Origin of the sequence: Hyunsoonleella aquatilis, from assembly GCF_014270105.1 — a bacterium.
GTDB classification, from domain to species: Bacteria; Bacteroidota; Bacteroidia; order Flavobacteriales; family Flavobacteriaceae; genus Jejuia; species Jejuia aquatilis.
In genome coordinates, this window is the sequence record NZ_JACNMF010000002.1 from 403,700 (window position 1) to 458,855 (window position 55,156).

Sequence of the window (55,156 nt, forward strand, 5' to 3'; positions counted from 1 at the left end):
AATTCGTTACGCACAAAACCAGCGTTTCTAAAAAAGGTTTTCAAACTTTCACCTTGAACATGCCTAAGCACTTCGTGGTATATCTCTTCAACCTCGTAATTTAAATGCAATAAGCTATTCAAATGTGCCATATTTTTTTCTAAATGTCTCATATTCAAAGTTTTTATAAATTAAACATATCAACAGAGATACTATTTAATATACGCCCAAAAGTGGAAAACCGTATATTTACCCTAGCGTTTTTAACATTTTTTAGCACTATTTATGACATTTTAACGAGGTAAATGTTAAAAACTACCCATTAACAGGACTTCAACTTATCAGTACTGATCCCCAAAAAAAAAAAAAGCACCCAATACATGTGTATTGAGTGCCAATAAGTATTAAAGTATTCGGCAGATTAGCCGTTTGAAGCTAAGCGTGGTTGTGCAGATGTTAAGCCGTCCTTATATCTCATAAGGCTTATGGACGAACCAATAATCTGTTTTTGTTTCTCCAGCAAATTTGCTAAACTTTCCTGAAACTCAAAACTGTTCAACACCCTATTGTATTGTGCCACGCATGCACTCTTAAGTCTGTTAATCTCATTGAACAAGGCGCGGGGGTTTTTGGAAGCAAGTACCTTCTTAAAATCAGGCCAATTGATTTTAGTTTTGGAATCTATAGTATCGGAGAAATTTGGAGCACCACCTAATAATCTAATCTCTGCTCCCAAATACCTACAAAACTCATTCCGCTCAAAGGCCCTTGCCCTGAAAAACTGTTTTAATTCTTCATTTTCAGCGGACTCCAGAGCTTCTAAATAAGCCCTTTCTGCGTTGTGGTTAATCACCAAGAGTTGATTGAGTTGCCTGATTTTTTGAGTTTGTTGCACCATAGTCTTAAGTATTTATTAGTTGTTTATAGTTTTGTTTTGTTCAATTAGTTTGAGAAAAGCCCAAACAAGTTATAAAAAAATTTCATAATAAATGCGCTTTATCGGATATTTTAGTGTTTTATAGCGATTTTTAACATTGATATACGACTAAATGTATATTAAAGTAAGAAATATATTATAAAAATAATTTCTTTTCAGTTCAAACAATTTAGGGTGGCCCAAGACCGATGTGCCATGAAAATTGGAGCCGACAGCGTATTATTGGGAGCCTGACCTCTGTTGTTGGAAATCCGTTCTCTATTTTAGGTATTGGAGCAACCGTCGGAGTTATTGCTTTAATGTTGGCCCAAAGAAGTTCTTCTCAAATTATTGATGCTATTGAAATTGATGCTGATGCTTACAAGCAATGCGTGGATAATTTTGAGCAGTCGCCATAGAGGTGCTACTTATAAAAAACGAAGAATAGCCCTTTGAAACTAATAAAATTACCCAAAAACTCAAAGGCGTTCATCATACCCAGATGACAACAAAGGCATGTCTTCAATCTGTCCAATTGATATTTCAGATTAAATCCCTAAAATCAATTTCGCAATCCAGAAATAAAGCAGAATCCCGAGGATATCATTGCTAGTAGTAATAAATGGCCCCGTGGCAATGGCAGGGTCTATCCCCCGCTTGTTCAGAAATAACGGGACAAAAGTGCCTATGATACCGGCCACGATGATAACTGCGACCAGAGAAATTGAAATGGCAAATGCGGTATTCACCTCTCCCTCAAACATCCAAACGAAAAGAAACAGGAATAGGGCCAAAATCAAACCATTAAGCGTGGCAAGAAGCATTTCTTTAATCAATCGGCTATTGATACTGCCCTTTACATCGTCATTCGCCAAACCTTGTACAATGATTGCGCTGGATTGCACGCCCACGTTTCCGGCCATAGCCGCGATTAATGGCGTAAAAAAGAAAAGTATGACAGCCTTCCCAGTAAACAAGCCTTTAAATCCTTCCATAATGATGAAAGCACCAATACCGCCAATTAAACCCAAAAACAGCCATGGCAAACGTGCACGTGTCAATTGCAGAATACTGTCATCCGAATCGACATCGCCCGTAATACCGGCTGCCATTTGATAGTCTCTTTCGGCTTCTTCTTTTAAAACATCTACAATATCATCGATAGTAATGCGGCCGAGCAAAGTTTTGTTTTCATCCACTACAGGAATGGCTTCCAAATCGTATTTGGCCATTACTTTGGCCACCTCTTCTACATCTTCGTGGTCGTAAACATAATCTACGTTTACTTTGACTAAATCCGAAATTTTTTGTTCGCTTTTTGCAACTATCAGGTCTTTAAGGGACAGTCTGCCAATCAATTTTTCCTCTTTATTTACGACGTAAATAGAGTGCACACGCGTCACTTCCTTTGCCTGCCCCCGAATACGACGCATACAGCCAGCAACCGTCCAAGTTTCATACACTTTTACCAATTCCTTCGCCATCAATCCACCGGCGGTGTCCTCCTCATAGGCCAGAAGTTCCTGGATTTCCTCTTTATGTTCCTCGTCCTCAATCCGGTCGATAACGGCTTGTTGGCGTTCTTCTGGAAGTTCTGCAATAATGTCCGCCGCATCATCGGTATCCAGTTCTTCCACCTCTTCGGCAATTTCCTTGGCCGTCAGGTTTTGGAGCACCTTTTCCCGATTATCCTCGTCCAACTCCATTAGGATGTCGGAAGTGGTTTCAGAATCCAATAATTTGATGACGTAAATTGCCTGTTCTAGATTAAGTTCATCTAGAATTTCGGCAATATCGGCGTAGTGAAACTCATTGAGCAGTTTTTGAAGTGCTTTGTCATCTTGGGATGCTACAAGACCTTCAACCTGCTCCAAAAGCTCATCCGTCAGTTCAAATTGTATGTTTTCTTTTTCTTCTTCTTCCATCAACTGGACTTTTAAAGACGCTTTTATGAAAAACAATAGATATGTCAGTTTGAGCGCAGTCGAAAACCTTATAATTCCCGAACATCAAAGCATTTCGACTGCACTCAATGTGACAAACCAGTTATTAGACATTTTGGACAACTTCAAAAAAGTGTTACTTATTTTCTGTCGTTTTCAATCATCAGCGTAAGCTCAATAAACTCCTGAACTTTCAATTGTTCCGGACGCTGGCCAAAGATAACATTTGCTTTTAAATTATCGGATAAATCCAATGTTTTTAAACTGTTGCGAAGTGTCTTTCGCCGTTGTTGGAATGCCGTTTTTACTATTTTGAAGAATAGTACCTCATCACAAGGCAGTTTGTAGTTTTCTTTTCTGGTGAGTCTTAATACCCCAGAATCTACTTTTGGAGGAGGATTGAATACCGAAGGTGGAACGGTAAAAAGGTACTCTGCATCATAAAACGCCTGGGTTAACACAGAAAGAATTCCATAGATTTTATTGCCTTCTTTGGCGCAAATCCGTTGGGCGACTTCCTTTTGAAACATCCCTGAAAACTCAGGGATTTGATTACGCATGTCCAAGGTTTTAAAAACAATTTGCGATGAAATATTATAGGGGAAATTACCAATAATAGCTAGCGGTTCTCCTTTGAAGACTTCGTTTAAATCGTACTTGAGAAAGTCTTTTTCAATGATTCTTGGGGCGAGGTTGAGATAGTTGGCTTGTAGATATTCAACGGATTCTGAATCAATTTCGATGACGTATGTTGTGATATCTTTTTGAAGCAAATATTTAGTCAGCACCCCCATCCCAGGCCCTATTTCCAGAACGTTTTGATAGCCGTTTAACGACAAGGTATCGGCTATTTTTCGGGCGATATTTTCATCCCTTAAAAAATGCTGACCTAGATGTTTTTTTGCTTTTACTGACATAAGTTTTTCTCGCAAACCTGCCTGCCGGTAGGCAGGGGCGCTAAGACACAAAGTTGATATAGACCTGACAGGTCTACTTCGGTTACTTAAAATTCACCGTATATTCATCAATAACCTGAAGCTCGGTTCTAAACGCCAACATTTTATCGGCGAATTTTTTCATACCGTCACTTCTTAACTTCTCGGCATCTTCCCGATAGTAAGCGTCCAAAGCTTCTCTGGAATAGGATTGATACTGAATCGAGTAGGTAATACCTCCCATATCTTCCTCCACCAAAACCTTAGTTAAGGTAGCTTTTTCAAATTTGCCAGTACCTAAAACTTGCGGGATATGTTCCTTAATCCATGTTAACCACTCGTCGCGTATGGACTCGTCTATATTTACTGTAACGTTATAAATGTACTTCATCTTAAGCTCAACTAATCAAATTCCCCATAAGGATCGTAGGGTATACCCGTTATCTCCAAAAGATCTATATCCCCATCTTCATCGTAGTCTACTTCAACTTCATAAGTAAATTTTTCATCATCAACATCAATTATTTTATAAATTAAAACTACTTGATCTCTCCAATATAAACTTATTTTATCTCCATTAAGAGCCCATTCCAAACCTGTTCCTCTTGAAGCACACTCAGCACAATTAGAACAATTTAGCACCACACTTTCCTCGAAGTCAAATTCTTTACCCTCTCTATTATAAAACTGAAACCGATCTTTAACACATCCTTCGGTGTGCTGATAGAGAAATAATTGCCCATCTAATTTTATTGTATCATACGCCCATGATCCGATAATCGCTTCCAAAAAATAGGCTTCTCTAGGATGTGTTTCTTCTTCAGGGCTAGAATCGTCGCCTGATGAACAGGCCATTAAACCGAATACTAAAAAACAACAAATGAACTTTTTCATTTAACCGACAATATTTACTATTTTCCCAGGCACTACAATTACTTTTTTAGGTGTTCTACCTTGCAATTGGTCTTGGGTTTTTTCGTTTTCTAGAACTGCTTTTTCAATCTCGTCTTTACTTAAATCCAAAGGCAATTCCATCGTAAAACGCATTTTTCCGTTGAATGAAATCGGGTAGTTTTTACTGCTTTCTACCAAATGACTTTCATCGAATTCTGGAAATGGCGCTGTTGAAATTGAACCGCTATTTCCTAACTGACTCCATAATTCTTCAGCAATATGCGGTGCGTAAGGTGAAATCAATACCAATAAAGGTTCTAAAATGGCTTTTGACGTACACTTTTGAGCGGTTAACTCATTGGTAGCAATCATAAAAGTTGAAACTGATGTATTGAACGAGAAGTTCTCGATATCTTCCTGAACCTTTTTAATGGTTTTATGGAGCGTTTTAAAAGCCTCCCCTTTTCCCTCCGAAGGAGGGGTGACAGTGACGTAAAAACTGCCGTTTTCTCCTTGGTGGTATAATTTCCATAGTTTTTTAAGGAAAGAATGCACACCAGTAATACCCGCTGTATTCCAAGGTTTGTATTGCTCTAAAGGCCCCAAAAACATTTCGTAAAGACGTAAACTGTCTGCGCCATAGTCTGCAACAATATCATCCGGATTAACAACGTTGTATTTGGATTTGGACATTTTTTCAACGTCTCGATGAACTTTAAAAGTCCCTCCTAAATCCTCCCCATGAGGGAGGACTTCTCCACTCTCTCCTATAAAAACGGCATCATTAAAATCTGGGCGCCAATTTTTAAAAGCTTCAATATCTAATTCATCTGAAGCATTTACAAAAGACACATCAGTATGTATCTCAAGAACTTCAATTTTATCTGGTGTCCCAAAATTAATACCTAAACTATTACTAGCTAATTTTGACTCTTCTCTTACCATTTCTATAATCTTTGAATACAATTCTTGATTTTCGATAGAAAGAGTATCATTATCTATACGTTCGGCTATACTTTTTGAAACATAGACATTTGATGTAAAAATACCTTTTGTTGTATCTTTTTCTTCTCCTTCAAAAGTCTTTTTGCCTAATAAAGGAATTGAAAACACTCTATAAACAAAAGCACTAGTCCCCAAAATCATGCCTTGGTTAATCAGCTTTTTGGCATATTCATCGTGATTGACATACCCTTTATCAAACATAAACTTTTGCCAAAAACGGGAATAGAGCAAATGCCCCGTAGCATGTTCGGAGCCTCCGATATACAAATCTACCTGTTGCCAATAATCGATAGCCTCTTTTGAAAAGATGGCCTCATCGTTATTGGGATCCATATACCGATTAAAGTACTGTGAGCTTCCCGCCCAACCGGGCATGGTATTCAGCTCTAGAGGAAATACCGTTTTATCATCAATTAAATCGTTGGACACCACTTCATTTTTTTGAGTGTCCCAAGCCCAAACTTTTGCATTTCCAAGTGGTGGTTCGCCGGTTTCTGTTGGCAGATATTTTTCAACTTCTGGCAGTTCAATAGGCAAATGTTCGGTAGCAATCATTTGTGGCAAGCCATTCACATAATACACAGGAAATGGCTCTCCCCAATACCGTTGGCGACTAAATACTGCATCGCGCAAACGGTAATTGGTTTTGCCTTCGCCTTGTCCGATTTGCTCCAATTCGTAAATCACGCGTTTGGCCGCTTTTTTGTAATTCATGCCATTGATGAAATCACTATTGGCAATGATGGTTTTTTCTTTATCCGCAAAAGCTTCCTCAGAAATATCCACCCCTTCAAAAATGTTAGGAATTGGAATATTAAAATGTTTTGCAAAATCATAATCACGCTGATCCCCACATGGCACGGACATTACTGCTCCTGTACCATAACCTGCCAACACATAATCCCCAATCCAAATTGGGATAGGTTCTTTTGTAAATGGGTGCTCTGCATAAGCTCCTGTAAACGCACCCGTGATGGTTTTCACATCCGCCATTCTATCGCGTTCGCTACGTTTTGCGGTTGCTTCTATGTAAGCCTCCACCTCAGCTTTTTGCTCTGGAGTTGTGATTTTTGGTACTAAATCATGTTCTGGTGCCAATGTCATAAAACTTACACCGAAAATGGTGTCGGGACGGGTTGTAAAAACTTCTATGGTGTGAGACCCTTCGACTGCGCTCAGGGTGACATTCGGCAATACTTGGAAAGAAACAGAAGCACCCACAGACTTTCCAATCCAATTGCGCTGACTTTCCTTTAAAGAATCCGTCCAATCAATAGTATCCAAACCTTGAAGCAAACGCTCTGCATAAGCAGAAATGCGCATACTCCATTGGGTCATTTTTTTACGGATAACTGGATGACCGCCACGTTCTGAAACACCGTTGACAATTTCATCATTGGCTAAAACCGTTCCCAAAGCGGGACACCAATTCACTTCGGTTTCGGCTAAATAGGTCAATCTGTACTGCAATAGAATTTCTTGTTGTTTTTCCAAAGAAAAACTGTTCCAATCCTCAGCAGAAAACGCTTTTACATCATCATCACAAACGGCGTTAACAGTTGTATTTCCTTCAGTTTCAAAAATTTTGATCAATTCTGAAATATCTTCAGCTTTATCACTGTCATTATTGTACCATGAATTGAACAATTGAATGAAAATCCATTGCGTCCATTTGTAATATTTTGGGTCGGACGTACGCACCTCACGCGACCAATCAAATGAAAATCCAATTTGATCCAATTGACGGCGATAGGTTTTAATATTTTCTGCAGTGGTAATAGCTGGATGTTGCCCAGTTTGGATGGCATATTGTTCCGCAGGCAGTCCAAAACTGTCATAGCCCTGAGGGTGCAACACATTAAACCCTTGGTGACGTTTGTATCGCGCATAAATATCAGACGCAATATAACCTAACGGATGCCCAACGTGTAACCCCGCACCACTTGGATAGGGGAACATATCCAACACATAAAACTTTGGTTTTTCACTATTATTTTCGGCTTTAAACGTTTGGTGTTTCGCCCAATAGTCTTGCCACTTTTTTTCAATCTCGTTGAAATTGTATTTCATAAACTCTTTTTTTCGCGCAAAGTCGCGAAGTCGCAAAGAATCAACCTTTAAAAATATAATTTCTTTGCGCCTCTGCGCCTTAGCGAGAGCATTAATCGCGCAAATTTAAACTTATTATAACAATGTTAAAAGTTTAAACGTTGTAAAGAACAGCTAATGAGAATACTTTGCTATTTTTACGCCATTAATCCAGTTCCCCTATGAGTTCATCGTTTGAAAAGCATCAAAAACGCCGATTGGTTTCTTCATATATTTCTGTGGTGGTCAGTATCGCTTTGGTGCTGTTTTTATTGGGTTTATTGGGGATGCTGGTGTTGAATGCAAAAAAGGTTTCCGACCATTTTAAGGAGCAAGTTGTTGTTACCATCTATTTAAAGGACACAGCCAAAGAAGTGGAGCGCAAGCAACTTGAAAAAAGTTTGGCCATGGCCGAATATGTGAAATCGACGGAGTACGTTTCAAAAGAGCAGGCGGCCGAATTTATGAAAACCGAAACTGGCGAGGATTTTATGGATTTTGTGGGATACAACCCATTGCAAAACTCTATCGATGTGCATTTGAAAGCAGATTTTGTCACCTCGGAACATTTGGAAAAAATTTCAGCGGAAGCCCTTAATAAGAAATTTGTCGAGGAAGTCACCTACGACAATGATTTGGTCAATTTGATGAACGACAACGTTAAAAAAATCAGTTTTTGGGTGTTGGTGATTAGTGGGCTTTTCACTTTAATTGCGGTTTTACTCATCAATAGTTCGTTGCGATTGGCGGTGTATTCCAAACGTTTCACCATCAAAACCATGCAAATGGTAGGGGCCACCAAGCGTTTTATACGTCGCCCGTTCGTTTGGAAAAGTATCCGTCTGGGCATTGTTGGTGCCATTTTGGCCATGGCGGGCATGGCAATTGTTTTATATTATTTGAATAAAACCTTCCCCGAATTGGAACTGCTATCCAATCCTGTTTTAATGGTGCTACTTTTTGTTGTCATTTTTGGATTGGGTATTGTTATTACCTGGATTAGCACTCACTTTGCCACACAGCGTTTCTTGAATTTGAAAACGGATGAGTTGTATTACTAAATAACATATTAGGAAAACCCGTCGATATTCCCGATATTTAATATAAAATTGATAAAAATGGCAACGGTTGATAACATCAGAAACAAATTGATTGACAAATTATTATCCATAAAAAACAAAGCTTTTTTGGAAGCGCTGGACCAACTGATTTCTTCTAGTGCATCGGAATCCGAAATTGTAGAACTGACACCTGAGCAAAAAGCGATGCTTGAAATGAGCGAACAGGATATCAAAAATGGAAAGCTAATTTCTCAGGATGCAATGGATAAAAGAAATCTTGAATGGCTAAACGCAATGTAATTTGGACAAGAACTGCCGATCTTCAGTTTGTTGGTATTTTAGAATATTGGGTCAAACGGAATAAATCCAATACGTATTCCAAAAAACTTGTAAAATTGGTATCCGAGAGGACCAAACAAATTGCAGAAAGACCATTAATCTACAAGCCAACTAATTTTAAAGACGTTAGGGTAGCTTCCTTGGGAAACTTCAGCATATACTATAAAACAACTGAAAAGGAAATAATCATAACTGCCTTTTGGGACAATCGCCAAGACCCTCAAAAACTTTTGGGCATTTTGAAACAAAAAAGATAACATTTCTTGAATTTGAAGACGGATGAGTTGTATTATTAAGTTTTCCTAAGCAACTTTTTTATATAAATTGCATCTATAGATTAAACTATTGCTTATGATGTCCCTAAAATTTATAACACCCCTTTTTTTGTTTATCCTTTTGTTTACCCATTGTGCTAATGATGATATGCCAGAAGAAGCGGTTGAAATTCGTCTGTCAAACGTAAGTCAGTTTGACTATAAAAACATTACTGTGAACTCTACCAACTTTGAGGATCTGGAAGCTGGCAAAACCTCCACTTACAAAACATTTGATCTTGCGTACCGATATGGCTTCGTAGAATTAGAGATTGACGGAGCTACTTATACAATTCAACCCATTGATTATGTCGGGGAAACCCCTTTAAAAAAAGGTAAATACACGTATCAAATTGATGCAAACGATTCCATGGAACAGTATGGAAAGCTAATATTAATCTTTGTGGAAGATTGAAAAACTTAAACTGATTTTAGAGTTTACAATAGTGTTAACACCTTTATTCTAAATAAATCGTTTATTTTGCGCACATTCGCACTTTATTAATTCAACATGGGAGAAAAAAAACGTAAAGAAGCCTCAAAGCCCACATTTGTTTTTGGGAAGAAAAACTATAAATGGATGTTTATCGGGCTGGGCTTTATTGCCCTTGGTTTTATCTTGATGGCCGGTGGTGGCAGTGACGACCCCAACGTTTTTAATCCTGAAATCTTTTCATGGCGACGTATCCGTTTGGCACCAACTCTTGTACTTATTGGTTTTGGTATTCAGATTTATGCGATTTTATTGAATCCGGATAAAGAATAGGTCAAATCTATCTTATAAATAAATTTCCAAAATTTTGGCGCTCTCCCCTGTTAGTTTTATCTGCTCAATACAAGCAGGAATAAGCAAGGTTTCACCTGTTTTAATTGGGTAAGTTTCATTTCCTGATTCCACAGTCAAACTCCCTTCAACACACATGTAAATCACAAAGCTATCAATTTGCGAGTAGTCTTTATTTATGTCTTTAGTAACATGAATAATGTTGGTCTTGAAATATGGCGAATGTACCAATTTGTTCGAAATGTTGGCCTCATCTAAAGAATATGCAGTACGATAATTAGGATGACTTTTAAAATCGATGGCATCTAAGGCCAGTTCAGTATGTAATTCTCTTTTTTTACCCGTCTTTTTATCCACTCTATCATAATCATAAATGCGATAGGTCACATTGGAAGTTTGTTGAATTTCTGCAAGCAAAACTCCTGCACCAATGGCATGCACCCTTCCCGTGGGGATATAAAATGTGTCACCTTGATGGACTTTTTCAACATTTAAAATATCCATCAAACTCCCATCATTAAGGTGTGATTGATAGCTTTCCTTTTCAACATTTTGATTAAAACCAACTATCAATTCCGCATCTTCCTCTGCCTGCATCACATACCACATTTCATTTTTACCAAAGGAATTATGGCGTTCTTTTGCCAGCTCATTACTGGGATGCACCTGAATGGACAACGGGGTTTTAGCATCTATAAACTTGATCAAAAGCGGGAAATTATCACCAAACGCCTGATAAACGGTATTCCCGACAAAATCACTTTTATACTGACCAATCAGGTCTTTCAGCGACTTTCCTTGCAAAATACCTTCGTTTACTAAAGTCTCATTGCCCTCAACATCCGAAATCTCCCATGACTCTCCAATACTGTCTTGAGTATAGTTTTTATTTAAAACGGTTTTCAATTTCTCACCTCCCCAAATCCGGTAACTATATTTTGGTTCAAACTTTAGCGGATAGAGTTTCATATTACAATTTTTTTCAAAATACTTACTTTAAAACTTCGTGGGCAAATTTCTTGGTAATTTCTTTGAGATATTGATGACTATTTTTCATGGCATCTTCAAGATTAGTTGTATAATTCATAACGGCATCGGCATATTGAATTCCCAATTCCTCTGGTGACTTTCCTTCAAAATCGGTGGCGCCACAAAAAGCGGCCACTTTAATCTGCATTGCCTTGGCCGATTCCAGAACACCTTTAATTGTCTTGCCAGAAAGGGTTTGAGCATCTAACTTCCCTTCACCTGTAATAATCCAATCTGCACCTTTAATTTTATAATCAAAATCAGCCAAATCCTTAATGAGATTTATGCCCTGCGCCAAATGGCCATTTAAAAACAATTTTGAACCAATGCCCATCCCCCCTGCTGCTCCGGCTCCTTTTACCGATTGCACTTTAACATTAAAAGTAGCTTCCAGCACTTTTGAAAAATCAAACAAGCCTTTGTCCAGCAATTTTATATCCTGAACCGAGGCTCCCTTTTGAGCCCCGTAACCATAAGCTGCCCCATTTTTGCCATACAAAGGATTGGTGACGTCGCAAGCTATTTGAAAATCAACTGCTTTCAGCCTCGGATGCACTTGGGACTCATCTATAGATTTAATTTGAGATAAATTGGCTCCTATAGGTTTTACTTCATCTTCATTATCATCTAAAAATCGATATCCTAAAGCAGTAGCCATACCTATACCACAATCATTGGTAGCGCTTCCACCTATACCAAGAATAATAGTTTCAGCACCTCTCTTAATGGCATCCAAAATGAGTTCTCCAGTACCTAAGGTGGTTGCGTTTTTACAATCAAATTGTTCTGGTTGCAACAACTTTACACCAGAGGCTTCCGCCATTTCGATGAATGCTTTTTTGGAACTTTCGGCATATAAATAGGACGCCTTTGCAGGTTCAAAAAAGGGATTGTTTACTGTTAATTGAATGGTTTCCCCTTTCAGGTAATAATTAACCACTTCAATAGTGCCATCACCACCATCCGCCAAGGGTAATTTCAATATTTCAATATTCGAATCAAACTGTTTGAGTGCAGTTTCAACAGCCTCGCAAAAGTCCATTCCCGTTAAGGAGTTTTTGAATTTATCCGGTGCAATCACAATTTTCATACATCTAAAATACAATTCCTTGATTTAAAGTTTATATCCTAAAAAGCCTTTTGTTCGAGTATTTTAATACTTTTGCGCCGTGGATATAATTGACGCTATTTTATTGGGCATTATTCAAGGGTTAACGGAGTTCTTACCAGTCTCTTCCAGTGGGCATTTAGAATTAGGCAAGGCTATCTTGGGAGACCATTCCGTTCCTGAAGAAAGCCTTATGTTTACCGTAGTTTTACACTTTGCTACTGCTTTGAGCACTATTGTTGTTTTCAGAAAGGATATTTGGAATATTGTCAAAGGCATCCTCAAATTTGAATGGAACGAGGACATGCAGTTTTTGGCAAAAATTGTAGTTTCCATGATACCTGCTGTTGTCGTCGGCCTATTTTTCGAAGAGCAATTGGAGGCGCTTTTTGGAGGCAATATCCTACTTGTTGGATGTATGCTGATTGTTACCGCATTGCTTTTATTTTTAGCGGATAAAGCAAAAGACACCAGCAAAAAAGTAAGTTTTAGCAATGCTTTTGTTATCGGGATTTCCCAGGCTGTGGCAATGCTTCCCGGAATTTCGCGTTCGGGAGCAACGATTTCTACATCGGTGTTATTAGGAAATGATAAAACCAAGGCCGCCCGGTTTTCATTTTTGATGGTAGTACCACTAATTTTCGGGAAAATCGCCAAAGATATCTTAAGTGGTGATATTTCAACCGAAAGTCAAAATTTTATGGCACTTTCCATTGGTTTTGTTGCGGCGTTTGTTGCAGGATTGTTTGCCTGTACTTGGATGATTGCCTTAGTCAAAAAAAGTAAACTATCCTATTTTGCGATTTACTGTGTTATTGTTGGGATTATTGCAATTGTGGTAGCTTTAACAAACAACTAATGACTGCCGAAGATTTTCTTTCTGGACAAGTCCTTTTAATTGATAAGCCTTTGCATTGGACTTCCTTTCAAGTGGTAAACAAACTGCGCTGGGAAATCCGGCAAGCTTTCAATATCAAAAAAATAAAAGTGGGTCATGCCGGGACTTTAGACCCTCTAGCCACTGGATTACTAGTGGTTTGCGCAGGAAAAAAAACCAAAGAAATCAATATCTATCAGGGACAAATTAAGGAGTACACAGGCACAATTATTCTGGGAAGCACTACACCGTCTTTTGATTTGGAAACTGAAATTAATAACACTTTTCCAATTGACCATATTTCCGAAGAACTTATTTATAAAACCACCCAGCAGTTTATTGGTGAAATTCAACAGTTTCCTCCCGTATTTTCAGCAATAAAAAAGGATGGCAAGCGGTTATACGAATTCGCAAGGGCAGGGGAAGATGTGGAAATTAAGCCAAGAACGGTGTCTATTTCAGAATTTGAAATCACAAATATAATGGGACAAAATGTAGATTTTAGGGTGGTCTGTTCCAAAGGCACCTACATCCGTTCTTTGGCCAATGATTTTGGTAAAGCATTAAATTCGGGCTCCCATCTTTCCGCATTACGACGTACAAAAATTGGCGACTTCTCTGTTGAAAATGCCATTTCTATTGATGGCTTCATTGATAGTCTAAAAGGCTAAAATCTAATTTTTTACGTATATTTCAATATAAATTAGTTTAAAAACGCCTCAGTTTGAACTTATCGAATCAACATAAAGCCTTGTTGTTGACCTTGCTCATTATGGGTACGGTGGTTCTTTCTGTATTCAATTTTAGCCTCATCAAACAAAAGGAAAGAATCGCGGAAAGTTATTACGAAATTGAGCCCGAGCCCGAACTTACAGAAGAGGAAATTAAGGTTTTGGAGGCACTAGGAAATCAAAATAACGCCAAAGCCGAAACCAATCAAGCCTATAACGAAACCCAACAAAATAAGCACTTTGCACAGGCATTTAAGCCTATTGCCCCACCTGAGGATTATGAACCCCAGGTAAACCATTCAGACCACAAGGGTTTTATCGACAGCTATAAATCAAAGCACAAAAGCACCAACCCTGCAAAACTGAAAAATGAAGATATCAATTCGTTTAGTAAAGTGAATGACCTCCTGAAAAAACAGCAAAACGATGGTGCAAATACCCGAAGTACGATGTCTTATTCTTTAGTAAATCGTAAGCATTATTACCTACCCACACCAGTCTATCTTTGTGAAAATGGCGGTAAAATCGTCGTAAACATTACGGTGAATTCAAACGGGGATGTTATCGATGCTTATGTCAATACGTCTTCCACATCGTCAAACGAATGCCTAGTAGAGCATGCTCTCCAATATGCTGAAAACGCCAAATTCAGCAAGGATGCTTCAAAAGACGAGCAAATAGGTTCGATTACCTTTAATTTTATTGGCAAACACTAGGTTGCAACCTGCATAAGATTTCGGTCACATCCTCAATGACGTTTTTGCCTTTGTTAGAGTTGTACCAATGTTGCAAATCTTCTTTAAATTCGGGCGTCAACTGGCCATTCATAGCTTTAAACCGTTTAACGTAACTGGCGGCCTCACTAGGTCTCGGCCCGTAAGTAGCAATTACTTCGCCTGTGGTATCATCAATTATTATCACTTTGGGAATAGCCCTGTTGCCGTTGGTTAAATAGGCATCCATTAACTTGGGATTATCGTCCCTAAGCACGACACGATAGTTGATATTCGGGGTTATTTCGGCTATTTTATTCAAAGCGGGCAGTACGTGGGCGGCATCGCCACACCAACTTTCGGTAATGACCAACCAAGTGATTTTACCGTCAAATTCTTCCAATCGTTTTTTTGCAGATTCCGAAACTTTTAGGGTTTTATCCCAGCGTTTCATGCGCCTTTCATTAAGCTTAGTAAAATTCACATGAGCTTGCGTCTGTTCATTTCCGGTAGTGGCCTGTTCCAAAGCAAACTGCTTCACTAGCTCCCGATAGGCGGGATAGGAAATACTTTTATTTATGGCAGATTTAATAATGGCATCCATAACGAATTCTTTTACATGAAGTTACAAATTTAGTATCTTGCACATCCTTTTAAGATGACTTTTGTCATACTTCAACATAAAAACTTACAAATTCTATGAATTCCAAGCACAGATGCGGTTGGTGCGAAGGCGACACGCTTTACGAGGCCTATCATGACGAGGAATGGGGCGTGCCTGTTTATGATGATGAAACCCTGTTTGAGTTTTTAATTTTGGAAACCTTTCAAGCGGGTTTAAGCTGGATTACCGTGTTGCGCAAACGCGAAAATTTCCGCAAGGCTTTTGATAATTTCGATTATAAAAAAATTGCCAATTATGGACAGGATAAAATCGACGCATTGCTTGAGGATGCCGGTATCATCCGCAATAAATTAAAGGTGAACGCTACTGTTACCAATGCACACGCGTTTATAAAAGTGCAAGAAGAATTTGGAAGTTTCAGCAAATATATCTGGGGGTTTATAGATGGAAAACCGATTAAAAACACCCTTAGTGATTGGCGAAATGCCCCGGCCAACACACCTTTAAGCGACACAATAAGCAAAGATTTAAAAAAGCGGGGGTTTAAATTTGTGGGCACTACAGTGGTGTATGCCCATATGCAGGCTACAGGCATGGTCAATGATCATGAAGTGAATTGTTTTCGATATGAAGAAGTTTAGTGTCTTAGTGCTCTTTATGAGCTTTTGCGTTTCATTTTCGCAATCCAAAAATGAAAAGGAGGAGCGTATTCCTGCCTCTGAATTCCCCGAAATTGCGCAAGGCTATTTTAATATTATTTCGCATGAAGTGAAATACTTAAAGTACTACAAAGAAACCGATGGTGATAAAAAGAGCTTTGAGGTAAAGTTTAAGTATAAAAAGGAGCATTATAGTGCTGAATTTGATACCCTAGGAAAGCTGGAAGATATTGAAATTGTCATTAAAAAAAGGCATATTCCTAAAAAAATATTTAACACAATATCCGACTATTTCAATGCCAATTACAAACGGTTTACTATTGTTAAAGTTCAAAAACAATACGTAAATACAACTAATAAAACCGACAGGCAATTTATCCGTCACGTTTTGGAAAACCCCTTTAATAAACACACGCATTTTGAAATTATTGCAGAAGTAAAAACACCAAAAAAGCATGAGTTGCGCGAACTTACCTTTGACAGATACGGGGTTTTTGAAAAATCCAGAAAAGTAACCTCATCTTCATACGAGCATGCACTATATTAAAAGCCTATATGTTTTTGGGTTGTGTTTTTTGTGCTTTTATACGGAAGCGCAGAGCAACTTTTCTTCTTTAGGTGAATCTGCTATTTCGCTTAATCATAGCGTATCTAAAATTTATAGTGTGAATTTTGCTTTTAGAAGTCGTTATGTGCTATATAATGACGATGGTTTTCAATATCTACAACAGCAGGTAGATGCGTATCACTTTTCAACTTTCAAATTGGATTATTATCATAAATTGAGTTTCGGTATTTATTACCGAAACCGGGATTGGTTTGATACAGGCAGCGACGAGACACGCCTTACACAACAATACAACTACACCAAACAAACCTTGGGCGTGCGTTACGGGCACCGGATAAGGGCGGAACAACGTATTTTGGATACCAAAACTATCTTTAGACAACGCTATCGCTTTGCGGTTGATTTTCCTTTGAATGGTGAAAAATTGGATATTGGCGAAACCTATTTGGTTAGCGCAATAGAAGGGCTGTTAAGTTTAAGTAAACCCGATAATCCAGAAACCGATATTAGGGTTTCAAGTCAGATCGGTTGGCAAATGAACGAAGCCTTAAAATTACAGTTGGGGTTGGAGCATCGGTGGGAAGCACTTAATCTCGTAGCGAAACATAATTTGTTTGTATTGACAGGGGCGGTCTTGAAGATTTAAAATTCTTGTCTTCAGTTAAATCATCATCCCTTTATATATTTTAAAAACTCATCTCTTGACATTTCCTCAGCACCTAAACTAGCTAGGTGATTAGTAAATACCTGACAATCCACAAGTTTGTATTCTGAGTTTTGTATAAAGGAAATGAAACCCACCTTACTGGCATTGCTTTCTTTGGCAAACATACTTTCGCCCGTAAAAATACCGTTACCCAAATCGATACCGTACAGGCCTCCAATAAGTTGGTCATTATTCCAAACCTCAACGGATTTTGCGTAGCCCAAATGGTGCAACTCCGTGTAGGCTTTTATCATGTTTCGAGTAATCCATGTACCGGTTTGTCCGCTTCTTTTCGCAATGGCGCATTCCGTAATCACTTCATTAAATGCAGTATTGACCGTAACTTCAAAATCTTTATTACGAAGCACCTGTCTCATGCTTTTTGAAACTTTGAGCTTTTCGGGAAATAACACGAAACGAGGATCGGGACTCCACCATAAAATAGGCTCATCGGTTTCAAACCATGGAAAAATTCCGGAACGGTATGCCAACAAAAGCCGTGCTACCGATAAGTCGCCACCGATGGCCAAAATACCATCTTCGGTAGCCTCGGTCACCTCAGGGAACCAAAGTTTTTCAGACAGAAACTTCATTTTACTATTACTTTTTCCTTCTCAGATTGAAGATAAACGCAATTTTTCTATAAAAATAAGAAACCTCAATGTGTTTTGAAACATTGAGGTTTGAATTCTCTAACCCTTCCGGCTTTTGATTTTAAAAAAATCAAAAGCCACCTTCCCTTCAAAAGGGGAGGAGTCAGCATAATTTAAAGCCTAAAACGGCAAATCGTCGTGATCGTCTTCGCTAAGATCGCCAGCGGGTTCAAATGCATCGGCCGGTGGTACTGGAGGCATGTTCTCTCCTGAAGCAACCGGCTGTAACGCTTCAATTCTCCAACCTTGCACGGAGTTGAAATATTTAGTTTCGCCTTGCGGATTTACCCACTCCCTTCCACGTAAATTGATATTAATTTTTACTTGTTGTCCAACTTGATAGTTGTTCAATAAATCGGTTTTATCTTGCACAAACTCCACCAAAATATGCTGTGGATATTGCTCTTCGGTAGTCACGACCACCTCTCTTTTTCTAAATCCGTTACTCCCAAAAGTTTGAGTGTCTCCAATCATTTTAATTCTTCCTTGAACTTCCATTTAATCTATAATTTATTATCTGTTTTTATTGTTTATCATTCAATTTTACGGCTTAGGACAAAAGGATTTTCCATGCACTCTGTACGTCCCCAAAGCTCAAATAATTTCTCGCCAATTTATGCTTCTCGCGATGGGTTTTATCCTTAATACCTGGGTAGCGTTCGCTTAAATCATTAATAAAGGCATCCACTTCAGCCTGAGTGGGCAAAGCCTCCACATTGGCCAACATACCCAAATTATTTCCTGTTAAAATCATACTGTCCTTCACATGTGTCGGGAAACTGTCTACCCCAATCCCTAAAGAGGACAAAGGCTTTGGTATTTCAAAAAATCCTTTATTGGCTCTGCTATAAAAACTACCTCCTGCCCTTGCCACCAAATCCAGTTTTTGCTGGTCCACAGCTCCGTTTTCATCTAAAATTTCATCATCAATATGAAACTTCACCACCTCACAAATCACTAGATTTCCGGCACCTCCCTCATTTCCCAATTTCACAATCTCGTTCACCTTACATTCAAATTGCACAGGTGATTCTGCCACTCGAAATGGTTTCACCTCATCCGAAGGCAACATATGCAAACCGGCCTTTTCAAACTCATTAACCCCCTCAGGATACTCCGCGCTAGCCAAAGACGCCTGATGCACCAAATCAAAATTCACCACGTTAATGACCACTTCCTTAGTGGTTTCAATATTGTGCAACGTGTGCTTTGTGCTGTTGTCCCGAACCCTTCGCGCCGGCGAAAAAATCATAATCGGCGGATTGGCACTAAACACATTAAAAAAGCTAAAAGGCGATAAATTCGGGTTGCCGTCAGCATCCAAAGTACTGGCAAAGGCAATAGGCCGAGGCGCTACCGTACTCAACAAATATCCGTGTAATTTACTGACTGATAGTACTTTCGGACTGAATGACGCCATTTATTTTTTTGATTTGAACAAATGTAACTATTCTGCCACTCAACTAAAAACCGATTTACTAACAAGTTGGGCAATAATATTAACAGATTTGCATTATATAGCTAAATTGATATAAAATAACATGAATCTTTTGATTAAAAATCCAAATTTCTTCGTTAAAAATTATTGCCGTAGCTAGAGCTATGCCTCAAATTTTTGCCTAAAACTTTGATTTTTTATTTTGAAATCTTCTATGCCATTTTATATCATTTTAGCTATATTACCCGTATAATTAACCATTGCATGATTTTCACGACCCATAAAAACACTATCAGGTGGATAATGATTGTGGTTTCCTTTATTATTGTTTCTCTCATTTTGTGGAACACCTATGTGTTTTTTCAAAATTTTAAGGAAGAAGAACGGGTAAAGATGGAAAATTGGTCGTTCGCTCAGACCGAGTTTGTCAATTCTGATGTAAATACGAATACCAATTTAAACCTCACTTTAAAAGTATTGGGTAGCAACACCACCACTCCAATGCTCGTTGTCAACAAGGATGGTTCTTTAAGCAGCTTCAACAATATTGACGAGAAAAAAATAAAGGATTCGCTTTATGTTCAAAAACTAATCGAGCAGTTTGAATCGGAAAATAAACCTATCGAAATCAAGTACCAAAACAAACATTGGTCTACCATTTATTACGGAAATTCACCGCTTTTGAATAAATTAAAATACTATCCGCTGGCACTTTTGCTTATTATTTTTCTTTTTGCCAGTGTGGTATTCTTCTTTTACAAAAGCAATAAAGTGGCCACTCAAAACAAGTTGTGGTCGGGCATGGCAAAGGAAACCGCCCATCAGATTGGAACACCCCTTTCGTCTTTAATTGGATGGACGGAACTCCTAAAAACTGAAAATGTCAACCCAGATTATATTTCTGAAATTGAAAAGGACATTGACAGGCTTCAAATTATTACCGAGCGATTCAGTAAAATAGGCTCATTGCCCAAACTTGAAAAAGCAGATATTGTTAAAGAAACGGTTGCTTCTTATGATTATTTAAAACGAAGAGCATCGAATTTGGTGGATTTTGAAATCATTGCTCCCATGGAGGAAATCTTCGTAAAAGTGAACAAACAACTTTATAGCTGGGCGATAGAAAACCTTGTTAAAAATGGTATTGACGCCATGAAAGGCAAGGGCAAATTGACTATTGAAATCCTTAACCAGGAAAATATCGTATCTATAAATGTGTCCGATACCGGAAAAGGGATTCCGAAGAAAAACTTCGATAAAATATTTGAACCCGGCTTTACCACCAGAAAACGTGGTTGGGGTTTGGGACTGTCCTTAACGAGACGCATTATCGAAGATTTTCATAATGGTAAGATAAAAGTATTGCAATCCAACGTAGGTAAAGGTGCCACGATACAAATCAGACTAAAGCGTGCCGTATAATGAAGACCGAAAAATGGATACCCATAAAAAAGGTAGTTTTAAAAAACAATTGCCCGGAATGTTTTAGCAAGGACGGGTTGCACTTGACGTTTAAACAGAAATTTGTTGAGAGTTCATTCTACAAATCCGTAACCAAAGACATCAATACAGAAATCCATTGTGATAGATGCGAAAGCCAGATTTACCCTGAACGATGGACGGCAGACATCGAGCGCGTTTTTGACTACCAACAAAAGGCCTTTACGCCAAGGCCGGGTTCAAAATATTACAAAAAATTGTTTTGGATTATAGCGATTACTGCAATTGTAATGCTTTTTGCGGTAACCGTTTTGCTAAGCCTACAAATGGACTAAAGCTGAATATGTGCACTAATGGCTTTGGCTGTTTCCTGAAAATCCTCGGTTTCCATTTTTACCTTTTTGATAAAGCGCGCATCGTCCATGGACTGCAATGGGATTAAATGCACATGGGCATGGGGCACTTCCAACCCAATAACACTGACTCCAACGCGTTCGCAAGGAATGGCTTTTTCAATGGCCATGGCTACTTTTCTGGAAAATGCCATTAAGCCACTATAAGTAGCTTCATCCAAATCAAATAGCTTATCTACCTCTTTTTTAGGGATGCAAAGTGTATGCCCCACCTGATTGGGATTCACATCTAAAAAGGCCAAAAATCCATCGGTTTCCGCTATTCGATAACAGGGAATTTCACCGTTGACTATTTTAGTAAAAATTGAAGCCATTTTTAAAATTTATCTTGAAATCTCGATAATATCAAATTTCATTACTCCGTTTGGCACTTGTATTTCAGCTACTTCACCAACGGATTTGCCTAACAACCCTTTTCCGATTGGAGAGTTTACGGAAATTTTTCCTGAAGCCAAATCTGCCTCACTTTCGGCTACCAGTGTATAGGTCATTTCCATACCGTTGGTTTGGTTCTTTATCTTCACTTTTGAAAGTACTAGCACCTTTGAAGTATCCAATTGCGACTCATCAATTAAGCGGGCGTTAGCCAAAGTTTCCTCAAGCTTAGAAATTTTCATTTCCAATAAACCTTGGGCTTCTTTAGCCGCATCATATTCGGCATTTTCACTTAAATCTCCTTTATCGCGAGCTTCCGCTATTGCTTGAGACGCCTTTGGGCGCTCAATATCCTTTAATTGATTTAATTCGTCTCTTAATTTTTTTAATCCTTCGGCAGTGTAATAAGATACTTTACTCATAACTTCATCGTTTACATAATAAAAAGATGCTGAAACAAGTTCAGCATATAAAAAAATCCCGCTTTCACGAGATTGTATAGCAAATATACAAAATATTTAAGTCGATTTGCTTTTTATTGTAAATTGCGCTCTAATTTTCAAGAATTTATGAGAATCTCTTTTGCCCTTGTTTGTTTCCTGTTTATAACCAATTGTAGTAGAAATTCTGTGGAAAACGAAAACTGTCAGTTTTTGCTAAACATCGGTGTGAACGAATCCGTTAATCTTAGTTTTTATCCCCAACTTCAGTTTGTTAGTGAAACGGCATATATCCCCAATATTGGAAACGGTGGCGTTGTCCTAATCAATACAACTAGTGGATTGGCGGCTTTTGATGCGGCCGACCCCAATCACCCTTTTGACACATGTTCAGTACTAACCATTGAGGGCGTCATTGGAAAATGTAATTGCGAGGACAAAAATGAATTCAGCCTTTTAACAGGTTTGCCTATTGAAAATGCTAATTCTAGTGAAACTGCTCCCCGTTGTGCACTAAGGCGTTATCGTGTTGAGCAAAACGGCAACACATTACTAATTTTCAATTAATAAAGCGCAGCCAGAGTATTACTAGCTACGCTTTACAATCCCTAATGTAAACCTTTAAAATTTTAAGGTAGCCCCAACCAAAAAGTTTGTAGTGGCCTGAGGATAATAGCCTGCAAAATAGCCCGTAGTTGTCCCCGTTGGGCTTGTATTATCTTCAAAATCAAACGAACCAAAATAGCCATTGGACACATATTTCTTGTTGAAGATATTGTTTACCAATCCTGAAAAGACAATGGACTTAAGCAACTTTTTAGGTTTAATTTCATAATTAATATTGAAATCGTTGACGAAATAGCTTTCCAAAATAGATTCAGGATTATCCGTATTTCCCATAAATTGTTCACCAACATATTTGCTCAACAGAGACAATTGAAGTCCCTTGGCAGGGAAGAAATTAATTGCATTGCCGATGACTACTTCAGGTGAAAATGAAATGTTGGTATCTCCAAGGTTTACCAATTCACCATTAACAGAAGTGGTAAAATCCCTGTTTTTGTTGCGACTAAGGGCTACGTTGGTTGACGTACTAAGGAAACTGGCAATCTGAATATTTGCATCTACTTCCAGACCCAATCTATAACTTTTTCCACTGGTAGCTCTTAGTGGGCTTCCCACATCATCCAATTCACCGGTCAACACCAATTGATTTTCATAAAACATATAATACAAATTGGTATTAACAGCTACTTTAGGACTTGCAAAACGCCATCCTAATTCTATATCGTTCAATGTTTCATTCTCTGTGACCCCGGATTCAAAGTCGTCCCTATTTGGTTCCCTATTCGCTCTTGCATAAGAGGCGTAAAAGCTGTTTCTGTCACTACTTTTATAGGTCAATCCTACTTTTGGGTTAAAGAAGTTAAATGTAGCATCTGTTATAAATGAAGCCCTGTCAGAATTTAAGCCGTTGGTTTTATATCTTACAAAACGCCCCTGTAAATCAATATAACCCGTAAGTCTTTCTCCGAGATTAAATGTTGCCTTTGAAAAAACACTAAAGTCATTTTTGGTGGCATCCCCTTGATAATATCTATCTCTAATATTGGTACCGGCAGTTAAGGCACTTCCCCAAATCACTTCACCATAGTGGTCGCCAGTATAACTACTAACGGAAAGCCCAGAAACAACCTCGATTCCAGAATTCTGATAAGTTACGTTGGCATTTAAAACATGAAAATCGTTGTCCAACCATCGTCTTACTATAACATCGGAGCCCTCTTCGATTAAATTTGCAAAATCCGATGCGGATTCACCTGGTTTATACTGTTCAAAATAACCCTTACCTTTTGTATAGTTTAGACCTAGGTTAGTTGACCAATGATTATTAAAACGTTGGTTCCAATGGAACTGATAGTGGTCCTGCCAATAGTTGTCCGTTTCGTTTTCATAAGTATATGGGTTTTGCCGACGATTTTCCCTCAATTGGTCCGCCGTTAAACCAAACCAGGATTGATACGTCTGCTCGGCATTTCCGAAAGTCAAGACCTTAATCAAGGTATTGTCGTCTTTATAAATCCCTTGAAGAAAATAGGATTTTAAGTCTGTAAATGCCCTATCGACATAACCGTCGGAGTCAATTTTTGAAAATCGGCCCGATATTTCAAAGTGATCCTTGATTAATCCCGTGCCCAGTTTTACTGTATGCTTTCTTGTATTGAAGCTCCCGAAACTATTTGAAATTTCGGCGTTGGCCTCTTCTGAAAATGCATCCGTCAATAAGTTTAAACTCGCTCCGAATGCCCCAGAACCGTTGGTTGATGTCCCCACACCTCGTTGCAACTGTAAACTCTCAGTCGACGAAGCAAAGTCTCCCAGGTTGACCCAAAACGTACCTTGACTTTCTGGATCGTTATAAGGAATTCCATTGATAGTTACGTTTACACGAGTGGCGTCTGTACCCCGAACCCTAATACCTGTGTATCCAATACCCGCACCAGCATCACTGGTAGTCACTACTGATGGCAAAAAGTTTAACAAAATGGGAATGTCCTGCCCTAAGTTTCGTTTTGCCAACTCTTCCTTGGAAACGTTGGAATGGGTGATTGGTGAGTCTGCATCAACGCGGACTGCATTTACCAAAACTTCGTCCAAAGTTTCTGTTTTTCTAATCAAGTAAAAATTGATTACGGTATCTCTTTGGACTTCAACAACTTTCATTTGTTGCTCAAAACCAATATAAGATGCAACAACCTCCCGAGTACCATCACTTTCCTTTAAATTATACTTCCCATAAAAATCTGTGACTGCATTATTATCTCCTTTGATTCCAACCGTTGCACCTCCTAAAGGACTCCCCTTTTCGTCAAAGACAGTTCCTGAAATCGTAAATTGTTGTGAATAAATGTTGACTGATAGCACAAAAAGCGCTAAAAAAAGAAATAAATTTTTCATGTCGATTATAAGTTATAATCGAATAAAAAGAGGTAATTATTCTTTGTTGTTAATAAATGATTTTTTGAACGTTATATTGGCATTGAAAAATGCTAAAGCATTTTTTTGCACAAACTAAAAATGTCCACCGGACATTTTCTTAACATTCGCTTCCTAAACAGCATTACCTGTTCTAGGTTCAATGGGTATGATCTCAGCCGTTCAGATTTTAGATTTACGAATTACGATTTCAGATTTAAATCATCAATCGAATATTGCCAATCGACAATCCTTCAGCACCCCTTTTTGAGAACGCTGCAAAGATAAATCCTATTTTTGAATTTAAAGTGAAGAATTATGATTTTTTATAGATACCAGAAAAACCGCAATTGGATAATTACCATGAAAGCCTAATGAATTGTAGCAGAATCAATCCAAATCAGGCCTTTTGCGGTTTGCCTTCTTTTCGGACTGCTTTTGTTTATTCTTGAGACGCTTTCTAACGACAGATTTAGGAATTTTCGTTGGGACTCGCTCTTTTTCTTTCTCTAAATTGATCCGAATTAATTCCAGAAATCGGTGTATAACAATTTCTTTATTTCTATGTTGGCTTCTCGATTCGCCACATTGCAAAATTAGCACACCGTCTTTGGTTAGTTTAGATTGAAGCCTTTCTTGCAGTAATTCCTTTTCCTCGGTGTTGAGTACTAATGATTCTAACAAATTAAATGTCAGCTCTACTTTTGAAGCTGTTTTATTGATATGCTGGCCTCCGCTCCCAGAACTTTTGATGCCCTTAAAGCTCAATTCCTTTATCAAATCCTCATCATCAAACATCAGGATACTTGGTGGACGGGTTTCAATAGATCGTTCACAGTTTTTACTGGATTAAACGTTTCAACAGGCACTTCCACAAAAATTGAATTCCAGTAGGCCATACTACCGTTCCAAAGCCCGGGCAGTTCCAAAGCTTGAATATCCACCCCATTTTGGGTTTTTGTTGTGATAAACGCCGCTTCTGGATCTACGTATTTGGATAAATCGTACTTATTGCCCTTATAATCCCTTACACCACAAACCAAATCTGTTGGGTTGAAGTGAGTGGCTTTGTACACTATTTCTTGTTGGTTCTGTTTGCCAAAATTAATCTGTGCAAATTCTACAATCTGCAATGATATTTTCCCATGTTTGTCCTTTACCCAAAAGGGACCTCCTCCTGGTTCTCCTTGATTTTTTACCATACCACATACGCGCATTGGTCGATTAAATCGCTCCCTTAAATATGCCATTTTCTTCTCTGGGTCATAAACATCAAAATCTACTGGAATGATCGTATTCAATCGGTACCTTAGGAATACGGCCATTAATTTATAATCCGCTTCCGTTAAACCGCCTTCATCCAATTGCCTTAAGAATGAAAACACTTTCCGCTGGGCTTCCAGCAATACACCTGCTAATAATTTTTTATAGTTGGACACCTCTATATTTTTGTCGGCTACAACAATGTTGTCAATATTCTTAATAAAAATCAAATCGTAGTCCAACACATTTAAGTTTTCCAAAAGCGCACCGTGCCCAGCTGGTCTGAACAAAATAGACCCATCTTCATTTCTAAAAACTAGATCTTTCAATGTCAAAGCTACTGTTTCCGTAGCTTCATTTTGATAAGAATAGGATACATTAAATTTTGCGCTCGTTTTGCTTTCTAAGGATGGCTTTATCTCATCGAGTTCCTTAGCAAAAAAAGGATGATGTTTTTCCGAAACAGTAAAATGTAAATTGGCCTTTCCTTTTGAAGAAGCGTAAAGTGTAGATTCAAAAAGGTGTTCTTGAAATGCAGTGACTGTTTTATCGCTATATCTATGAAAGGGCAACAATCCTTTGGGCAGAAAACTGTAGTTCAATCCATTTTCGTCCAACATTGTCCTTACAAACAGAACAAGTTGTTCGCCTTTTGAAAACTCATCAAATTTGGGATAGGTGTTTTTAATCTGGCCTACAACCTCTTTGTAAAAAGGAAAATTTTCCAAATTCTTTGAAAACGTGGCTATCAATCCATCGTTGCTAGATTCGATATAATTTTTTAGCGTAGTTTTGGTCGGATCAAAAGTATTCAAAAACTGAAACAGAAACTTAAACATCCGAGTAGCAGCACCTGAAGCCGGAACGAATTTAACAATGGAAAGTTCCTGTTGCATTGCTTCATAAAGAGCTATCATTTCCTCAGTTCCATCCGCATCATAGCGTTCAATACCTTTATCAATTCTGGCGGCCGAAACCAAATCGGAAAAAGACATCCCGTCCTTTAATCTTGATATTTGGGCATTAACTTGGTCAATCGTTATTCCTTTATTCTGAATCTGTTGAATGTCTTTATCCGAGAACATCTTGTTTTGATTTTAAGAGTTTGTCAATATGGCTAATAGCTGTTTTTAACCTTTCTTTTTTATCACCTTTTAGCAACACAAAAGGTCTTTTTTGCTTAAGCAATTCAGCTTTGAAAGCTTCGAACATTTCAGCTCTATGGTTAGGTTTGTCTCGCAAATCATCAGCTTCCCATGGGGTATCAATATAGGTTAAAAAATACAAATCGTATGTGTTTTCAATGGCGTATTTTTCAAGAAAGGGATCGCAACTACCAAGGTAATAAGCCTCTGAATACACTTTAGTTTCCAGCAAATCTGTATCGCAAATTAAAACCGTGTCCGTCTTCTGGGAAAGCTCGTTTTCCAATTTTATTTGACCTATGGCGATGGGCAACAAATCCTTGGGCTCGCAGGTTTTTCGTTCATTATTCCATTTGTTTTGAAGATATTCCCGGGCATACTCGGGCACCCAAACTGTATTATAATGTCTGGCCAATTGACGTGACAATGTTGTTTTTCCTGTGGATTCAGGACCGAACAAAACTACTTTTATGCAGTCTGAAGATTGTTGCTTAAGATTTTTTTCCATGCCAGATAGCCAAATATAGCTATAAATGTGAACCCTAGATATTGAAAGCTTGTAAACGTAAATCCTTTATAAAAATATAAAGGGACAGATATTAAATCTCCAACAATCCAAAATATCCAATTTTCTATTTTTCGTCTTGCCATTAACCACATCCCTACGAAAAAAATAGCGGTGGTAAGAGTATCAACATACGCTACCCAACTCGTCCATTTATCAAATGCCCTGTAAACTATAAAAACAAACATCAGTGTGGCAAAAAAAATAAAAACACTTGCCAGTTTTTCTTTTGAAGTCGTTATGGTAATGGGAGTTACGTGAGTGTCATCGACTTTTCTAGTCCAAACGTACCAGCCGTAAACGCTCATTATAAAATAGTATCCGTTAATCATCATGTCGCCAAGGAATTCCCATTGAAAAAGCAGGTAAACAAAAATGACGGTACTAATGATGCCCGTTGGAAACACTAATACTTTGTTCTGTTTGGAATACCAAACGGATAAAAATCCAAAAAACACAGCTACTATTTCTAGAACAATATGAGCCGTTGAATATCCCGAATATTGACCGAAGAAAAACTCAAAAATGGGGCTCATAATCGTACCTATCGGATTTTACGATTTTCATGTATAACAAGCCTTTATCAATCAACTCAAAAGCTTCCTTTATTTCTGAAGTTAATGTTTGCATCACCTCGTCATAATCGCCATAAACTTGAGTGCTCAAAGGGTTTTCTAAAACTTTTAAGTTTGATGCTCTTAGCTTTTTGATGAAATGAATAATTGCAGGTTCAAAATCATCCTGCAAAGGTGTTAAGGTCAATTCTACTGATATTTTCATAGGCCTCTCTTCATCTCTCCTAAGGAGAGAAACTGTTATACTTTACTATTTTAATTCATCAAAAAAAGAATCATTCTCCTCAAAAGCCGTTCCAATTACAACCATATCCGCCCCGGCCTTAAATGCTTGGCGTAACCGAAATTTGCTTTTAATACCACCGCCAACAATCAAAGGTATTTTTAAATCACTTTTTACCATTCTAATAATGTCTTCTGAAACTGGATATTTTGCGCCACTTCCCGCCTCTAAATATATCAATTTCATACCCAAAAGTTCTCCTGCTTTGGCAGTATCAACTATATTTTGAATATGCTTTCTTGGTATGGGGCCAGTTGATGTTACAGTTTCAACAGCCGTTTGCTTTCCGCCATCAATCAAAATATATCCTGTTGGAATCACTTCTAATTTGGAGTTTCTTAGTTTTGAAACAGACTGCACATGCTTGCCAATCAAATACTCGGGATTCCGACCTGAAATTAAGGACAAAAACAAAATGGCTTGAGCGCTATCCGTTATTTGACTGACATCACCAGGAAAAAGTACTACCGGCAAATCAGTCTCATTCCTAATCTTATCGACTAAAATATGAGTAGCATTTCCATCTCCGGTACTACCTCCAACAAAAACATGAGTGGCTATGGAACGATTCACCTTCTCCATAAAATGACCAGTGTTTGACAGAGAAAACTTGTCCGGGTCAATCAACACAGCCAACAACCTTTCGCCATCAGCAATAGCATCCAATATGTTTTGATAAATCTGCATTAGGCAATGGCATAGGCGCAAGTAAAACCTTCAAACTCCAAAAACTCAACATTGTAGCGGTTTTTTTTCTCTTGATAGTCAATCCAAGCTATAGTTTCGGTATCGTTAATATTAAAAGGAATCACCAAACAATGGTCTTTAAAACTCAATCCGGGAGTGCAATATAACTTGTATAACGACTCCTTTACACACCAAATCAATGTGAGTTTTTTAACGTAGTCGTCAGCTTCACTGGCCAAATAATCCTGTTCATAATCAATAAATTTATGGGCAATCCGCTTTATTTTTTCGCGTTGCTTTTCGATATCAATACCCACAATCAAATCGCTAATGATTACTGCCGAAAATTGAAACGAATGCGTTATCGAAATCTGCTTGCCGTCCTTTAAATGCGGTTTCCCACAATCGTCATAAAATAAATCTTTATCGGTATAGCCTAACTCCCTCAAGAGGCACCTCACACTTAAAAAACCCCGTTGGTGCAATTCACTTTTCATGCCCATTACGCGTTCCAATGCAATGGGTTTTAAATCCACTCGCGACATCAGATCCTCAAAAGATTCGCTAATCTTCCAGATTTTAACAGTAGTTTGTGAATTTGGCGTAATGGTTTTATATAAAGGCATTTAATTTTCCGAAAGTTATTGGTTATCTTTGCACCGCCTGAAATGGGTTGTTCATTTGGTAAGCGAAATTAACCAAATTAACCACGAATCCCAATCAACTTTAGGTTTTTAAATTTAAGAAAAAGTTACTATGAGTACGAAAACAATTCCATACGTTGCCCACAAAGTAAAGGATATCACTTTAGCCGATTGGGGAAGAAAAGAAATAGAGTTGGCCGAAGCCGAAATGCCAGGCTTAATGAGTTTGCGCGAAGAGTACAAAAACTCCCAGCCATTAAAAGGTGCAAGAATTGCAGGCTGTTTACACATGACTATTCAAACGGCCGTTTTGATTGAAACTTTACAAGCTTTGGGCGCAGAAGTGACCTGGAGCTCCTGCAACATCTTTTCAACTCAAGATCAGGCCGCAGCAGCTATTGCCGCCGCCGGAACGGCAGTTTACGCTTGGAAAGACATGACAGAAGAAGAATTTGACTGGTGTATCGAGCAAACGCTTTTCTTTGGAGAAGACAGACAACCACTCAACATGATTTTGGATGACGGTGGCGATTTAACCAATATGGTATTGGACAAATACCCTGAATTGGCTGCAGGAATTAATGGTTTATCAGAAGAAACGACCACAGGTGTTCACAGGCTGTACGAACGTGTAAAAAACGGAACCCTACCAATGCCTGCAATTAACGTAAACGATTCTGTTACAAAATCAAAGTTCGATAATAAATACGGATGTAAAGAAAGTGCCGTGGATGCCATTCGTCGGGCTACGGATGTAATGTTGGCTGGAAAACGCGTTACAGTTTGCGGTTATGGCGATGTTGGCAAAGGTACTGCCGCATCTTTTAAAGGTGCCGGAAGTATTGTAACCGTTACCGAAATTGATCCAATCTGTGCCTTACAGGCCGCCATGGACGGTTTTGAAGTAAAAAAATTGGAAACCGTAGTTGCTAATTCTGATATCGTTATCACCACTACCGGAAACAAGGATATTGTGCGTGCCGAGCATTTTAAGGCGATGAAGGACAAAACCATCGTTTGTAATATTGGGCACTTTGACAATGAAATTCAAATGGCTTGGCTAAACGACAACTACGGCCATACCAAAAACACCATCAAACCTCAAGTTGATAAATATACCGTTGACGGTAAAGATATTATCATACTTGCCGAAGGGCGTTTGGTAAACTTAGGTTGCGCCACCGGCCACCCAAGTTTTGTGATGAGTAACTCGTTTACCAACCAAACCTTGGCGCAAATTGAGCTTTGGAACAATGCAGATGCCTATAACAACGAAGTTTATATGCTTCCAAAGCATTTGGATGAAAAAGTAGCAAAACTGCATTTAGAAAAAATTGGAGTGGAGCTTACAGAACTTAAAGAAGACCAGGCAGCGTACATTGGTGTATCGGTCCAGGGGCCTTATAAGCCTGAGCACTATAGGTATTAAGAATTCCTTTGACCCCGATAGCTATCGGGAGGAATCTCAAATTCCAAATAATAACAATCAAATCCCAAGCAACACTGTTTGGGATTTTTTTTATTTGGGCGTTCCCCACAAGGGGTCGGGCTTTCACTACTCAATCCCTCCTGCGTCGGGGATTTCAAACAGGCCGTTCAATCCCTAACGCGGAAAAACGCAAAAGACAACATTTTCACGTTGTTAAAAACCAGTTTAATAATTAGTCAAATTCTTCTTTTCTAATTAAAAATAACCTCATATATTTATAACCATATATAAGGTTGTATAATATGGTTATAAAAAATTACTATTCTGTTTCCGAGGCCGCAGAAATACTGGGTAAAAACCCTGAAACTTTAAGACGATGGGACAACGAAGATAAGCTAAAAGCTGTTCGTGAGCCCATGAGCAACTACCGGGTTTATAAAAAAGAACAGTTAGAAATATTTCCAGAATTCAAATCTTATTTCAATACCATTGATGTTGGAAATTTTGTAAATCCCCAAAAAGATTATAACGTACTGGAGCTTTTTGCAGGCGCAGGAGGCTTAGCCATTGGCTTGGAACAAGCAGGCATTAAATGCAAGGCATTAAACGAAAATGATAAATGGGCCTGTAAAACATTAAGAAAAAATCGTCCGGAGTGGGATGTGATAGAGGACGATGTTAGAAATATAGACTTCACGGATTTTAATGGTCAAGTCGATATTGTTACTGGTGGCTTCCCATGCCAAGCTTTTAGTTATGCCGGAAAAAAACTAGGGCTTGAAGACGCTCGTGGCACGTTGTTCTATGAATTTGCAAGAGCTGTCCAGGAAACCCAACCAAAAATTTGTGTTGGAGAAAATGTCCGAGGTTTATTGAGCCATGACGGTGGAAAAACTTTAGATGGCATGATTTCAATTTTAGATGAAATAGGATATAATGTGGTAACGCCCGTCAAAGTTTTAAAAGCCATCCATTACAATGTGCCTCAAAAAAGAGAGCGCCTCATTTTAGTAGCCATTAGAAAAGATATTGATATTACATATAACTACCCTAAACCCTTTTCCGAAATATACACTTTAAAAGATGCCCTGAAAAAAGGTAAATTGTTTGAGAAGAATGTTCCAAAATCTGAAGGATCCAAATATCCAGAACATAAAAAAAGAGTTTTAGATTTAGTACCTCCGAAAGGTTATTGGCGGGATTTGCCACTCGATATTCAGAAGGAATATATGCAAAAGAGTTTTTATTTAGGCGGAGGAAAAACAGGAATGGCCAGGCGCATTGGCTGGGACGAACCATGCTTAACCCTTACTTGCAGCCCAGCCCAAAAACAAACCGAGCGATGCCACCCAGACGAAACTAGGCCTTTTACGGTAAGAGAATATGCAAGGATACAAACCTTCCCCGACGAATGGGTTTTCGAAGGTTCGGTATCTCAACAGTACAAACAGATTGGGAACGCAGTACCAGTAAATTTGGCTAAGGAAATTGGATATTCAATTATATCTTTTTTGAACAAAGTAGAGTTAAATCAACTCAAAATAAATGGTGAAAAATTAGTAGCAATTTAGACGCATATTATTTATTGAAAGTACTCGATGGATATACTTCTTCAATTTCTTTTGCCAACTTAGAAATTGCCTGCTCAAGAATTTTGGATCCATCAATTTCAAGGGCAACCTCTCCAACCGCATTGGACAATTTGAAATAAAAGTCCTCTTCTCCAGTAAGATGGAACCAAAACTCTTTTCCAACCATGACTGGAAATTCTTTATGGATGTTCTTGTAATGAGTACTTAATTCATTTTCATTTCCGTATAAAACACCTACCACCATATCACCCAATCTAACATCCAAATTATTTGTTCTAGCCAAATTTTTAACAGCCTGAAAATGGTCTGTCACAGTTTTCACGTCGTCCTTATTTATTGTATTTGGGCCAGATTTAATTTGACAATACTTTTTTCTACCGTCAAGTGCATCAATAAATTCGATATCAATACCCTGAACCACACTACCCATCATTCCATCAAACAATTCTGAAATCATTTTCTGAACTTTACTACCAAAAGTCGTGGTAATCGAAGTGCTTAAAAGCCTTGGGTACAAAAGGGCCTTAGCAAAACTACGTGGAGTGGAATTTCCTTCCAAAAAATTAGCTAAATAGGCCAACAAGAATGGATTTATCTTATATGATTTCAAAGAACTTGCTCTATTAACCGCACCATCAAGGTGAGCATGAACTATTTCATTTCTAAAAAACTCTTTAGCATTATGCAATATTCTTTCTCTTTGAATATCATTCATAATTAATTAATTTTAATTGATGTCAAGTAATTACGAAGATAGCAAAATAAAAGTCCCAAGGTTCAACGAGGAATCCGGTTTTTATACCACTAAAAAACGCTCAAAAATGATGAGCAAAATTAGGGGTAAAAACACAAAACCGGAACTGCTTTTCCGAAAGGCACTTTGGAAAAAAGGGGTGCGCTATCGGGTGGACAGCAAAACCCTTCCAGGGAAACCCGATGTGTCCATCAAAAAATACAGATTGGCCATTTTTATTGATGGGGAATATTGGCACGGCTACAATTGGAACGAACGCAAACCTAAGCTAAAAACCAATCGCGGATTTTGGATCCCGAAAATTGAGCGCAATATGCAACGGGATAAAGAGGTGAATCGGCAGTTGGAAGACCTGGGTTTTACGGTATTCCGTTTTTGGTCAAAAGAAGTAACAAACGATTTAGAAAGGTGTATCAACGATGTGCTAAAATATTTGGATATTGGCGATATTACCATCCAGTAACCAATAATCGTCTTGCACCATTGATACCGCATTTTTGGTAATTATGATAAGCTTTAGCAGCCCGTTCCCGAATTTCCGAGTCAGTTTCACTCAAAACCCAACCATCCAAGGCCCACTTTAAAGTATAGGCTTCGGGAGACATCAATCCAGTGCTCCACAATAAGGGGTTTGCTTTTGTTTCTTCCAAATAGGGTTTGAAATAATCTTTACTAACACAGGCCAGGATGATGGCGTCCCTTTGTTTATTATTTATCGGTTCAAATTCACCTTTAACATCAAATTCCATTAAGCCGTCATGCCCAATGTAAGCCAATAAATTTGAGGCTCCACCAAATTTTAGCCGTTTCGTTCCATGTTCAATGGACACCGTGTTTCTCCCAGCTGTGGCTTCCAAGAAATCTTTAATCGCATTTTTTATATACTGGCCATCATAGGCGTCCGCCAATAAACACGTATTTGCGGTTGAATGTTTAAACAGTACACGTTCTAAAATATGGGGTTGGGGATTTTTTACAGAAGATATAAATACCCAATCTTTGCTACGCTTAAAATAGCTTTTCAAACCAAACATGGCACCCCAATACAAATTATTTTTGGGATCCTGCCCGTTACCCAATTTAGCAGGAACTGGCACAATACCTTGATTGGCGTTATCGCATAAAGCTACGAATACATGCACGGTATTGGTTATTGGTTTTGATTGACAATAAACTGTGCAAAACGTCATCAAGATTGCAGTAAATAGTACTCGCTTCATCAGGAACTTGGGATTATTAATCTTTCATTCAATATCCATTTTCGCATTAAATCTTTATTGGTTGTAATTTCAGCAAAAACGTAATATTTTGAGATAAAACAGGGGGAAGTTTCAGCAAGCTCAATTATCACTTTGTCATCATAATAACTTGAATGCAAAAAGTAAAGCTCATGATCCTTTATCAAAATATAACCTACATGGTTATCCAACCCTACAAAGTAAATTCCATCATCATAAATCATATTCAATTTGCGCTTTAAATCATTAAAAGTCACATTTGAAAATTGTTTTAATTCATTTTTTGCTTGCAAAACCAGTGCTTCTATTAAACCAGCTTGTTGTGCCATCTTATAGCGGTTCAAGTTAAACCCCAAATGTTTCAAAGTTGTAGACACGAAATAACCGCAGGCAATGTGCCCCTCATTGGGTGTATTGGTATGCCCGTTAAAATCCCAGCCAGTACCGTACCAATGTGGGACTAAATTATTTAGTAATTCATTGTAAAGAAAATTGGAAGCGCTGTCTATTGCCTTATCAGGCGCTTCAATATACAATTCTCTGAAGCCAGCTCTTTTGGAAAGAATATTAGTTTTCAAAACGGCGTAGTCCCCTGTTTTGTTAAAATTAATGCCTAATTTTAAACTATCTAAAATCGGGAAATCGACAAATTTTTTCTTTACAGTAGCCAATTGAGGTATGTTTTCAATAGCTTCGGTTTTTTTAGTTTCATGGCAACCAAAAAACATAATTAAAATCGATATGAGCACTACTGACCTAATAAAAATGGGGTTGAATTATTATCATAACTCAAACCCATCAAACAATATTGTTTAGCGAAAGTGTTTGCAGGTATGTTTAACCTAATCGCTTTTTGGATGTACCAAGTGCATTTCATCAACAAGATGCTTGGCTCCAGCAAATTTATCAATGACGAAAAGAACATACCTTAAGTCTACCATGATATTTCTACATATCTCAGGATCATAGTAAATATCGCTCATTGTACCTTCCCAAACGCGATCAAAGTTTAAACCCACCAGATTTCCTTCAGCATCAATAGCTGGGCTTCCGGAATTACCTCCAGTGGTGTGGTTTGTACCAAGGAAACATACTGGCAATTTGCCATCTTTATCGGCGTATTGGCCATAATCATTTGTGCTGTATAACGCTCTTAACTTTTCTGGCACATCAAATTCGTAATCGCCAGGAATATATTTTTCTATCACACCGTCCAAAAAAGTCGTAGGATGATAGTACACAGCATCTCTAGGCGAATATCCTTTTACTTTCCCATAAGTAACCCGCAAGGTACCATTAGCATCAGGGAAATAAGGTTCCTCAGGCATAACATCCATGAGTGCAGCCATGTATTGTTTTTGAATTTCATTTATTTGAGTATTAATTTCCTGAAATTTAGGCTCAATGTTCATAAAAAATTCCAAAACCATTGGTTTGGCATATTTGTAGGCCGGATCGGCATTTAATTTCTTTAAAACGGTTTTAGAATTGCCTTCCAATAATTCCAGTGCCTTATCCAAATCTGTAAACGCTGTTTGGTCATAAATTGAAACATCAACATCTGTTGTATACAATGGCATCACAGCTTCAAACACACCCCTATCCAAATCTACATTATAATTTTTATGAATCCCTTTTAATCTATTGATCATTGCCGTTCTGGCCTTTTCAAAAGCTTCTTTCCCATTGCCAGTTGCATTCTCCATTTGCGCCATACGGAACATCATTTGCATGAGCTCATTGGTTCTTAAAAACACCTCAATGAAACTATTCCTTTTGACATTTACAGCCTCAAATTGCCCATAAAGCTGTTCAAATTCCGATAGGATTTCACCATATTCGGCGGTCTTCCCTTGGGCTTTCAATGCCTTTGTAAACTCATCCTGAAATTCATTCTTAATTTGAATTGCCCCACTGCGCCGGATACCTTGATTTTCACCAATCCATTTTTTCCAGGAATTGGCCATTCGGGCCTGCTTAGAGGCATATTGAATTCGTATTTCATCATTTTGTTTCATGTACCCATCAATTACTTTCAAAGCTGCCTCCCGAATGGCTATTCTCGCAGGGTTCAATTTTTGGGTAATCTGCTCAATGGCTACTGCTGGCAAATATTCATTGGTACGGCCCGGGAAACCAAAAACCATTGTAAAATCATTTTCTTCAACACCATCTAATGAAATTGGAAAGAAATGCTTGGGCGTGTAAGGCACGTTTTTTTCACTGTAAGTCGCCGGCCTATTATTTTCATCCGCATAAATCCTAAAAAGAGAAAAGTCTCCTGTGTGTCTTGGCCAAACCCAATTATCGGTATCGCTACCAAACTTACCGATACTGGACGGCGGGGCACCAACCAGGCGAATATCATCAAACCGCTCCGTAACAAACAGAAAATATTGATTTCCTTTGAAAAAGGGTTTAATCTTTATTCCCTGCCATGCTTCTTTCTCTACCCGTTTTTCAACCTTGTTTCGGTTAATGTCAATTTTTGATTGTCGTTCTTTTGAATTCAAGTCGTCCGTTACGCCTTCAAGTACCGCTTCGGTTACGTCCTCTATCCTCACAATAAACTCTACAAACAGGCCTTTATTTGGGATTTCGTCCTTTAAAGACATGGCCCAAAAACCGTTTTTTGTATAATCATTTTCTAATGAAGAGTGGGATTGAATTTGGCTATAACCACAATGATGATTTGTAAGGAGCAATCCTTTGGGAGAAATAACCTCACTCGTGCATCCCCCGTTAAAGTGTCCTGTAGCATCCTTAAGGCTTGAGTTGTTAATATCATAAATATCCTTTGCGGATAATTTACTGCCCAAATTTTGCATTTCAGTTTCATTCATCCCCTCTAACAAAGAAGGAATCCACATCCCGCCTTGTTGGGCAGACACCTGAAAAACAATAAAAAACAAAAGAAGTTTAAGAAATCGCATAGTTTCTTTTTTATCAAGGTAAAGATAAAAAAGATACTATAGGAATTATTGCTTAAGGCGTGTTAAAAAAAGAAAGTATTTAGGGCTATAAAAAAGAAGTATTTACTCGTCCACCAAATCTTCTTCAAAATACCACCAAAGGCTGGAATCAATGGATTGTTTCATTTTATTAATATCCACGTCCTCCTTTAAGAACACGGTAATATTTTCATTGCTTCTGTTCTGTCCGATACTTTCCCGAATTTCAATCTCTTCAATTTCCTTGAAATGCTCCAAATGCTTTTTCACACGTGCGTCCAAAGATTCGTCGCTCAAGAAAATCTTGATGGTAGGTTGCGTCGGGGAATTCCTTATTTCTGATCTAAATGGTAGCATAAGCACAAATTTTAAAGTCAAACATGGTCATAAATTGCAAATGCAATACCCTAAAGTTAATAATTTATTTTCATTTTATATCACTAAATTAGAGCATGGAATGTAAAAAAACGGAGCGGGTGCACCAACTCTTACAAGAAATTGAGGCGCATATTCCTTTTAAGGACAAAAAGAATACGGCGGTATCCCAGGTTACGGTGGGCTGGCAATTGGATCATGCGCTAAAAGTAGTCAATGGTATTACGGGTGTTTTAGCCAGAACCAACAAAAAACCTTTTAAAAAGGATTTTAATCTTACGAGGTTAGTTTTGTTTGGATTAAACTTCATCCCAAGGGGAAGAGCTAAAGCCCCTAAAATTGTTCTACCCCCAGAGAGCATATCCGAAACAGAGCTCCTCGCTCAAGTTGAAAAAGCAAAAACTCAGCTAGAAAACACCAAAGCATTAAAAGAAACGGCTCACTTTAAACACCATATTTTCGGTATGCTTTCTAAAAAACAAGCGATGCGATTTTTGGAATTGCACACCAACCATCACCTGAAAATTGTTCGTGAGATTTTGAAAAAACAAGAAACTGTTTAAATTCGATCTTCTTTTCGGTACACAAATTTCAGTCCACTCCAATCTTTATCAATTGCGGCTACTTTTACATCTACCAACTTTATTTCATTCAGCATATAGGTTCGGATAATATCCCTGTTCAAATCTGTTGGGATATTTGATTTCCCTTTGGGCCAACTCACCCAAATCAACCCATTCTTTTTAAGTAGAAGTTTCAATTTTGGAAGTTCAGATTTCAGGTCATCCATTGTTTTGAAAAAGGCGTGGATAAAATCTACTTTCTCCTTTTTGGGGTTCTGGGCTTCAATTATGTTTTCCGGTAAGTCATGAAATAACATATAGTAGTTTTTGGGTGGATGTACCACATAAATTTGGAATCCATTTTTAATGCCCAACTTTTTTGCCAATGGCGTTCCAGAATAGCCTTCCATATATTTTACAATTAAACTGCCTTAAATATAGTAAACCCCAAATAAAAAACCCTCTCTGGAAACAGAGAGGGTTTTAACTTTTTAAAGAAAAGTTTCTTACGCCTCAAAAGGCTCAATAGAAACATAAGATTTGTTATCTTTTTTCTTTGTGAATTTTACGATACCATCAACTTTGGCATGTAATGTATGATCTTTAGAAGAATATACATTTTCACCTGGGTGGTGCGTATTTCCTCTTTGTCTTACGATAATGTTTCCAGCAATTGCTGCTTGTCCACCAAAAATCTTAACCCCAAGGCGTTTCGATTCTGATTCTCTACCGTTTTTCGAACTTCCGACTCCCTTTTTATGTGCCATTTTATTTCGATTTTATATTGTTAAACTAGCTTAAAGCTGCAATTAAATCTGCTTTTTTCATTGAAGAAATCCCTTCAATACCTTTAGCTTTAGCCATCTCCTTCAATTGAGCAACGGTTAATTTGCTTAAATCTTGAGTTTCCTCAGCTTTTGGGGCAGCAGTTTCAGCCTTAGCTTTCGGTGCTTCTTTTTTCGCTTCTTTCTTTGCCTCAGCCTTCTTAGCTGGCTTAGCTCCAGAAGCTACAATGTTTTCAATTACGATTTCAGATAAATACTGACGGTGTCCGTTCTTTACGCGGTAACCTTTACGTCTTTTCTTCTTGAAAACTATCACCTTGTCTCCTTTAAGGTGTTTTAAGACTTTTGCACTTACCTGTGCTCCGTCTATAGCCGGGGCGCCAACAGTTACTTTGTCACCATCTCCAATTAAAAGAACGTTATCGAAACTTACTTTCTTACCTTCTTCTGTCTGTAAACGATTAACAAAAACTTTTTGGTCTTTCTCAACTTTGAATTGATGCCCTGCTATCTCTACAACTGCGTACATAGCGTAACGTTTTTATTAATTAATTTTATTAAAAAACCGCCCTAATTCGTTTAAGGCGGGTGCAAATATACTTCTAATTAATTAATCTACAAACGTTTTGTCCGTTTTAGGCTAAATTATTACTCCTCTTAAATAATTGCATTACAGTGAGCGATGCCACTACAGACGTGGACAGCCCCATAATCGCCACTACGAATACGATCATGCCTATGTTGGATTTAAAACCCCAATGAATATTGTCTAAAAGTGCAGGTAAAAAGCTTGGGCTTATTTCGGTTGCATAAAACAGAAAGAAAAAGGTAAATACCAATGTAGCGATAGACCCCGTAACCACCCCTATTTTGAATCCTTCACCATAAGAAAAAGCCCCAGGATTTTCCAGTTTGCTCAATCTAATGGCCTCATAAATACCGAATAACGTAATAGCGGCATTTACCAAACTAAAAGCTGGATTAATGTGCTTATTAAAAAGCGCCAAAACTAAAAAATAGGCAATTAAAACTGCGCTGGTAACTAAACCGAACCGAATGGGAAGTATTAAATTTTTCATCTGTTTGAATTTTTTTTGGTTGTGATTTCAGATGTGATTTTTGGTTTGAAACATGTTGAAATTAAATGAAGAAATAGGGCTACTGTTTCAAAAAATTGAATCAAACACTTCTTAAATTTCGGGAAAAAAAATGACTTTTAATAATTTATTGCCCCAATAATTACTTTAGGACTACTTTCTTTTATTGGCAAGATACACCCCCAATAAGATAATTATGGTTGCTAAAGCTTGGAGTGATCCAAATTTTTCGCCATCCAAAATCCCCCAAAAAACGGCCACAATGGTCATTAAATAGGTAACAGATGAAGCAAACACCGGCGTGGCAATATGCACCAATTTGTTGAACAACACCTTTGCTATGGCCGTACCAAATAAGGATAAAATCAACATATAAAATAATGCCGGTTTCAGATTTGGGGAGGTCAGCACCGCTTCCTCAAAAAAACCGGAGGCTACCAAAATTACAAGTGAAGGAATGATAATGGCCGCAAAATTCCCCACGGCTATGGTCAAAGCATTCATGTTTTGCAAATATCGTTTCAGGATGTTAACACTCGCCGCATACATAAAAGTGGCGATAACGACGAAAATGGCATACAAATAATTTTGACTGGGATTGATGGACGCCCCGTTAAAAATCAACATCAACGTACCCAATAGCCCGATAAACACACCCATTACCTGCCGTTTGGTAGATTTTATTCTAAACACGAATACACCTAAAATTATCGTATTTAATGGTACTAATGAATTTAATATTGAGGCGACTGCACTATCGATTTCTGTTTCCGCGAAAGCGAAGAGAAAAGCAGGAAAAAAAGTCCCCAAAAGCCCAGTAAGAATCACCCATTTCCAATCTTTTAAGGCAATAGACCTTATTCTTTTGAATGCAACAATAAACAGAAAAAAAGCAGTAAAAATGATTCGGATAGCACCCAACTGTACAGGGGTTAACCCAACCAATCCCTTCTTTATCAAGATGAACGAACTGCCCCAAATTATGGAAAGAATGATTAGATATAACCATTTTAAATGAGCTGAAGGCATAAACGATCACTGTTATATTTATCACAAAAGTGTAATTTTTTAAAACAATAACTACCATTATTTAGTAGTTTTGTATCCATAAGTTTTAAACAAAACAAATATGAAAACCATAACATATCTTTTAGGAATTTGCTTGATGGCATTTGTTATTGTTAATTGCAAAAACAGCACAAATCCCGAAGTAAAAACTATAGAGGTTGAAACTGCTTCTACTAAAGAAAAAGACCCAAACGCTACTTACGCGAAGGCCGAATTTACTGTTGACGGCATGACCTGCGCCATTGGATGTGCGGCTACCATCGAAAAGAAAATTGCCAAAATGGAAGGTGTAACCTATGCCAAAGTAGACTTTGACAAACGATTAGCCATGGTGGAATATGACGAAGCCAAAGTAAACCCTACATCATTGGAAAACACCGTAACCAGCGTGGCCGATATTTATAAGGTAAGCGACATGAAAACGGTTGATGATTTTTCTGGTCAAAAAAGCGAGGCAAAAAAGACGGCATGCAAAGCAGACTGCAAAAAAGACTGTTGCAAGGCAGAAAAAAAAATGGCTTGCGCTGCCGATTGCAAAAAGGAATGTTGTGCTAAAAAAGCTTAAGTCCCCGAACTTTGTTTCCCGTCCCGTCCCGATAGCTATCGGGAGCTATCGGAATCACGGGAATGACAGTTTAAAAGGAATCAACGCAAAAGCGTTAAGTGTTTTTTAAATTAAGTATTGAAATTATAAAGCTCTCCTGAAACGGGGAGCTTTTTTATTGCCAGCTTGGATAACCTATGAATGTCACACTGAGCGCAGTCGAAGTGCTTTTTCAACATCTTCCATGGCAATAAATCCAAAACACAGACCAATCATTCCCACTCCACCGTCTCCATAATCCGCTTGATATCTTTAATCAGATGGTTGGCAGCAGGCAAAATAGAATCGTAATTGGGCTTCGCTTTGAAATAAAGGGAGCCAGTTAAAAAATGATTCACACTATCAGTTACATAAAACTGCGCAGGCGACGCAGCATTGCCTTTTACTTCCGACAGCATACCGTAAACCTTCCGTTGTGCATTTTCATAAGGATAGGCAGGGATTTCATCAGCTTTTTTGGTATGCTCTAAAGTTAGTTTTTGGGCATCGCGCAGAAAATCATTTAAGTTTTTATCATCGCCTTCAATAGCTTTATACGTCAAGAAAAGGGTGGCCTTCAACGGTTTGTAATCCAAATTGGCACCATAACTCTCGGTGGTGCTCGGAAGAGGTTTTACTAAGACACCATCAACCAAACTGCTCATTTCAAAAGCAACAGGCATTTTTGAAAATTTATGTGTTTTATAAGTAACCTCAGGATAATCCAACCTTAAATACGCTTTTGGTTTTGGCACATAATCCTCATTACAGGAAACCAACATCAACATAATCACCAATATAAAGGAAAACTGTATCTTCATAATTAAACTATTGTCACTTTTACGCGCTTGATGCGCTTTTTGTCCATCGCTTCAATAGTAAAAACGTAATCTTTGAAAAATATTTTGGATTGCAGTTTTGGGAAACTACCCGAAATTTCCAAAACAAAGCCAGCAATGGTTTCGGCCTCCCCTTTCTCCTCTTCAAAAACAGAATCGTCTTCCAACTTGATGACTTTATAAAAATCCTTTAGTGCAGTTTTGCCCTCAAACACGTAGTTGTTGTCATCAAGCTTGGAGTAATTCAAATCCTCATCATCAAATTCATCACTGATATCACCAACTATTTCTTCAATAATATCCTCCAAGGAAATCAGCCCTGAGGTGCCACCGTACTCATCTACAACAACGGCCAAGTGCACCTTCTTCTCTTGAAATTCGGCCATCAAATCATCCAGTTTTTTATTCTCCGGGACGAAGAAGGGTTCACGTAATAACTTTACCCAATTAAATTGTTTTCGATCTAAATAGGGCAATAAATCCTTCACATAAAGAATGCCTTTTATTTGATCTATATTGTCTTCGTAAACCGGAATTCTCGAATATCCATTTTCAGCAATTTCAGGTAGGATTTCGATGTATTTCTGTTCGGTGTTTAAAGCGAAAATATCAATCCGTGGGCGCATCACTTGTTTGGTATCTGTATTACCGAACGACACGATACCTTGTAGAATTTTCTTCTCTTCTTTTGAAGTGTCACCATGGTCGGTAAGTTCCAAGGCATGGGACAATTGATCCACGCTTAAATTAGACTTTTGTCGTCCCAACTTACTATGAATGGCCAATGTTACGCTTCTCATCGGCAAACTTATTGGCGATAATAGCACATCCAATACTTTTAGGGGATAGGCCATAACACTTGCAAATTTCATGTTGTTTCTACTAGCATAAATCTTCGGTAAAATTTCCCCGAACAATAAAATTAGAAACGTCACGACGATGACTTCCAAAATAAACTTTACTGTCGGGTTCGTCACATTCCCAAACAGGGTATCCCCCAAATAGGCAAACAAAATCACCACAGCAATATTTATAAAATTGTTCGCTACTAAAATGGTGGCCAACAGTTTTTTGGGGCGTTCCAATAATTGTAATATTATTTTGATATGCTTGGCCTCGGTTTCAGCGGTGTTATCTATGTCCGTTCTTGACAATGAAAAAAGCGCCACCTCAGCGCCAGAAATCAGTGCGGAACAGCACAAGAGCAAAAACAGCAATACAAATCCAAAAACAATTGAAACATCAATTGCTAAAATGAAAGTGAATAAACTCGGGGGTTCAGGGTCCAAATACTTTGGTTTTAGTTAAACTTTTGATGCGGTTTCCATTAGAAGGGAAGATCATCATTATCATCAGCAATCGGAGGATTGGCATTTGGTTCGCTAACAGCAGAATTGGATTGCGCGGACGTATTTGAGGCATTGCTTCCACTTTCGCCTTTAGGCGTTAAAAAGGTAAAATCCGTACACTGTATTTCGGTAGAGTATCTATCGTTACCTTGCTCGTCCGTCCATTTTCGGGTTTTTATACGCCCCTCCACATATATTTTATCGCCTTTGCTTAAATATTTTTCGCAAATCTCAGCACCTTTATTGCGCACCACAATGTTATGCCATTCGGTATTGGTAATACGCTCGTTGGTTTGCTTACTCATATAGGTTTCACTAGTGGCCAAAGGAAACCGCCCAATACAGCCACCACCTTCAAAATAATGCATTTTTACGGCATCGCCTAAATTCCCAATGAGCATCACTTTATTTAAACTTCCTGACATGATTCTTTGATTTAAGAGCGCAAAAATACGCATTCGTAATTCATAGTTCTAAAATTAGTAAAAAAATAAGAATAATTTAAGGCAAGTTCATTTTTTGGGCGTTACCCCGACGCTTACGGTTGGGGTCGGGCCTGCCTGCCGGCAGGCAGGCTTTCACTACTCGCTCCCTCCTCCGTCGGGGAGCTCAAACAGGCCGTTCAATCCCTAACGCGGACCTATCCGCCAGCTTTTGGCTAACCCAAACATCCCTACAATTCTAGAAATACTTAAAAGCAATGCATATTAAAAAAGCCTTTCGCTCAATGAAAAGCATAATTCACTCAATTGAACTTTAACTAGTTGAAAAACAAAATTATATTTGAAGAACTAAACATTAACTAGTGGATTTCAAAATAGTGCTTTATTCTTTCAGATAGCAGTCTATTTTTGCTAGATTTACTTTTTGGAGCACAGACACTCGCTTAACATTTCGCAATGAAAACATAACCGATATTTTTATAAACCCATTTGAAGAAATTACATTACATATTAATAATTATTTCCTTTGGTTGTACAAATACTACATTCAGTCAAGTCAGTGGGAAAATATTGATGGATTCAATGGCATTACCCGGAGTTACTATTAAATTCAAACAATCAAATGAAGGTGTTCGGTCAGATTTTGACGGAAATTTTTCCTTACCTTTTGAATCCAGAGCTAAAAATGATGTTTTAGTTATTTCATACATCGATTTGTCATTAGAAATCAGAAATATTGATTTCAATAAAGGGAGTATAAATATTGGAAGTTTTGAGATGCCATCCTTCAAATATATTTCGACAGAGAACTATGAGAAACTCTCTGATGTAGAAAAAGAAAATTGCCATCCAACTTATTGTTGGGGGCAATTATTGGGATACTATTACACTAATAAACTTGAAAAGGAATATTTAAAATTGAATTGCAAAGAAAAAATTACGGAATTTGAATTTAATCCGAATACAAAAACCATATTGGTCGATTGGGATTTAATAAAAGCCTGTAAATGATAACTAATGACAGAACTCAAGAAATAATTAATCGTTTCGAAAATTCTTGGGATGAAACTATTGCGAGATATGAAATGCTCATTAATAATGGAGGTTTTGACAAGTGGATTCCCATACTTGATTTGATAGTTGAAATGAAAAAAAGTAATCAATGGCAATATTTCAGAATCGGGACATCAATGCTCACTTTAATCTTTTCTCGTTCCGTGAATTTTGGGTTACGGATGGACCAAAAGCACGTAAAAATAGAAACCTTGAATTTTAATGATTATGAAGTCTCGTTTCGTGATGGATATAAACTATATCGTGAATATAGAATATCCAATTTAAAAGACGTTCGTCTAACTAAATTATTGAGAACGTTGAAAGACACATTAATTGACTAAAACTCAAACCCCTCAATAAACTTCCCGATCAAAATAGGCACCGGATAACTCTGAATATCATCAATAGAAATCCCATTGGAAACATTGTCCGTTTTTACAATCCAAAACAAAGTATTCAAATGCTGATGGGATAATTTATGGATTTTTGGGGTATCATTATATTGATACAAGTCAAACCTTTTATTTTTCAAAAGATGATGGGTTTTGGCTTTTTCAAAAAACGCATCATAATCCAAAATCTTATCGGTTTCAATCAAAGGAAATTGATATAGATTTTGCCAAATGCCCTTGCCTTTACGTTGTTCCAAAACCGTCTGTTTGTCTTCTGATAGAAACACCAAAAAATTAAAACAACGCTGTTTTACTTTAAGCTTTTTCAACTTTACGGGTAGTTGGTCAATGGTACCTTTGGTAAATGCCGCACAGGTTTCCTGAAACGGACAAAACATACAATCGGGATTTTTCGGCCGGCACTGTTTTGCGCCAAATTCCATAATCGCCTGATTAAAGGTTGCCGGGTTCTGAGGATCGATAAGTTCCTGGGCCAAGGCCTTAAATTCTTTAGTACCTTCGGTCGAATTTATGGCCGTTTCAATCCCAAAATATCTGGACAGGAACCGATACACATTGCCGTCCACCACGGCAGTAGGTTCGTTAAAACAAATGGATGCAATGGCACTGGCTGTATAATCGCCCACGCCTTTCAATTTCAAAAGTCCTTTATAGGTATTGGGAAAGACTCCATTCAGTTCGTTAGCGATATATTTTGCTGTAAAATATAGGTTGCGTGCCCGGGAATAATACCCCAAACCTTGCCATAGTTTTAGCACCTCGTTTTCATCGGCATTTGCAAGCTCAAAAACCGTTGGAAATTCGTCAACAAAAGCTTCATAATATGGTAGCCCCTGTTTGACCTGTGTTTGCTGCAAAATAATTTCAGAAAGCCAGATTCGGTAAGGTTCTTGTGTTTTCCTCCACGGGAGATTTCTCTTATTACCTGAATACCAGCGTATTAAAATTTCAGAAAAAGACATGCATTAGCGTTCTACGAAGTGCTAAAATAAACGTTTATTATCTTAAATTTTAATGATTTAGGTTTGATTTATTGAAATTTAAATGCATATATTTGCATCCCTTTCAAAAGTATTAGTAGTAACAAATATTAAAATTTTAAAACATGACGAAGGCTGATTTAGTAGCAAAAATTTCAGAGAAACTGGGAATTGAAAAAGGAGATGTTCAAGCAACTGTTGAAACATTTATGGAAGAAGTAAAAACTTCATTGGAAAGTGGAGACAACGTGTACTTGAGAGGTTTTGGAAGCTTCATCATCAAAACGAGAGCTGAAAAAACGGGTAGAAACATCTCAAAAAACACTACTATTAAGATTCCAGCTCACAACATTCCTGCATTTAAACCTGCAAAAGTTTTTGTTGAGGGCGTTAAAACTAACGTGGAAGTAAAATAAAACAACAATAATTTTAAAAGACACTATTTATGCCAAGTGGTAAAAAACGCAAGAGACATAAGGTAGCGACGCACAAAAGAAAAAAACGTAGGCGCGCTAACCGTCACAAAAAGAAAAAATAGATAGAAAAAGTAGTTAGAGAAGCTACTTTTTTTATTTGAAAATCCCCCAAAAAGGATTTCTAAAAAAATTACAAGTTCTTTGAAATGAGTTCTAAAAAAAGGACTCCACGGCAATCCCGATAATTATCGGGACCTGTGTAAAAATTAAGTTTAATCCTCCCGATATTTATCGGGAAAAAATTAACACAATGGATAAAGAATTGATTATTCGATCTAATTCAGAAGCTGTTGATTTTGCCTTATTAAAAGATGGAAAACTTATTGAATTGCAAAAGGACGAGGACGATAACAATTTTTCGGTTGGCGACGTGTTTATCGCCAAAATACGAAAAACGGTTCCGGGACTAAATGCCGCATTTGTTAATGTGGGTTATGATAAAGATGCATTTTTGCACTACCATGATTTAGGGCCCAAATTGCCTTCCCTTTTAAAATTCACAAAACGTGTAAGCACAGGTAAACTAAAAGATTTTTCTTTAAAAAACTTCCCATTTGAAAAGGATATTGACAAAAACGGCAAAATTGCCGATGCACTCAAATCCAATCAATCGCTATTAGTACAGATAGTAAAGGAACCTATATCCACCAAAGGTCCTCGGATTACTTCAGAGTTGTCCGTAGCCGGTAGATATATTGTTTTAATGCCTTTTTCCAACCGGATTTCTATCTCTCAAAAGATAGAATCGCGCGAAGAGAAAGACCGCTTAAAACGACTGGTAAAAAGTATCACGCCCCAAGGGTTTGGTATCATAGTCCGTACTGTAGCACAAGGCAAAAAAGTAGCCGAATTAGATAAAGATTTACAGAATTTGCTCCATCGATGGAATGCAATGTGTAAAAAACTGTACAGAGCACATCACCCCAGTAAGGTATTGGGAGAAATGAATAAGGCCTCCTCAATTTTGAGGGACATATTCAATGACACCTTTACTGGTATCACGGTTGATGACGAAACACTGTACTACCAAATTAAAGATTACTTGCAAGAGATTGCACCAAAGAAAGAATCAATAGTTAAATTGTATCAATCCAAGGTTCCGATTTTTGAAAAATTCGGGATTGAAAGACAGATCAAAACTTCTTTTGGAAAAACCGTTTCCATGACAAAAGGTGCCTATTTGGTAATTGAACACACTGAAGCCCTCCATGTTATTGACGTAAACAGCGGTAACAGATCTAACAAATCAAACAACCAAGAGGAAACAGCTTTAGAAGTCAATATGATATCAGCTACGGAAATTGCCCGCCAACTGCGGTTGCGCGATATGGGCGGCATTATCGTAATTGATTTTATTGACATGACAAGGTCTGAAAACAGGCAGAAGCTGTTCAATCACCTTCGTGATGAAATGAAGGACGATAGGGCAAAACACAAAATACTGCCCCCAAGTAAATTTGGACTGATACAGATTACAAGACAACGGACACGCCCAGAAATGAATATAAAAACCCGAGAGGAAAATCCCGACGGTTTAAACGGTTCTGAAGTAGAAGCACCAATAGGAATAGTGCAGAAAATCAACCAAGATCTTGAAAGACTATTTAAAAAAGACTATAAAAAGGTGACCTTAAACACACATCCTTTTATAGCGGCCTTTTTGACTAAAGGCTTTCCATCTGTTCGTTCTAAATGGTTTTTAGAACACAAAAAATGGGTTAAAGTTTTACCCCGAGATGCTTACACATATTTAGAGTACCACTTTTTTGATAAAGATGGTAACCTGATTAAATAATTGAAAAAGCCCCTAGATTTTAAAATCTAGGGGCTTTTGTTTTTTTAGTACTTGAAAAACTTATGGACAGACTTGGTTTTCGCCCGCACTGTCCCAGCATCGCCAATCGGTATCGCCAAAATAATATTCGGCCATAACCCTACCAAGGTGGTTTGCCCTACTCCATTCAATATCCGCATTCACAAATTGCCCAGAATTGGTATCGTAAGCATAGACATCGTAAAACGCATCATAAGTACCCAACTGAAGTCCATAGTTGATATAGCTGTTTTTGAACTTATCCACTTGGCGCTCATTGTTCAGTTCTCTAACGTAGGTATACTTGATATCACCTATTTCTTCATTTTGAACCTCCCAATCAATCCGTAACAGATCTTCTGGGAAATCTGAACTATGGTTTAGCAACCAATAGCCACTTTTTCCATCAGTTTTTGATACTCCAGAGAACCAGACGAATTCTTCAAAAGCATTAATACCTGTTCGCGTAACATACATGGTCCAGAGCACTTCATTTCCGACCAGTTGTCCAGTAAGTCGCGCCGAATACTGTCCCGTAAATCCATCAACGGTATAAGCCCATTCCCAAGTTGCATCACCTTTATATTCGGCCTGATGCCTAAGGGCCGTTCTAAACGAAGCTACTGGCACTGCTAAGGTAGTTACCAAACTTGTATGCCAAACGCCCACAACCACAGCGGCGTATGCCCAGTTACTTTTATCTACGCTCTCGGATAGCTTATTACCCGCAGGTTTTGTGGTATTTTCAAAACCACTGAAATCCATCACCATCGAGGCTTCGGGGGGCAAGGTTGGTGCGATTAAACTCTCTTCTCCATCTTCATTGTTCGTAGTACATGAGGCCAAAACAAACAAAGTAATACACAGAAACGATTTTAATAAGAAGGTTTGTGTTTTCATTGTATTTAATTTAGTTAAACTTGTTGTAGGGATAACGCACAAATGATACCGTTATTGGAATAATTGTTGGAAAAAGTCCTAAAACGACACATTTCTTTGAAAAAAAGCCAGAAGTATTCGATGAAATGCAATATTACCCTTGAGCTAGGAATCGTTGCTCCGAAGCAACAACCACATATACAAACATCCGAGAAATGCGATAAGCATTTCTACAAGTTCGGAAAGCCTTTGAACACCAGTACTTAACTGTTGAGAAATTGGATAAAAGTCATCATAGACATCAAAAACTGAAATTACTATAATAACTATTACGAAGGAAATTAGCACATAAGGTACTGCAACACGTTGAAAGAATTTATTCCGGTTAAGCCCAATGCCAACGAGCCCGGCCAAACCAAAAAGAAGCCTTAAAATTTCCGACTTTCCCTGGAAAGTTGAAATATTGTGAACGGTAAGCTCATTTTGTGCATTCATACCTCCCATCCACTCGGGCGTTTCAAATTTTAAAAACTGCTGTCCCCAAGAAATCTCTTCCATGGCAATGATGAAAAAGGCAATGGAAATAAGGACGATAAGCCATTTCAAGACCTTATTTTGAGCTCTTTGGTGAAATTTTAAGCTCAGTTTAAGACCTAAAATGCACCCAACCATAAAGGCCAAAAATGTCAAGTTTTCAACTAACGAATTCTCCTTGAGCAAAAACAAGGCTAAGCGTCTGGTTGGATTCAATCCCAAGAATAGAGCAAAAATTGCCGTAATGCCATAAGGAAACCAATAGAGGAGGCGGACAGTGGTCTGAGCCAATTTAAATTTTGAAGAAATATCCGTTACGTTCAATATCATTTACCTTTAACCTTTAACTTTAGTGGTTTTAAATTGGTTAGGCCCATAAAATCCAATAGTCCATAAATAAACAGAATTAGACCAAGCATTTCTAAGCTTTCTTCTATGGTAAAAAAGACCATGTAAGTTCCAATATATTGATAATCACCAAATTCATTAACATAATTTGCCGCAATCATTTCCATACCAATAGCACCAGAAACAAATAGAATACCAGCTAAAATCATAATAAGTGTGGTTCTTTTTGGCAAGGCTAACAAAAACTTAGTGAATGCTATTAATACTAATATAGACACTACCGCATAGGGAATAACCCATGCAAAATGGAAATAACCCGTTGCTCCAAAAATATTTCTCATGGAATAATTGAACAATTCATGTATGGATATGGCTTCGTCCAAAGCCAAAAAAAAGAAAATAATGGATAGTGCTAACCAATGCAACTTGTATTTAGATTTTTTATTTCTACCTATAAGAAATAACAATGTTGCTGAAAGCAAGAAAAGACCTGTGGAGAAGAATGCAGGTAAGTTTTGCTCCAAATCAAAACTGAATATTCTAACAATACTCTTTTCGTACACATACCCTTTCTCAAGAATAAGGTATATGCCCAACAAATTCCCGATTAATAGCAAAATAAAGGCAAAAAGCAAGAATTTGAAGACTTGGTTGGGTTTTAGGGTCAGCTTCATTTAGGACTAAAGTAACAAAAAAAGGTAATAATCCTACAACAAAAACCAATAAGTCTAAACTCTTTGGCAATTATTCCTTTTTGAAACCTGAATTAATTTCAAGCAAACAGCACCAAATTCCCTTAAGGTGCAGGATTAGGAATAGCATTATGCACAGCATTAATAGCATCCAACACCTCATCACTTAAATCGACCTCTATACTATCAATATTCTCTTTAAGTTGCTCTAAAGTGGTGGCTCCAATGATATTACCGGTCAAAAAGGGTTGTTGATTGATGAAAGCCAATGACATTTGGGTTAAGGTCAAACCATGCTTCTTGGCTATTTCGAAATACCTCTCCGTAGCTTCCAAGGCCTGCGGACTGTTGTAGCGTCCAGCAAATCGCGGGAACAAATCAAATCTTGAACTTTTTGGTAGTTTCCCACCAATGTACTTTCCAGAAAGTGATCCAGAAGCTAATGGCGAATATGCCAAAAGCCCTATGTTTTCGCGTATAGATAATTCCGCTAAATCGCCTTCAAAGGTTCGGTTCAATAAGGAATATGCATTCTGAATAGTTCTTACCCTTGGCAAAATATTAGTCTTTGACTCTTCTAAATACCGCATCGTACCCCATGCTCTTTCGTTAGAAATTCCTATTTCCCTAATTTTACCTGCTTTTACAAATCCATCCAAGGTTTGCAGGATTTCATTAAAGTTATCCTCCCATGGGTCATTTGGGTTATGTGTATAATCGCGTGGCCCAAAAAAATTGGTTTGTCTTTCTGGCCAATGCAATTGATATAAATCAATGTAATCGGTTTTTAGGCGTTTTAAACTATTATTTAATGCCTGATTGAGTGCATCTGCACTAAATCCATTCGATCGCACATGGGCTGTATATGAACCGGGGCCACAAATTTTGGTGGCCAATATTATCTTATCCCGATTCCCGGTTGATTTAAACCAATTGCCAATAATTCTTTCAGTTTCGGCATAAGTTTCAGCATTGGCAGGTACTGGATATAATTCCGCAGTATCAAAGAAGTTTACACCTTGGCCCAATGCATAATCCATCTGTTTAAAACCTTCGTCTTGGGTGTTTTGGTTGCCCCAAGTCATGGTACCAAGGCATATTTTACTGACTTTGATATCGGTTCCGGGTATTTTTGAGTATTTCATTTTAGATGATTAGAAATATTAGAACTCTTAGATTTCTTGGCGAAGTGTAAAGATAAAAAACCGTTAAAAGCTTCTTTGGTCATCAACGGTTTTTTTGTGAAATATTTTCATTAGAGAAATTACTGCATTACGCTTGAGGTTAATTCGCAGTAACTGACTCTTTTATTGCTCATTCAACAATCGCGTCAGCTCATCCAACTTAGGTGTTAAAATCACTTCAATACGTCTGTTTTTGGCCCGGCCAACTTCAGTATCGTTTGTGGCAATAGGAGCGTACTCACCGCGTCCGGCAGCAGTTAAATTTTCAGGATTGATGGCTGTATTTTCCCTGAGAATATTGACTATTGCCGTTGCCCGTTTTGTGGACAAATCCCAGTTACCAGTTAACTGTCCAGAACCTTGATATGGCACGTTATCGGTGTGGCCTTCAATCAATACGGCAATATCCGGGTTTTCAGCCAAAACGCTTCCAAGACTTTGTACCGCAGTTTTTCCACTGGAATTTACGGCCCAACTTCCCGATTCAAAGAGGAGCTTATTTTCCATGGATACATAAACTTTGCCTCCCCGCTGTTCCACGGTAAGGCCTTTGCCTTCAAAATCCGTCAATGCCCTAGAAATTGCATTTTTCAACTGGGTCATCGCCGCATCTTTTGAAGCAATTACATTTTCCAATTCAGCAATGCGATTAGAGCGTTCCTCTAAAGCTTTCTTTAGTTTTTCCAATCGCTCATTCTCAGCCGCTAAAGCTTGCTCCTTGGCTTCAAGCTGAGCCAAAAGCTCTCGGTTCTTCTTTGAATTTTTGGTAATGGCGTCGGAACTGTTCTTTTCCAGTGCAGCGTATGACGCTTTTAGGTTATCCAAGTTCGTTTTTGCGGCGTTATATTCACTTTGCAAGCGGTCGCGCTCCGCAACGGCCTCGTTGTAGGCGTCCTGTAATTGTTTAAGTTCATTTTCAGCGGCATTTTTACCCGCTAAAAGCGATTCGTTTTCTTTGGACAGCTTTCTGTTTTCCTGTTTCAAAGTAGCGTATTTGCTCTCTAAATCCTTGTACACTTTTGGCGATACACAAGAGGTAACGAACGCCAACGTCATGATAACTAATAGACTATTTTTAATGTTCATTTGGGTTGTTTTTAATTGACTTTATTCTTTAATTTTCTATTTCTAATAAAATGGGGCAATGGTCGCTATGCACTGCTTCGGTAAGTATAACGGCTCTTTTGATATTTTCTTGTAACGGCTCGGAAACCATGGCATAATCCAAACGCCAACCTTTATTGTTGGCGCGTGCGTTGGCACGATAACTCCACCAGCTGTATTCTTGCCGTTCTGGATTTATGTATCGAAACGAGTCAATAAAACCACTATCTATAAAACTACCAATCCACTCCCGTTCCACCGGTAAAAACCCGGATACGCCTTTCATTTTTGGGTTATGGATATCTATTTCTTCGTGACAGATATTGTAATCACCGCAAATCACCAAGTTTGGGATTTCGATTCTCAAATCGTTCACGTAATCTTGAAACATATCCATATAATCCAACTTGTGCTGCAATCTGGCATCATTCGTCCCCGAG

Annotated in this window: 66 protein-coding genes and 1 pseudogene (2 of these 67 cut by a window edge); 24 read left to right on the forward strand and 43 right to left on the reverse strand. The window is 38.0% G+C overall.

From position 1 onward, the window contains the following. Positions 1-152, reverse strand: the 5' end (the start) of a protein-coding gene (locus H7U19_RS07210) for a PA2169 family four-helix-bundle protein (protein ID WP_186560707.1). The gene continues 298 nt to the left of window position 1, outside the view; the window shows 152 of its 450 coding nt (coding positions 1-152); the start codon lies at positions 150-152; its stop codon lies off the left edge, out of view. Positions 153-400: 248 nt separating this feature from the next. After that, positions 401-877: a DUF2383 domain-containing protein gene (locus H7U19_RS07215; protein WP_186560709.1), complete on the reverse strand. Its 477-nt coding sequence runs from the start codon at positions 875-877 to the stop codon at positions 401-403. Between the two features lie 234 nt (positions 878-1,111). On the opposite strand from H7U19_RS07215, the pseudogene H7U19_RS07220 reads away from it, so the two are divergent. Continuing rightward, a pseudogene (locus tag H7U19_RS07220) lies at positions 1,112-1,311 on the forward strand (tRNA (adenine-N(6)-)-methyltransferase); the annotation flags it as partial. Between the two features lie 132 nt (positions 1,312-1,443). Here the strand turns inward: H7U19_RS07220 and mgtE are convergent. The 5 genes from mgtE to H7U19_RS07245 all read right to left on the reverse strand — a co-directional run bounded on the left by mgtE (position 1,444) and on the right by H7U19_RS07245 (position 7,742). Continuing rightward, entirely contained in the window at positions 1,444-2,820 is a 1,377-nt protein-coding gene (mgtE, locus tag H7U19_RS07225; protein WP_186560713.1) for a magnesium transporter, read from the reverse strand. Between the two features lie 158 nt (positions 2,821-2,978). Further along, the gene (rsmA, locus tag H7U19_RS07230; RefSeq protein ID WP_186560715.1) at positions 2,979-3,755 is read right to left on the reverse strand and encodes a 16S rRNA (adenine(1518)-N(6)/adenine(1519)-N(6))-dimethyltransferase RsmA; all 777 of its coding nucleotides are present in this window, start codon (positions 3,753-3,755) and stop codon (positions 2,979-2,981) included. 82 nt (positions 3,756-3,837) lie between these two features. Further along, the gene (locus H7U19_RS07235; protein ID WP_186560717.1) at positions 3,838-4,164 is read right to left on the reverse strand and encodes a DUF4286 family protein; all 327 of its coding nucleotides are present in this window, start codon (positions 4,162-4,164) and stop codon (positions 3,838-3,840) included. Between the two features lie 11 nt (positions 4,165-4,175). Further along, on the reverse strand, positions 4,176-4,628 hold the full coding sequence (locus H7U19_RS07240; RefSeq protein ID WP_186560719.1) for a hypothetical protein: 453 nt from the start codon (positions 4,626-4,628) through the stop codon (positions 4,176-4,178). 39 nt (positions 4,629-4,667) lie between these two features. After that, positions 4,668-7,742 carry a leucine--tRNA ligase gene (locus H7U19_RS07245; protein WP_186560727.1) on the reverse strand — a complete coding sequence of 1,025 codons (3,075 nt, stop codon included), beginning with the start codon at positions 7,740-7,742 and terminating at the stop codon, positions 4,668-4,670. Between the two features lie 200 nt (positions 7,743-7,942). On the opposite strand from H7U19_RS07245, the gene H7U19_RS07250 reads away from it, so the two are divergent. The 5 genes from H7U19_RS07250 (at position 7,943) to H7U19_RS07270 (ending at position 10,240) form a co-directional block, all read left to right on the forward strand. Continuing rightward, on the forward strand, positions 7,943-8,821 hold the full coding sequence (locus H7U19_RS07250) for a cell division protein FtsX (protein ID WP_186560729.1): 879 nt from the start codon (positions 7,943-7,945) through the stop codon (positions 8,819-8,821). A gap of 57 nt (positions 8,822-8,878) precedes the next feature. Further along, positions 8,879-9,121 (forward strand): hypothetical protein, encoded by a 243-nt coding sequence (locus H7U19_RS07255; protein ID WP_186560731.1) that lies wholly within the window; start codon positions 8,879-8,881, stop codon positions 9,119-9,121. Continuing rightward, on the forward strand, positions 9,103-9,417 hold the full coding sequence (locus H7U19_RS07260; RefSeq protein ID WP_186560733.1) for a type II toxin-antitoxin system RelE/ParE family toxin: 315 nt from the start codon (positions 9,103-9,105) through the stop codon (positions 9,415-9,417). Before H7U19_RS07255 ends, H7U19_RS07260 begins: the two co-directional genes overlap by 19 nt. A gap of 94 nt (positions 9,418-9,511) precedes the next feature. After that, positions 9,512-9,889 carry a hypothetical protein gene (locus tag H7U19_RS07265; RefSeq protein ID WP_186560734.1) on the forward strand — a complete coding sequence of 126 codons (378 nt, stop codon included), beginning with the start codon at positions 9,512-9,514 and terminating at the stop codon, positions 9,887-9,889. A gap of 96 nt (positions 9,890-9,985) precedes the next feature. Then, the gene (locus tag H7U19_RS07270; protein WP_186560736.1) at positions 9,986-10,240 is read left to right on the forward strand and encodes a DUF3098 domain-containing protein; all 255 of its coding nucleotides are present in this window, start codon (positions 9,986-9,988) and stop codon (positions 10,238-10,240) included. Positions 10,241-10,252: 12 nt separating this feature from the next. Here the strand turns inward: H7U19_RS07270 and H7U19_RS07275 are convergent, their stop codons facing one another. Continuing rightward, a complete protein-coding gene (locus tag H7U19_RS07275; protein ID WP_186560738.1) occupies positions 10,253-11,227 on the reverse strand; it encodes a type I phosphomannose isomerase catalytic subunit in 975 nt (324 codons plus the stop codon). A 22-nt stretch (positions 11,228-11,249) separates the two neighbouring features. Beyond that, on the reverse strand, positions 11,250-12,377 hold the full coding sequence (locus tag H7U19_RS07280; RefSeq protein ID WP_186560740.1) for a glycerate kinase: 1,128 nt from the start codon (positions 12,375-12,377) through the stop codon (positions 11,250-11,252). Positions 12,378-12,456: 79 nt separating this feature from the next. On the opposite strand from H7U19_RS07280, the gene H7U19_RS07285 reads away from it, so the two are divergent. The 3 genes from H7U19_RS07285 to H7U19_RS07295 are packed head-to-tail and all read left to right on the forward strand — an operon-like array spanning position 12,457 to position 14,719. Further along, positions 12,457-13,254, forward strand: coding sequence for an undecaprenyl-diphosphate phosphatase (locus H7U19_RS07285; RefSeq protein WP_186560742.1), 798 nt, complete (start codon positions 12,457-12,459; stop codon positions 13,252-13,254). Continuing rightward, the gene (gene truB, locus H7U19_RS07290) at positions 13,254-13,943 is read left to right on the forward strand and encodes a tRNA pseudouridine(55) synthase TruB (protein ID WP_186560744.1); all 690 of its coding nucleotides are present in this window, start codon (positions 13,254-13,256) and stop codon (positions 13,941-13,943) included. Before H7U19_RS07285 ends, truB begins: the two co-directional genes overlap by 1 nt. Positions 13,944-13,996: 53 nt before the next feature. After that, positions 13,997-14,719: an energy transducer TonB gene (locus H7U19_RS07295; RefSeq protein ID WP_246454683.1), complete on the forward strand. Its 723-nt coding sequence runs from the start codon at positions 13,997-13,999 to the stop codon at positions 14,717-14,719. Here H7U19_RS07295 and H7U19_RS07300 read toward each other — a convergent pair. Continuing rightward, complete coding sequence (locus tag H7U19_RS07300; RefSeq protein WP_186560746.1) at positions 14,703-15,320, reverse strand: thioredoxin family protein; 618 nt, start codon at positions 15,318-15,320, stop codon at positions 14,703-14,705. The two genes, H7U19_RS07295 and H7U19_RS07300, sit on opposite strands and share 17 nt — an antisense overlap. Positions 15,321-15,415: 95 nt before the next feature. On the opposite strand from H7U19_RS07300, the gene H7U19_RS07305 reads away from it, so the two are divergent. From H7U19_RS07305 to H7U19_RS07315, 3 genes are read left to right on the forward strand one after another with little or no spacing between them, the layout of a single operon-like run. Continuing rightward, the gene (locus tag H7U19_RS07305) at positions 15,416-15,982 is read left to right on the forward strand and encodes a DNA-3-methyladenine glycosylase I (RefSeq protein WP_186560748.1); all 567 of its coding nucleotides are present in this window, start codon (positions 15,416-15,418) and stop codon (positions 15,980-15,982) included. After that, positions 15,969-16,547, forward strand: coding sequence for a hypothetical protein (locus H7U19_RS07310; protein ID WP_186560750.1), 579 nt, complete (start codon positions 15,969-15,971; stop codon positions 16,545-16,547). The genes H7U19_RS07305 and H7U19_RS07310 overlap by 14 nt, the downstream gene beginning before the upstream one ends. Continuing rightward, positions 16,534-17,214: a DUF2490 domain-containing protein gene (locus tag H7U19_RS07315; RefSeq protein ID WP_246454685.1), complete on the forward strand. Its 681-nt coding sequence runs from the start codon at positions 16,534-16,536 to the stop codon at positions 17,212-17,214. The genes H7U19_RS07310 and H7U19_RS07315 overlap by 14 nt, the downstream gene beginning before the upstream one ends. A gap of 23 nt (positions 17,215-17,237) precedes the next feature. On the opposite strand, the gene aat is transcribed toward H7U19_RS07315, so the two are convergent. From aat to H7U19_RS07330, 3 genes are all read right to left on the reverse strand, one after another. Then, the gene (gene aat / locus H7U19_RS07320) at positions 17,238-17,867 is read right to left on the reverse strand and encodes a leucyl/phenylalanyl-tRNA--protein transferase (RefSeq protein ID WP_186560753.1); all 630 of its coding nucleotides are present in this window, start codon (positions 17,865-17,867) and stop codon (positions 17,238-17,240) included. Between the two features lie 180 nt (positions 17,868-18,047). Next, positions 18,048-18,425, reverse strand: a complete 378-nt coding sequence (locus H7U19_RS07325; RefSeq protein WP_186560755.1) for a DUF3127 domain-containing protein — start codon at positions 18,423-18,425, stop codon at positions 18,048-18,050. 52 nt (positions 18,426-18,477) lie between these two features. Beyond that, positions 18,478-19,347 (reverse strand): flavin reductase family protein, encoded by an 870-nt coding sequence (locus H7U19_RS07330; RefSeq protein ID WP_186560757.1) that lies wholly within the window; start codon positions 19,345-19,347, stop codon positions 18,478-18,480. A gap of 282 nt (positions 19,348-19,629) precedes the next feature. Here H7U19_RS07330 and H7U19_RS07335 point away from each other — a divergent pair, with 282 nt between their 5' ends. Then, the gene (locus tag H7U19_RS07335) at positions 19,630-20,787 is read left to right on the forward strand and encodes a sensor histidine kinase (protein ID WP_186560759.1); all 1,158 of its coding nucleotides are present in this window, start codon (positions 19,630-19,632) and stop codon (positions 20,785-20,787) included. Next, positions 20,787-21,140: a hypothetical protein gene (locus H7U19_RS07340; RefSeq protein WP_186560761.1), complete on the forward strand. Its 354-nt coding sequence runs from the start codon at positions 20,787-20,789 to the stop codon at positions 21,138-21,140. The genes H7U19_RS07335 and H7U19_RS07340 overlap by 1 nt, the downstream gene beginning before the upstream one ends. Here H7U19_RS07340 and H7U19_RS07345 read toward each other — a convergent pair. Then, positions 21,137-21,532, reverse strand: a complete 396-nt coding sequence (locus H7U19_RS07345) for an HIT family protein (RefSeq protein WP_186560763.1) — start codon at positions 21,530-21,532, stop codon at positions 21,137-21,139. The two genes, H7U19_RS07340 and H7U19_RS07345, sit on opposite strands and share 4 nt — an antisense overlap. Before the next feature lie 9 nt (positions 21,533-21,541). After that, a complete protein-coding gene (gene greA, locus H7U19_RS07350) occupies positions 21,542-22,015 on the reverse strand; it encodes a transcription elongation factor GreA (protein WP_186560765.1) in 474 nt (157 codons plus the stop codon). 147 nt (positions 22,016-22,162) lie between these two features. Between greA and H7U19_RS07355 the strand changes: the two genes are divergently transcribed. Next, a complete protein-coding gene (locus H7U19_RS07355; protein WP_186560767.1) occupies positions 22,163-22,600 on the forward strand; it encodes a hypothetical protein in 438 nt (145 codons plus the stop codon). A 54-nt stretch (positions 22,601-22,654) separates the two neighbouring features. Here the strand turns inward: H7U19_RS07355 and H7U19_RS07360 are convergent, their stop codons facing one another. From H7U19_RS07360 to H7U19_RS07395, 8 genes are all read right to left on the reverse strand, one after another. Further along, entirely contained in the window at positions 22,655-24,991 is a 2,337-nt protein-coding gene (locus H7U19_RS07360) for a TonB-dependent receptor (RefSeq protein WP_186560769.1), read from the reverse strand. A gap of 408 nt (positions 24,992-25,399) precedes the next feature. Continuing rightward, complete coding sequence (arfB, locus tag H7U19_RS07365) at positions 25,400-25,807, reverse strand: alternative ribosome rescue aminoacyl-tRNA hydrolase ArfB (RefSeq protein ID WP_186560771.1); 408 nt, start codon at positions 25,805-25,807, stop codon at positions 25,400-25,402. Beyond that, the gene (locus tag H7U19_RS07370; RefSeq protein WP_186560773.1) at positions 25,807-27,357 is read right to left on the reverse strand and encodes a DUF4301 family protein; all 1,551 of its coding nucleotides are present in this window, start codon (positions 27,355-27,357) and stop codon (positions 25,807-25,809) included. Before H7U19_RS07370 ends, arfB begins: the two co-directional genes overlap by 1 nt. Then, the gene (locus H7U19_RS07375) at positions 27,344-27,925 is read right to left on the reverse strand and encodes an AAA family ATPase (RefSeq protein ID WP_186560775.1); all 582 of its coding nucleotides are present in this window, start codon (positions 27,923-27,925) and stop codon (positions 27,344-27,346) included. Before H7U19_RS07375 ends, H7U19_RS07370 begins: the two co-directional genes overlap by 14 nt. After that, positions 27,886-28,518: a nicotinamide riboside transporter PnuC gene (gene pnuC / locus H7U19_RS07380; protein WP_186560777.1), complete on the reverse strand. Its 633-nt coding sequence runs from the start codon at positions 28,516-28,518 to the stop codon at positions 27,886-27,888. The genes H7U19_RS07375 and pnuC overlap by 40 nt, the downstream gene beginning before the upstream one ends. Next, positions 28,502-28,762 (reverse strand): thiamine-binding protein, encoded by a 261-nt coding sequence (locus H7U19_RS07385; protein ID WP_186560786.1) that lies wholly within the window; start codon positions 28,760-28,762, stop codon positions 28,502-28,504. Before H7U19_RS07385 ends, pnuC begins: the two co-directional genes overlap by 17 nt. Positions 28,763-28,807: 45 nt before the next feature. Then, positions 28,808-29,527, reverse strand: a complete 720-nt coding sequence (locus tag H7U19_RS07390) for a phosphoglycerol geranylgeranyltransferase (RefSeq protein ID WP_186560788.1) — start codon at positions 29,525-29,527, stop codon at positions 28,808-28,810. Next, entirely contained in the window at positions 29,527-30,153 is a 627-nt protein-coding gene (locus H7U19_RS07395; RefSeq protein ID WP_186560796.1) for a 4'-phosphopantetheinyl transferase family protein, read from the reverse strand. Before H7U19_RS07395 ends, H7U19_RS07390 begins: the two co-directional genes overlap by 1 nt. A gap of 130 nt (positions 30,154-30,283) precedes the next feature. Between H7U19_RS07395 and ahcY the strand changes: the two genes are divergently transcribed. Further along, a complete protein-coding gene (gene ahcY / locus H7U19_RS07400) occupies positions 30,284-31,600 on the forward strand; it encodes an adenosylhomocysteinase (RefSeq protein ID WP_186560798.1) in 1,317 nt (438 codons plus the stop codon). A 302-nt stretch (positions 31,601-31,902) separates the two neighbouring features. Then, the gene (gene dcm, locus H7U19_RS07405) at positions 31,903-33,171 is read left to right on the forward strand and encodes a DNA (cytosine-5-)-methyltransferase (RefSeq protein WP_186560800.1); all 1,269 of its coding nucleotides are present in this window, start codon (positions 31,903-31,905) and stop codon (positions 33,169-33,171) included. Between the two features lie 7 nt (positions 33,172-33,178). On the opposite strand, the gene H7U19_RS07410 is transcribed toward dcm, so the two are convergent. After that, the gene (locus H7U19_RS07410; RefSeq protein WP_186560801.1) at positions 33,179-33,907 is read right to left on the reverse strand and encodes a PmeII family type II restriction endonuclease; all 729 of its coding nucleotides are present in this window, start codon (positions 33,905-33,907) and stop codon (positions 33,179-33,181) included. 19 nt (positions 33,908-33,926) lie between these two features. Here H7U19_RS07410 and H7U19_RS07415 point away from each other — a divergent pair, with 19 nt between their 5' ends. After that, positions 33,927-34,409 carry a very short patch repair endonuclease gene (locus H7U19_RS07415; RefSeq protein ID WP_186560803.1) on the forward strand — a complete coding sequence of 161 codons (483 nt, stop codon included), beginning with the start codon at positions 33,927-33,929 and terminating at the stop codon, positions 34,407-34,409. On the opposite strand, the gene H7U19_RS07420 is transcribed toward H7U19_RS07415, so the two are convergent. From H7U19_RS07420 to H7U19_RS07435, 4 genes are all read right to left on the reverse strand, one after another. Then, positions 34,396-35,166 carry a hypothetical protein gene (locus H7U19_RS07420; RefSeq protein ID WP_186560805.1) on the reverse strand — a complete coding sequence of 257 codons (771 nt, stop codon included), beginning with the start codon at positions 35,164-35,166 and terminating at the stop codon, positions 34,396-34,398. The genes H7U19_RS07415 and H7U19_RS07420 overlap by 14 nt on opposite strands. Beyond that, positions 35,166-35,912 (reverse strand): hypothetical protein, encoded by a 747-nt coding sequence (locus H7U19_RS07425; RefSeq protein WP_186560807.1) that lies wholly within the window; start codon positions 35,910-35,912, stop codon positions 35,166-35,168. The genes H7U19_RS07420 and H7U19_RS07425 overlap by 1 nt, the downstream gene beginning before the upstream one ends. Positions 35,913-36,026: 114 nt before the next feature. Continuing rightward, the gene (locus H7U19_RS07430; protein ID WP_186560809.1) at positions 36,027-38,117 is read right to left on the reverse strand and encodes a S46 family peptidase; all 2,091 of its coding nucleotides are present in this window, start codon (positions 38,115-38,117) and stop codon (positions 36,027-36,029) included. 102 nt (positions 38,118-38,219) lie between these two features. Then, positions 38,220-38,492 (reverse strand): hypothetical protein, encoded by a 273-nt coding sequence (locus H7U19_RS07435; protein WP_186560811.1) that lies wholly within the window; start codon positions 38,490-38,492, stop codon positions 38,220-38,222. Between the two features lie 95 nt (positions 38,493-38,587). On the opposite strand from H7U19_RS07435, the gene H7U19_RS07440 reads away from it, so the two are divergent. Further along, a complete protein-coding gene (locus tag H7U19_RS07440) occupies positions 38,588-39,073 on the forward strand; it encodes a DUF1569 domain-containing protein (protein WP_186560813.1) in 486 nt (161 codons plus the stop codon). Here H7U19_RS07440 and H7U19_RS07445 read toward each other — a convergent pair. The 5 genes from H7U19_RS07445 to H7U19_RS07465 all read right to left on the reverse strand — a co-directional run bounded on the left by H7U19_RS07445 (position 39,070) and on the right by H7U19_RS07465 (position 41,984). Beyond that, the gene (locus H7U19_RS07445) at positions 39,070-39,483 is read right to left on the reverse strand and encodes a DUF3052 domain-containing protein (RefSeq protein ID WP_186560815.1); all 414 of its coding nucleotides are present in this window, start codon (positions 39,481-39,483) and stop codon (positions 39,070-39,072) included. The genes H7U19_RS07440 and H7U19_RS07445 overlap by 4 nt on opposite strands. Before the next feature lie 96 nt (positions 39,484-39,579). Continuing rightward, complete coding sequence (rpmA, locus tag H7U19_RS07450) at positions 39,580-39,840, reverse strand: 50S ribosomal protein L27 (RefSeq protein WP_076698461.1); 261 nt, start codon at positions 39,838-39,840, stop codon at positions 39,580-39,582. A gap of 25 nt (positions 39,841-39,865) precedes the next feature. Then, entirely contained in the window at positions 39,866-40,387 is a 522-nt protein-coding gene (rplU, locus tag H7U19_RS07455; protein ID WP_186560817.1) for a 50S ribosomal protein L21, read from the reverse strand. A gap of 106 nt (positions 40,388-40,493) precedes the next feature. After that, positions 40,494-40,937, reverse strand: a complete 444-nt coding sequence (locus tag H7U19_RS07460; protein ID WP_186560819.1) for a DUF4199 domain-containing protein — start codon at positions 40,935-40,937, stop codon at positions 40,494-40,496. Between the two features lie 171 nt (positions 40,938-41,108). After that, entirely contained in the window at positions 41,109-41,984 is an 876-nt protein-coding gene (locus tag H7U19_RS07465) for a DMT family transporter (RefSeq protein WP_186560821.1), read from the reverse strand. A gap of 100 nt (positions 41,985-42,084) precedes the next feature. Between H7U19_RS07465 and H7U19_RS07470 the strand changes: the two genes are divergently transcribed. Then, on the forward strand, positions 42,085-42,588 hold the full coding sequence (locus H7U19_RS07470) for a heavy-metal-associated domain-containing protein (RefSeq protein WP_186560823.1): 504 nt from the start codon (positions 42,085-42,087) through the stop codon (positions 42,586-42,588). 251 nt (positions 42,589-42,839) lie between these two features. Here H7U19_RS07470 and gldD read toward each other — a convergent pair whose 3' ends face one another. From gldD to H7U19_RS07485, 3 genes are read right to left on the reverse strand one after another with little or no spacing between them, the layout of a single operon-like run. Continuing rightward, positions 42,840-43,427 (reverse strand): gliding motility lipoprotein GldD, encoded by a 588-nt coding sequence (gldD, locus tag H7U19_RS07475; protein ID WP_186560825.1) that lies wholly within the window; start codon positions 43,425-43,427, stop codon positions 42,840-42,842. Between the two features lie 2 nt (positions 43,428-43,429). Continuing rightward, complete coding sequence (locus tag H7U19_RS07480) at positions 43,430-44,734, reverse strand: gliding motility-associated protein GldE (RefSeq protein ID WP_186560827.1); 1,305 nt, start codon at positions 44,732-44,734, stop codon at positions 43,430-43,432. A 38-nt stretch (positions 44,735-44,772) separates the two neighbouring features. Continuing rightward, complete coding sequence (locus tag H7U19_RS07485; protein WP_186560829.1) at positions 44,773-45,219, reverse strand: single-stranded DNA-binding protein; 447 nt, start codon at positions 45,217-45,219, stop codon at positions 44,773-44,775. A 507-nt stretch (positions 45,220-45,726) separates the two neighbouring features. Between H7U19_RS07485 and H7U19_RS07490 the strand changes: the two genes are divergently transcribed. Together H7U19_RS07490 and H7U19_RS07495 are read left to right on the forward strand one after the other, a co-directional pair. Next, on the forward strand, positions 45,727-46,248 hold the full coding sequence (locus tag H7U19_RS07490; protein ID WP_186560830.1) for a carboxypeptidase-like regulatory domain-containing protein: 522 nt from the start codon (positions 45,727-45,729) through the stop codon (positions 46,246-46,248). Further along, complete coding sequence (locus H7U19_RS07495) at positions 46,245-46,634, forward strand: hypothetical protein (protein ID WP_186560832.1); 390 nt, start codon at positions 46,245-46,247, stop codon at positions 46,632-46,634. Before H7U19_RS07490 ends, H7U19_RS07495 begins: the two co-directional genes overlap by 4 nt. On the opposite strand, the gene mutY is transcribed toward H7U19_RS07495, so the two are convergent. Next, positions 46,631-47,668: an A/G-specific adenine glycosylase gene (gene mutY, locus H7U19_RS07500; RefSeq protein ID WP_186560834.1), complete on the reverse strand. Its 1,038-nt coding sequence runs from the start codon at positions 47,666-47,668 to the stop codon at positions 46,631-46,633. The genes H7U19_RS07495 and mutY overlap by 4 nt on opposite strands. A 143-nt stretch (positions 47,669-47,811) precedes the next feature. On the opposite strand from mutY, the gene H7U19_RS07505 reads away from it, so the two are divergent. Continuing rightward, on the forward strand, positions 47,812-48,102 hold the full coding sequence (locus H7U19_RS07505) for an HU family DNA-binding protein (RefSeq protein ID WP_042242127.1): 291 nt from the start codon (positions 47,812-47,814) through the stop codon (positions 48,100-48,102). Positions 48,103-48,412: 310 nt separating this feature from the next. After that, a complete protein-coding gene (locus tag H7U19_RS07510; protein ID WP_186560836.1) occupies positions 48,413-49,957 on the forward strand; it encodes an Rne/Rng family ribonuclease in 1,545 nt (514 codons plus the stop codon). Positions 49,958-50,017: 60 nt separating this feature from the next. Here H7U19_RS07510 and H7U19_RS07515 read toward each other — a convergent pair whose 3' ends face one another. The 6 genes from H7U19_RS07515 to H7U19_RS07540 all read right to left on the reverse strand — a co-directional run. Continuing rightward, positions 50,018-50,875, reverse strand: a complete 858-nt coding sequence (locus H7U19_RS07515) for a hypothetical protein (protein ID WP_186560838.1) — start codon at positions 50,873-50,875, stop codon at positions 50,018-50,020. 144 nt (positions 50,876-51,019) lie between these two features. Continuing rightward, a complete protein-coding gene (locus H7U19_RS07520; RefSeq protein ID WP_186560840.1) occupies positions 51,020-51,718 on the reverse strand; it encodes a hypothetical protein in 699 nt (232 codons plus the stop codon). Beyond that, positions 51,715-52,410 (reverse strand): peptidase M48 Ste24p, encoded by a 696-nt coding sequence (locus H7U19_RS07525; protein WP_186560842.1) that lies wholly within the window; start codon positions 52,408-52,410, stop codon positions 51,715-51,717. Before H7U19_RS07525 ends, H7U19_RS07520 begins: the two co-directional genes overlap by 4 nt. A gap of 122 nt (positions 52,411-52,532) precedes the next feature. Continuing rightward, positions 52,533-53,573 (reverse strand): aldo/keto reductase, encoded by a 1,041-nt coding sequence (locus H7U19_RS07530; RefSeq protein ID WP_186560844.1) that lies wholly within the window; start codon positions 53,571-53,573, stop codon positions 52,533-52,535. A gap of 162 nt (positions 53,574-53,735) precedes the next feature. Then, positions 53,736-54,698, reverse strand: a complete 963-nt coding sequence (locus tag H7U19_RS07535) for an OmpA family protein (protein WP_186560846.1) — start codon at positions 54,696-54,698, stop codon at positions 53,736-53,738. Positions 54,699-54,726: 28 nt separating this feature from the next. Next, positions 54,727-55,156, reverse strand: the 3' portion of a protein-coding gene (locus H7U19_RS07540; protein WP_186560848.1) for an exodeoxyribonuclease III. Its footprint extends 332 nt past the window's final position; 430 of the gene's 762 nt are visible here — the last part of the coding sequence; the start codon falls outside the window, past its right edge — the gene reads right to left on this strand; the stop codon is at positions 54,727-54,729.

Coding starts and splice junctions, on each gene's coding strand:
- H7U19_RS07260 (WP_186560733.1), top strand. CDS start 9,103: ATGGCTAAACGCAATGTAATTTGGACAAGAACTGCCGATCTTCAGTTT.
- H7U19_RS07415 (WP_186560803.1), top strand. CDS start 33,927: ATGTCAAGTAATTACGAAGATAGCAAAATAAAAGTCCCAAGGTTCAAC.
- H7U19_RS07430 (WP_186560809.1), bottom strand. CDS start 38,117: ATGCGATTTCTTAAACTTCTTTTGTTTTTTATTGTTTTTCAGGTGTCT.
- H7U19_RS07250 (WP_186560729.1), top strand. CDS start 7,943: ATGAGTTCATCGTTTGAAAAGCATCAAAAACGCCGATTGGTTTCTTCA.
- H7U19_RS07520 (WP_186560840.1), bottom strand. CDS start 51,718: ATGATATTGAACGTAACGGATATTTCTTCAAAATTTAAATTGGCTCAG.
- H7U19_RS07245 (WP_186560727.1), bottom strand. CDS start 7,742: ATGAAATACAATTTCAACGAGATTGAAAAAAAGTGGCAAGACTATTGG.
- H7U19_RS07355 (WP_186560767.1), top strand. CDS start 22,163: ATGAGAATCTCTTTTGCCCTTGTTTGTTTCCTGTTTATAACCAATTGT.
- H7U19_RS07340 (WP_186560761.1), top strand. CDS start 20,787: ATGAAGACCGAAAAATGGATACCCATAAAAAAGGTAGTTTTAAAAAAC.
- H7U19_RS07360 (WP_186560769.1), bottom strand. CDS start 24,991: ATGAAAAATTTATTTCTTTTTTTAGCGCTTTTTGTGCTATCAGTCAAC.
- truB (WP_186560744.1), top strand. CDS start 13,254: ATGACTGCCGAAGATTTTCTTTCTGGACAAGTCCTTTTAATTGATAAG.
- H7U19_RS07390 (WP_186560788.1), bottom strand. CDS start 29,527: ATGCAGATTTATCAAAACATATTGGATGCTATTGCTGATGGCGAAAGG.
- H7U19_RS07395 (WP_186560796.1), bottom strand. CDS start 30,153: ATGCCTTTATATAAAACCATTACGCCAAATTCACAAACTACTGTTAAA.
- H7U19_RS07275 (WP_186560738.1), bottom strand. CDS start 11,227: ATGAAACTCTATCCGCTAAAGTTTGAACCAAAATATAGTTACCGGATT.
- H7U19_RS07445 (WP_186560815.1), bottom strand. CDS start 39,483: ATGGAAGGCTATTCTGGAACGCCATTGGCAAAAAAGTTGGGCATTAAA.
- H7U19_RS07515 (WP_186560838.1), bottom strand. CDS start 50,875: ATGAAAACACAAACCTTCTTATTAAAATCGTTTCTGTGTATTACTTTG.
- H7U19_RS07270 (WP_186560736.1), top strand. CDS start 9,986: ATGGGAGAAAAAAAACGTAAAGAAGCCTCAAAGCCCACATTTGTTTTT.
- H7U19_RS07495 (WP_186560832.1), top strand. CDS start 46,245: ATGATAACTAATGACAGAACTCAAGAAATAATTAATCGTTTCGAAAAT.
- H7U19_RS07330 (WP_186560757.1), bottom strand. CDS start 19,347: ATGGCGTCATTCAGTCCGAAAGTACTATCAGTCAGTAAATTACACGGA.
- dcm (WP_186560800.1), top strand. CDS start 31,903: ATGGTTATAAAAAATTACTATTCTGTTTCCGAGGCCGCAGAAATACTG.
- H7U19_RS07370 (WP_186560773.1), bottom strand. CDS start 27,357: ATGTTCTCGGATAAAGACATTCAACAGATTCAGAATAAAGGAATAACG.
- H7U19_RS07530 (WP_186560844.1), bottom strand. CDS start 53,573: ATGAAATACTCAAAAATACCCGGAACCGATATCAAAGTCAGTAAAATA.
- H7U19_RS07215 (WP_186560709.1), bottom strand. CDS start 877: ATGGTGCAACAAACTCAAAAAATCAGGCAACTCAATCAACTCTTGGTG.
- H7U19_RS07425 (WP_186560807.1), bottom strand. CDS start 35,912: ATGTTTTTTGGTTGCCATGAAACTAAAAAAACCGAAGCTATTGAAAAC.
- H7U19_RS07280 (WP_186560740.1), bottom strand. CDS start 12,377: ATGAAAATTGTGATTGCACCGGATAAATTCAAAAACTCCTTAACGGGA.
- ahcY (WP_186560798.1), top strand. CDS start 30,284: ATGAGTACGAAAACAATTCCATACGTTGCCCACAAAGTAAAGGATATC.
- H7U19_RS07305 (WP_186560748.1), top strand. CDS start 15,416: ATGAATTCCAAGCACAGATGCGGTTGGTGCGAAGGCGACACGCTTTAC.
- H7U19_RS07510 (WP_186560836.1), top strand. CDS start 48,413: ATGGATAAAGAATTGATTATTCGATCTAATTCAGAAGCTGTTGATTTT.
- H7U19_RS07255 (WP_186560731.1), top strand. CDS start 8,879: ATGGCAACGGTTGATAACATCAGAAACAAATTGATTGACAAATTATTA.
- H7U19_RS07315 (WP_246454685.1), top strand. CDS start 16,534: ATGCACTATATTAAAAGCCTATATGTTTTTGGGTTGTGTTTTTTGTGC.
- H7U19_RS07385 (WP_186560786.1), bottom strand. CDS start 28,762: ATGAAAATATCAGTAGAATTGACCTTAACACCTTTGCAGGATGATTTT.
- rsmA (WP_186560715.1), bottom strand. CDS start 3,755: ATGTCAGTAAAAGCAAAAAAACATCTAGGTCAGCATTTTTTAAGGGAT.
- H7U19_RS07410 (WP_186560801.1), bottom strand. CDS start 33,907: ATGAATGATATTCAAAGAGAAAGAATATTGCATAATGCTAAAGAGTTT.
- arfB (WP_186560771.1), bottom strand. CDS start 25,807: ATGTTTGATGATGAGGATTTGATAAAGGAATTGAGCTTTAAGGGCATC.
- pnuC (WP_186560777.1), bottom strand. CDS start 28,518: ATGAGCCCCATTTTTGAGTTTTTCTTCGGTCAATATTCGGGATATTCA.
- gldD (WP_186560825.1), bottom strand. CDS start 43,427: ATGAAGATACAGTTTTCCTTTATATTGGTGATTATGTTGATGTTGGTT.
- H7U19_RS07485 (WP_186560829.1), bottom strand. CDS start 45,219: ATGTCAGGAAGTTTAAATAAAGTGATGCTCATTGGGAATTTAGGCGAT.
- greA (WP_186560765.1), bottom strand. CDS start 22,015: ATGAGTAAAGTATCTTATTACACTGCCGAAGGATTAAAAAAATTAAGA.
- H7U19_RS07325 (WP_186560755.1), bottom strand. CDS start 18,425: ATGGAAGTTCAAGGAAGAATTAAAATGATTGGAGACACTCAAACTTTT.
- H7U19_RS07435 (WP_186560811.1), bottom strand. CDS start 38,492: ATGCTACCATTTAGATCAGAAATAAGGAATTCCCCGACGCAACCTACC.
- H7U19_RS07265 (WP_186560734.1), top strand. CDS start 9,512: ATGATGTCCCTAAAATTTATAACACCCCTTTTTTTGTTTATCCTTTTG.
- H7U19_RS07310 (WP_186560750.1), top strand. CDS start 15,969: ATGAAGAAGTTTAGTGTCTTAGTGCTCTTTATGAGCTTTTGCGTTTCA.
- H7U19_RS07300 (WP_186560746.1), bottom strand. CDS start 15,320: ATGGATGCCATTATTAAATCTGCCATAAATAAAAGTATTTCCTATCCC.
- H7U19_RS07375 (WP_186560775.1), bottom strand. CDS start 27,925: ATGGAAAAAAATCTTAAGCAACAATCTTCAGACTGCATAAAAGTAGTT.
- H7U19_RS07535 (WP_186560846.1), bottom strand. CDS start 54,698: ATGAACATTAAAAATAGTCTATTAGTTATCATGACGTTGGCGTTCGTT.
- mutY (WP_186560834.1), bottom strand. CDS start 47,668: ATGTCTTTTTCTGAAATTTTAATACGCTGGTATTCAGGTAATAAGAGA.
- H7U19_RS07460 (WP_186560819.1), bottom strand. CDS start 40,937: ATGAAAAATTTAATACTTCCCATTCGGTTCGGTTTAGTTACCAGCGCA.
- H7U19_RS07505 (WP_042242127.1), top strand. CDS start 47,812: ATGACGAAGGCTGATTTAGTAGCAAAAATTTCAGAGAAACTGGGAATT.
- mgtE (WP_186560713.1), bottom strand. CDS start 2,820: ATGGAAGAAGAAGAAAAAGAAAACATACAATTTGAACTGACGGATGAG.
- H7U19_RS07235 (WP_186560717.1), bottom strand. CDS start 4,164: ATGAAGTACATTTATAACGTTACAGTAAATATAGACGAGTCCATACGC.
- H7U19_RS07240 (WP_186560719.1), bottom strand. CDS start 4,628: ATGGCCTGTTCATCAGGCGACGATTCTAGCCCTGAAGAAGAAACACAT.
- H7U19_RS07440 (WP_186560813.1), top strand. CDS start 38,588: ATGGAATGTAAAAAAACGGAGCGGGTGCACCAACTCTTACAAGAAATT.
- rpmA (WP_076698461.1), bottom strand. CDS start 39,840: ATGGCACATAAAAAGGGAGTCGGAAGTTCGAAAAACGGTAGAGAATCA.
- H7U19_RS07470 (WP_186560823.1), top strand. CDS start 42,085: ATGAAAACCATAACATATCTTTTAGGAATTTGCTTGATGGCATTTGTT.
- H7U19_RS07345 (WP_186560763.1), bottom strand. CDS start 21,532: ATGGCTTCAATTTTTACTAAAATAGTCAACGGTGAAATTCCCTGTTAT.
- rplU (WP_186560817.1), bottom strand. CDS start 40,387: ATGTACGCAGTTGTAGAGATAGCAGGGCATCAATTCAAAGTTGAGAAA.
- H7U19_RS07525 (WP_186560842.1), bottom strand. CDS start 52,410: ATGAAGCTGACCCTAAAACCCAACCAAGTCTTCAAATTCTTGCTTTTT.
- H7U19_RS07420 (WP_186560805.1), bottom strand. CDS start 35,166: ATGAAGCGAGTACTATTTACTGCAATCTTGATGACGTTTTGCACAGTT.
- H7U19_RS07335 (WP_186560759.1), top strand. CDS start 19,630: ATGATTTTCACGACCCATAAAAACACTATCAGGTGGATAATGATTGTG.
- aat (WP_186560753.1), bottom strand. CDS start 17,867: ATGAAGTTTCTGTCTGAAAAACTTTGGTTCCCTGAGGTGACCGAGGCT.
- H7U19_RS07465 (WP_186560821.1), bottom strand. CDS start 41,984: ATGCCTTCAGCTCATTTAAAATGGTTATATCTAATCATTCTTTCCATA.